The following is a 57671-nucleotide window of genomic DNA, read 5'->3' on the forward strand; positions in this document are numbered from 1 at the left end:
TCGACTTATCCACAGTGGTATAGTACGCTATACCACTATTTCACCTAGTCAAATTTCAATTAGCACAGGTGGTCAGTTTTCAGTTAGCAGCAACACAATAAGACACACAACGGACAATAGCCGGACGATAAGTGTGTCTTTTGTAATATTTCTGCTGTCTTTAGAATCAAAATTGGTTTTATTCATCAAAGACTCCTTCGGGTGGTGGAGGTGACGGATTGTTTTTGACCTACCGATTGCGCTCTACTTAAAGCATGCTGTTTCATTAACTGCTGACGATATTGTTCAAGCTCCTTGTCATCAAAAGTAATGCGCATTTGGTTTTGTGCTACGACTTGTGCTATCTGAAGGCGAAACTTTTCTGTCCCATTGATTGCCAGGTGGTTGCCGTACTTCTTCATGGCGACTTGTAAAATATCCACCAAGGCTTCGCGTGAGGTATCCGGCAGGACGATGAGTCGTTTGCCGTCATCGCGAATGGTGGTTGATCCTGCTTTATAGGTGACTGTGCCGATTTTGGTGATCGATTCAACAGAACTGTCTTTAATGAAGCCATCCTTGAAGTGGCTGTTAGCGATGGAATCATCATGGCTTTGCTCAGCCGACACTTGGTTACCCTTAAATTGACCGATTCTTCTGGATCGCAAAACAGCCAATGCTTCAGCATTACCAAGCTTGGCCTCAAATGCTAACCAATCCAGCCACCCCATTCTGGAATAATTGGCTTTAGAGTGCTGGTAGGCTTTCTGGTAATCGCTTTTGATGACTGCTATCGTTGTTTTGAACTGCTGATGAGCGGTTGCATAGAGCGCTTTTTTAGCCAATCTCCCAGCTGTGATGCTTTTAATGAGATTGCGCTTGAGTTTTGCTTCCCGTTTGGCGCGTTCAATTAATCGATCTCTGTTTTGTCGCAGCATGATCCATTGAGTAGTGCGCTGTCTGACGGAATCACTCTGTTCTTGTTGGTATCTCGTATAAAGCCTTGAAGTATCCAACCGGTTTTGCAATGGTTTTGGCTGATATTGTTTGGTGTAAGAATGTGAAGACTGTTCAGTATGTTTACTCTGTTTAAATGCACCTAGTCTTTGAGTTAAGTTGCCTTTGGATAAAGAGCGATCAACAGAACTCGCTTTGACGGCCACACCATTGTTGGCGACCAATACAAACCCGTTGCCACGTTCCTTGATTTCAAGGCCATGTGTTTTAAGCACCTCATGCAAATCCTGCCAGTTGTCCGTCTGCTTGATTTCAGTGAGTGCCTCACGCTTGATCCAGCTAAGCAAGCTCTCCACGCCTGTCCTGGTTTCAATTTCCTGCGTTACTCTGGAGGCTTTATCACTCACGGTTTCATGATTAACTTTTGTTAAACCATATTCCTGTTCGATTTGCTCGCAAAGCTTGGCTACTTTCTTATAGTCATAGTAGGGATTATGAATTGTGAGGTTCTTGGGGTGAATCTTATTGATCGCAATATGCATATGCAGGTTATTGGTATCATCGTGGACTACGCTGATGCGTTGATGACTGGCAAAACCCAAGACATCACAAAATCGCTCTTCAATGGCATTCAGATCAGCGTGCGGCAACCGTTCACCTTCAAGGAAGCTCAGTACCAAATGACAGGTTTTGTCTGATTTGGCACGCTTATTTATTTCCTGTGTGTTTTGTATTTCAATCAGCGCTGCTGTCTGATCGTCTGAATAACAGTTTGATACCTTGATCTGACTGACACGCTCACTCTTGTCTTGAGGGTCGGTCAGATACTGTATCAGCGCAGAGAAATTACTCTTGCGCACTGATTTGATGGGTATGATTTTAGCGATCATCGTATTTAAGCTGCTTAAGTCAAAAAGGACTATTCCGAAAGCTATTTTTTGAGCTTCATAATGACATCCAGCATCGTGATTTGCGTATCCCGGATACTGTCCAACGTCATATGCAGCTGTGACTTGCCAATTAATTTTGTGCGCTTGTCATTGGTGAGCCAAAGTTTGATCAAGCCACCCAACCTGCCAAGATCAGCATTGATTTTTAACAAAGCATCCACTTTCCGGTTATCTATAACACTGGGTACTTGATAACCCAGACCCAGATTGCGCAGGTACTCGGCAACGGGCAATCCGGCATCCGTTGCCTTGCTCTTTATTTCAGCTTCCTCGATTGGCAAAACAGGCACCCTGAGCTTCTTATCTCTTCTTTCTTTTTTGATTGTCTTGGGGTTCTTTTTGTCAATCATTTCAGTTTTCCTCGAAGAGCAAGATCAACGTTGAGCACAGAGTGCGAATAAGTTTGGGTGGAGATGGCCATCTCCACATATCTTGCCCGGTTCAGTGAGTTTCAAAAAATATACTAACACTATAATCGATGTTTGCAAATAGATTATTTTCGTTATATCATAATTTCAATCAGTATAAAAATACTTGAAAGAAGCTTTATTAAACTAAATAACAGTCACTTGGAAATAAAAAGAAAGAATAAGAAACTCAAAAAAATTGAAAACAGCAAAAAGAAACAGAAAGGAAAGTAAAAAATCAAAAAGCTGTTTGTACGCCAAGATAAATATTTTTGTGGAAATTGTGGGATGACTAAATCCTTATCAGATCGAATCGCACTGTATGCGGATAAAAACAAAAGTACCGGTAAGCAATTTTTACCGGCGTTCATCGCGTTGAAACCTGATATTGAACAAGCACTCAAGGATGGCTGGACGATTCGCCAGATCTGGAACATTTTGTACCAGGAAGAAAAAATCAAATGTTCTTATCAATGGTTTAGGACTTTGGTCAATCGACATATCTTTGAAGACAGAAAGCAGCATCCGCGAATTGATCAAGGAAAGTCAGCTGGGAATGGTCATGAAGGATTTCGTTTTAATTCTGCAACTGAAAAAGAGGAGTTGGTCTGATGGCTAAAATACATATGATTCTGCAAGGAAAGGGCGGGGTAGGGAAGTCGTTCATATCATCCACGCTAGCACAACATAAGTTTGCCAAAGGCGGCAATCCTTTATGCATTGATACAGATCCTGTTAACGCTACTTTTTATGGATTTAAAAAACTCAACGTTAAGCAGATTAATGTGATGAACAATGATGAGATTGATCCGAGAAAGTTTGATGATCTGATTGAACTCATCGCCAAAGCTGAAAATGACGTCATTATTGATAATGGCGCCAGCACCTTTGTGCCGATGTCACATTATCTCATCAGCAACCAGATACCCGCCTTGCTTTTGGATATGGGTCATGAATTGGTTGTGCATACCGTCATCACGGGTAGTCAGGCTTTGCTGGATACATTGAATGGTTTTGTGCATCTGATTAAGCAGTTTCCGAAAGAAGCGCTGTTCGTTGTCTGGTTAAATCCCTACTGGGGCGAGATCACCATGAATGGCAAGCAGTTTGAGGAAATGAAAGCGTATGTGGATAACAAAGGGCGAGTATCCGCCATCATCAGAATTCCGCACTATAAGCCCGAGACTTTTGGCAAAGATTTAAGTGAAATCCTGCAATCTAAATTTACCTTCGATGAAGCGCTGAAGAATAGTTCTTTGCCGGTGATGGTACGCCAAAGGTTAACGATTATCCGCAGACAGCTCTTCACCAACATTGAAAATGTGGCTGCGGTTCTAACATGAGTACCGACAAATTAGATGCGCTCATTGAACGAGTAGCATCAGAACATGGAATAGTTTTGTCGCAGGATGATCCGGTGTTGATGATGCATACGCTCAACGAAGTATTGCTGGAACAAAATGAAAAAGCCCATGCTGAGCTGTTAAGCAATTACCAGGCGATATTGGAAGAAAACTTTAATCGGTGGTGTGAATATTCGACCAAAAAATCCAATGCCATTATCAGTGCATCCATGAGTAATGCGCAATTAACACGAGACCAGTTCCTGGAAAGCTGTATTCAGCTGATCGATGAAAGGATTAAAAGCGGGGAGGGTCAGGAAACTTACGATCTAGCCAGAATTTCCAGGCAGGCGGCTATTATCAATTTACTGTCTGCCGTTCTGGTATTAGTTTCGGTGGTATTGGTCTTTGTAATTTTGAGTTAGAAACAAGATTTTTACATCAATTTAAAAAAATAATATGCCCTGAGAAAACTTTTACTGGCAGCAACACAGATGACCAGCGCAAACTACGTAACCATTAAAAAATTCTGTGAGGAAACAGGCTATACACCGGAGGCGATAAGCTCTAAAATTTATCGTGGTGATTGGTTATGTGGTAAAGAATTCACCAAAGCGCCGGATGGTAGAATTTTAATCAGCATCAGCGGGTATCACAAATGGGCAGAAACAAATATCCAGGCGTCACAGCGGGTAGCGCAACATCGATTGCCATCAGCTTCTACTATCGAGGACAAAAATGCCGCGAAAGGATCAGGCTGCAGCCCACTCCCTCTAACCTAAAACGAGCCGCTAATCACCGTGCCGCTATTTTGTTGGCCATAGAGAATGGTACTTTTGATTATTCTGTGACATTCCCGAATTCAAAGAATGCTCATAAATTTTCGCCCACACAATACACCGTTAGAACTTATCTCGCAGAATGGTTGGCAAATAAAGAACCAACGATCAAAGCAAGCACATTAAGAGATTATAGAAAAATCATACACAATCTAGTGATACCTCAGTTTGGTGAAATGACACTTCACATGCTGACTCGTGCAGATGTGCGTAATTGGGTGGCTAGTATGGATTGCTCGAATAAGAGGATTATTAACATCTTGAGTCCACTGCGAGCCGCCCTGCAAGACGCTCAACATGATGACCTGATACCGGTTAATCCGTTGTTTGGATGGACGTACAAGCGCAATGAACCGCCAAAAGAAAAGGCATACGTTGACCCGTTTAATGCAGAAGAGCAAGCGGCAATAATCAAAGCTGCTGCAGGATCAATAAAGAACCAGTGCATTGTGTTTTTTTGGACTGGGATGAGGACTTCAGAGCTAATTGCCTTAGAATGGGCGGATATTGACTGGAAACGGAAGAAAATAAAGATTAACAAGGCGCATACTTACGCTGCCAAGAACGACGAATCTACAAAAACAAAATCAAGCAATCGGGATATAGACATGCCTCCACATGTGGAGGCTGCATTGATCAATCAAAAGCTGCATACCCTATTACAAGGCGGGAAAGTCTTCTTAAATCCGCGCACCAGCAGACAATGGACTGGCGACCAACAAATCAGGAAAGGATTCTGGATTCCGTTATTGAAAAAAGCTGAAGTGCGTTACAGAAATCCGTATCAAACACGCCACACATTTGCATCAATGATGTTGTCGGCTGGCGAGAATATAGCTTGGGTATCTGCGCAAATGGGTCATTCTAATGTGTTAATTACAGCTAAAACATATGCTCGCTGGATTAACAATAATGAGCAACATGGGGCAAAGGCAGCCGAGATGTACGGGCAGCATTTGGGCGACATTGATAAATAGGCTATTGATTTTATGGTAAATAATGGCGGAGAAGGCGGGATTCGAACCCGCGGTACGGTTTAAGCCGTACACACGCTTTCCAGGCGTGCACCTTCAGCCACTCGGTCACTTCTCCAGGGTGCTAGCAAGCAGGGGGCAAAGAATAAACCAGTTCTTGGTTTCGGGCAAATTTGTTTTGTGTTGAGTAGATTTGAAGAAATTGAATTCAGTTCAAATATTTCCAATTGAAAAAAGTGGCGCCTTGTCCAATTGCTGTACCGTCAGGTTTGTGTATATTCCAAATGGTGGCTTGATCAACCAGAAAACGTTTTCCTGTACTGGAAATTCTTATGCCGTGATAATTGGAAATATAGCCTTGTATTTTAGCTTGTTCCAGCATGTGCGCACGTTCTTCGCGGCTGGGCGACTCGGCTGTGAGTCGCGAGGGCGTTCGTGTGAATTTCTGCCAATCCATGACCCATAAATTAAGGGCTGCCTGATTACCGTAATTTAATATGGGATCGCCTTCCGTGCCATGCGATGCCACAACAAACGTACTGTTGAACAGTCGCTCGGCTTGTGTCAGCGGCGTACCGCTACGGTCAATTAGTTCCAGCTTGATCCAGTGAGCATAGCTGTCGAGAAGGTATTGGCACCATTCTATAACGCCCGGATTGGTCCAGTGGATTTGCATTACTCATGAAGAGGTGGATAAAGAAGGTTATGAGTGTAACGCACGCGATTGTAAAATGACAGCTGTGCAGATCGAACGATTTCAGGCTTCGTTGGGAGTTACTTAATTTTCTCTTTTTAGCACCGTATTTTCTGCAAGTGGTAATGTATCAGGATAATCCTTGCTATAGTGCAATCCCCGGCTTTCATGACGCAGCAATGCGCACCGTACAATCAGATCAGCGCTATCGACTAGATTGCGTAATTCCAGTAAATCGCTGGTGACACGGAAGTTGGTGTAGTATTCATTGATTTCTTCGCGTAGTAGTTCAATTCTGTGTTGTGCGCGCTGCAATCGTTTTGTGGTGCGCACGATGCCAACATAATTCCACATAAAACGGCGTAATTCATCCCAGTTATGTGCAATCACGATTTCTTCATCGGCGTCTGTGACACGGCTTTCATCCCAATCCGGAAGTTTTTGCAATTCATTTGTGGGTTGACTGATAATGTCGTTTCCTGCAGTCTGAGCCAGCACTAAACATTCCAGGAGGGAATTGCTGGCTAAACGGTTGGCACCATGTAATCCGGTGTGTGCGGTTTCTCCGATAGCATATAGGTTGCTCAAATCGGTCTTGCCATGATTGTCGGTGATCACGCCGCCGCAGGTGTAGTGAGCGGCAGGAACCACGGGGATTGACTCTTTGGTAATATCGATACCTAATTTTAAACAGCGGGCATAAATTGTTGGAAAATGCTCTTTTAAAAAATTTTCAGGCTTGTGTGATATATCTAAATAAACACAATCCAATCCTCTTTTTTTCATTTCAAAGTCGATGGCACGAGCCACAATATCACGTGGAGCAAGTTCGCCGCGCTGATCGTGCCATGGCATGAAGCGTTCGCCATTGGGAAGTTTTAATAACCCACCTTCACCACGAACAGCTTCACTGATTAAAAAAGATTTTGCGTGAGGATGATAAAGGCAGGTTGGATGGAATTGAATAAATTCCATGTTGGCAATTCGACAACCCGCCCTCCAGCCCATTGCAATGCCATCACCGGTGGCTGTATCGGGATTGGTAGTGTAGAGATAAACTTTGCTGGCCCCTCCGGTTGCCAGCACGGTATTTTGTGCAGCAAAGCTCAGTACCTTATCTTTTTTCTTGTCAAGAATGTACGCACCAATGCATCGTTTATTTTGGTCTTTTGTGTAATCAGCTAATCTATCATCGGTTATCAGATCGATAGCGATATGATGCTCTAGAACAGTAATATTCGGATGTGACCGTATTTTTTGAATGAGTGCTTGTTGTACGGCTTTACCAGTAGCGTCACCACTGTGAATGATGCGTCGTGTGCTATGGCCCCCTTCTTGAGTCAAGTGATAGCCGGTTTCGCTTGTTTGGTCGCCGGTAAAGATTACTCCTTGAGCGATCAACCAATGAATCGCATCAGCCGCATTTTCGGTTACGAACCGTGTGATGTCCTCATCACATAAACCGCTCCCGGCAATTAAGGTATCTTGAACGTGTTGCGATGGAGAATCTTCATTCGATAGCGCCGCTGCTATACCGCCTTGTGCCCATGAACTGGCTCCAGATTCGGCAGTTTGTTTGGTTACAATACAGACTTTCTTGTGCTGCGCTAAACGCAGTGCTAGTGAGAATCCGGCTAATCCGCTACCGATAATGAGTGTATCGTAATTATTGTCAGTCATTAAGCTGGTCTTTATTTTTATGATTAGTAAATTGAATAATAACAGACTCAGAATACCTCAACCTGGATACATTCAGTTTAGTTTCATTGATTATGCTAAATCTAAATAGTGAACTAATCAGTAGGGTTAAGTGTCTTTTAATGCGATAGATATAGAATTACATAGTTCCCGAGATTCATTTGGATAGGTATACTTATTCATTTGTGTCATTATGGTGCCTATAATGGAACAAGAATAAGTTTAAATTCATTTAAAATGCTCAGGGATCAAGTTGTATGGGTGATCGGGAAATCGATCAGCAGCTGGTGGAACGAGTTCAAAGCGGGGATAAGCAAGCATTTGATCTGCTGGTGATTAAGTATCAGCGTAAGCTGGCTCGTTTATTGTCGCAATTTATACGCGACTCCGCTGAAGTTGAGGACGTTACGCAGGAAGCGTTTATTAAAGCATATCGGGCATTACCTTCGTTTCGAGGAGATAGTGCTTTCTATACGTGGTTATATCGCATTGGCATTAATACTGCGAAAAATTTTTTGGTATCTCAAGGGCGGAAATTGCCAACTTTGCAAGGTTTCGATAATGAAGATGCTGAAGACTTTGAAGATAGTGGTTTGCTAAAGGAAATGAATACACCTGAGAGTGAACTGATGAGTCAGGAAATTGCTCAAACGGTTAATCAGACATTGGATTCGTTGCCGGAAGAATTGCGTACAGCGATTGTTTTAAGAGAAATTGATGGGTTAAGTTATGAAGAAATTGCCAATATCATGAATTGCCCTATCGGAACTGTACGGTCGCGAATATTTCGTGCACGTGAAGCAATTTCAGAACAATTACGCCCTTTGTTAGGGACAAGTAAAGATAAGAGGTGGTAATGTGAAAAGTAAAGTATCTGCATTGATGGATGGTGAGCTTGATCAACAGGATGTTACCAATGTTATTGAAGCTATCAGAAAAGATGATGATTTACAGAACGAATGGAGATCTTATCATTTGATTGGCGATACACTCCGAAAGTCATCCCGCTTATCCATGAATATATCTTCCAGAGTCAGTCAAAAATTAATAACCGAACCCACAGTATTTTCTCCCAATGTAACAAGGGCAATTCAAAAACAGAAGTATAAGGTATTTACACTCGCGGCTGCTGCTTCTGTTGTTGCAATGATTTCTGCGGGTCTAATTATGAATAATTTGTATAGACCGCAGCAAATAACGATTGCTGAGCAATCGAATCAGGAAAATAACCTGATTGCCGCCCCCATTATGGTTTCATCTCCACCCTTAATCCATAATTATTCACATCCACCGGTTGAAATTAATGATTATTTGTTCGTGCATAGAGAGTTTTCTCCGGGAACTACGATGCGTGGACAAGCGAGCAATATTCATAACGTTGAATATCACGAAAGATATGGTAGATGATTAGTCGTCACAGTATTATCTCGTTGTTATGTTTTTTAGCATTTGATATTCAGGTTGTACTTGCACAGGAGTTACCCCGTTCGTCTGAAGGCGCGCTTGAGTGGCTGAAAAAAATGGCCGAAGCTCCTCGTCGGCACAACTACTCCGGGGTGTTCATTTATTATGCGGATAGTCATATAGAGGCATCACGCATTGTTCATAAAAATGATCAAGCTGGCGAACATGAAAGAATTGAAGTTTTAGATGGACCGCCGCGAATAGTTTTGCGTACTAACGATGAAATGAAATGTTATTTGCCAGAAAGCAAAAGAATATATACCGAGAAACGTTGGTTTCGTAAATTTTTCCCAGACATTCTTCCGCAGCCATTTGGTAACCTTGATGAGAATTATTACATCAAAGAAGTCAAACGGGAGCGCATAATCGATCATGAAAGCCAGATCATTTCTTTGATACCAAGAGATTCTTTACGTCATGGTCATCAATTCTGGATAGATACCCAAACAGGTCTGCTATTAAAAAGTGCTATCATGGACAGCGGTCAAATTATTGAACAATTTGCATTTGCACAGCTGGAAATTAACGGTGAAATTCAATCCGATTTATTGAAACCTAACTCATTCATGGCTCAAGATGGATGGAAGGTAACCAATTTATTGACCTCTGTCATCAGCGAAGGTGAATTAAAATGGCAGATTAATGACTTACCGTCAGGTTTTAGAAAATTAGTTGAAGTGAAGCGCAATTTGACTGAGAAACCAGTGTTTGTGGATCATATTGCCTTATCCGATGGACTTGCAACAGTATCTGTATTTATTGAGTCTATGGCAGAAGATACGCCAACGCCTACATCGGGTTTCTTTACAGATCGAGGTGCAATCAATATCTATGTGCGCGTGTTGGAAGGCAATAAAATCACTACAATAGGTGAGGCTCCGATGGAAACCATAAAATTAATTGGCGATTCTGTTATCAAGATTAATTAAGTCGTTTTATTTTATATATTTTACTATTACTTCTGAGAAGTATGACAGCAATAATTTTTATTTAACTTCATGATTTAAATTTGAATATTTATGAAAAATCATGATCATTAATCATGTATATCAGCATTTATTTTTATATAAGCGTACAGTAAGGATAAGAAGTATGTTTCAATTAATAATAATTCCATTCATTTTGTTTTTATCGGTAACCTTTGTCCAAGCCACCGAACTACCTGATTTTACCGGGCTAGTAGAGAAACATGGTGCTGCAGTAGTGAATATCAGTGCTGTACAAAACTTAAATGTGATGAATAATCAGGTGATTCCTGAAATTCCGGGGATTCCGGAGAATTCGCCGTTTTATGATTTTTTCAGAAGACATATTCAGCCTTTCCCCGGACCAAGAAAATCTGAACCTAAGTCGTTGGGATCAGGTTTTATTATTAGTTCGGATGGTTATATTCTGACAAATGCGCATGTGGTTGAAACCGCTGATGAGATAACCGTAAAGCTTAACGATAAACGTGAATTTGCAGCTGAAATTATCGGTACCGATCGTAAGACCGATATTGCACTGATTAAAATCAACGCTACTGATTTACCTGAAGTCACACAAGGGAATCCAGAAAATCTTAAGGTAGGTGAGTGGGTGGTAGCAATTGGTTCTCCATTTGGTTTTGAACATAGTGTTACAGCGGGAATCGTGAGTGCTAAAGGGCGTTCTTTGGCACAGGAAAATTATGTTCCATTCATACAAACTGATGTTGCAATTAACCCAGGAAATTCAGGCGGGCCATTGTTTAACATGAAGGGTGAAGTGGTTGGAATTAATTCTCAAATTTATAGCCGTACGGGCGGATTTATGGGGCTGTCTTTTGCGATACCGATCAATGTCGCCACTGAGATTGCTGATCAGCTAAAGATTGGCGGTAAAGTAAGTCGGGGAAGAATTGGTGTAATGATTCAGGAAGTAACTAAAGAATTGGCGGAATCTTTTGGGCTAGCGGATAGTAAAGGAGCCTTAGTCGTTTCTATTGAAAAGGATGGCCCTGCGGGGAAAGCCGGGGTTCAAGCTCGTGATATTATTCTGAAGTTCGATGAAAAGGACGTTTTAACATCTTCAGATTTGCCCCGTATAGTGGGCAATACCAAGCCAGGCTCAAAAGTAGCCATTCAAATTTGGCGGGATGGTGCTTTAAGAACAGTTAAGGTCGAAGTTGGAGAAACGCCTTCTGATGAAGAATCAGAAAACCGCAAACTTAAGCAAAGCAAAAAACCGAATACTTCTAATCGTCTAGGGTTGGCATTAAGTGAGGTTACCGATGAGCAAAAGAAACAGCTGGAGATTGCCAATGGTTTACTGGTTGAAGACATGCAGTCCGGTATTGCCAGTCGAGCAGGAATTCGTATCGGAGACATTATCCTGGGATTTAACAGTAAAGACGTAAAAAGTGTCGCGCAGTTTGATGAACTGCTCAATCAAGTTAAAAGTGGAAAAAATATAGCCTTGCTTGTAAAAAGAGGAGATATCGCAACTTTCATTACAATGAAACTCTCCGATGATGACAAAGAAAATTGAGTCTGGTCCTTTTTGCACTGATCAAACACGGGAACTGATGATCTATGGTCGAGAAGATTGTCACCTTTGTCAAGATATGATACTTGCTCTGCAGAATTTGCAGCAGCAATTATCATTCGATTTCAAGGTTATTGATATTGATTCCGATCCAGATCTGGTTGCGCGCTATGGAGAAAAAATTCCAGTATTGATTTCATCACTTACCAATCAAGAGATTTGTCATTATTTTCTTGATTTAGCAGCTTTAGATGATTATCTTGGTAGATTTCGTTAGAATGCTGCCTCTATAATTGCCAATATAATATTAAGTTTTCAGCTTGGCTAGTAGATGAGTTTTTAGAGCTCTGCTGGAAATATACTCTCTATTTTTTATATCCTGATGCAGCATATCCGTAATTTTTCCATCATTGCCCATATTGATCACGGTAAGTCAACGCTGGCGGATCGTATTATTCATCTGTGCGGTGGTTTATCCGATCGTGAAATGGAAGCGCAAGTATTAGATTCTATGGATTTGGAGCGTGAAAGAGGCATTACCATCAAAGCCCAAACAGCGGCATTGCGCTACAAAGCAAAAAATGGCGAAACTTATTTGTTGAATTTGATTGATACACCGGGACATGTTGATTTTTCTTATGAAGTTTCGCGTTCTTTAGCTGCCTGCGAAGGCGCGCTTTTGGTCGTTGATGCTTCCCAAGGCGTTGAGGCGCAAACGGTTGCCAATTGTTATACAGCGATTGAGCAAGATGTTGAAGTTGTTCCAATCTTAAACAAGATTGATCTTCCAGCTGCTGATCCGGAACGTGTCATCAGCAACATTGAAGAGGTAATTGGAATCGATGCGCAGGATGCGGTCAGAATCAGTGCAAAAACGGGGGAAGGTATAGAAGATGTTTTAGAAGCTTTGATCGCTAAAATACCCGCACCGAAAGGTGATCCGGGTGCACCCTTAAAAGCCTTGATTATTGATTCCTGGTTTGACAACTATGTTGGTGTCGTGATTTTGGTCAGAGTGATGGACGGTACGGTAAAACCTGGTGATAAGATACTGCTGATGGCCAGCAAAGCTGTGCAGTTATGCGAGCAGGTGGGGGTGTTTGTGCCAAAATCGGTCTATCGTGATTCGCTCGGCGCTGGCGAGGTGGGTTTTATCATCTCGGGCATCAAAGAATTGGATATAGCAAAGGTAGGAGATACCGTAACTTCTGCAATTCATCCAGCGGCAAATCCCCTCCAAGGTTTCAAAGAAATAAAACCACAAGTGTTTGCCGGTTTATATCCCGTAGAATCCAATCAATATGATGCGCTGCGTTCAGCATTGGAAAAGCTGAAATTGAATGATTCGTCACTGCATTTTGAGCCGGAAGTATCTCAAGCATTGGGTTTCGGCTTTCGTTGTGGTTTTCTTGGGTTGTTGCATATGGATATTGTGCAGGAACGGTTAGAGCGCGAATATGATATGGACTTGATTACGACAGCCCCCACTGTTATTTATCAAGTACTGATGCGTGATGGTACGGTGATTGAGATTGAAAACCCGTCAAAAATACCAGACCTGTCAAAAATTGCAGAGATTCGCGAACCCATAATTACTTCAACTATTATTGTGCCGGAAGAATATGTTGGCGCAGTGATCACCTTGTGCGTTAGTAAACGTGGAAATCAAGTGAATATGCAGTATATGGGTAAACAAGTCATGCTGACCTACGAAATGCCGCTTAATGAAGTTGTTATGGATTTTTTTGATCGGTTGAAATCCACCAGTCGCGGTTATGCTTCTTTGGATTATGAATTCAAAGAGTTCCGTGCTTCCGATTTAGTAAAGCTGGATATATTGATTAACGGCGACAAGGTCGATGCGTTGTCTTTGATCATTCATCGAAGTAGCAGTCAGTATAGGGGGCGTGAATTAGTGCAAAAAATGCGTCAGTTAATTCCTCGTCAGATGTTTGATATTGCCGTGCAAGCTGCAGTGGGCGCTCATATTATTGCGCGCGAAACAGTCAAGGCATTACGAAAGAATGTGTTGGCAAAATGCTACGGTGGCGATATCTCGCGTAAACGAAAGTTGCTGGAGAAACAAAAAGCAGGTAAAAAGAGAATGAAGCGGGTTGGCAATGTGGAAATTCCACAAGAGGCGTTTCTGGCAATTTTGCAAGTTGATAATAAATAATAATGATGAGCAGAAAAAAATTTTTTCCGCAGGGATTCAGGTTGAACTTTAACGCGCACATAATAATTCAAAATAGCACCTATCGTGCACAATCAAAGGAAATTGCATGAATTTTCCATTGATACTTTTAATTTTGCTTGTAATTACCGGCAGTATTTGGTTATTAGATACTATTTTCTGGAAAAAAAAGCGCGGACAGAATGAAAATGAACCATGGTGGATCGAATATCCCAAAAGTTTCTTTCCTATCATTTTGATTGTTTTTAGTTTGCGTTCTTTCGTCATTGAGCCATTTAAAATTCCATCAGGTTCAATGCTACCTACATTATTGATAGGCGATTTTATTCTTGTAAATAAATATATCTATGGTATAAGGCTACCAGTCATTAATAAGAAAATTTTGGAGATGGACGAACCCAAACGAGGGGATGTATTGGTTTTCCGTTATCCAGAAGATCCATCAATTGATTACATCAAACGAGTGGTTGGCATTCCGGGTGACGTTATTACTTACCATAATAAACAGTTAATTATTAATGGGGAAGTGATAAGAATGGAATACGAAGGCGACTATAAATATGTCGAATCCGGGTTGGGATATATTTATTCCGATCGTTATTCGGAATATCTAGCTGACGAAAGTCATTCCATTATTATTAGCCAGGATATTAAGGGTATTCAGTTTTCGAACGTTCGGCAATTTGAATTCCGTGATAACTGCAAGTATCGTCGTACCGGGTTTACTTGTGAAGTGCCGGCTGGAAATTATTTTACCTTGGGCGACAATCGTGATAGCAGTAGTGATAGTCGTTATTGGGGGTTCGTGCCTGAGGAAAATATTGTCGGTAAGGCATTCATGATTTGGTGGAATTTTGGAGATCTTAGTCGTATCGGGGTGTCGATTAAATAATAAGCTTTTTTCTATGAGGTGGGAACGTGAATTATCACAAGATGTCACGGAGACAAAAAGGTATTGGTTTAGTCAGTTTATTAATGTGGTCCGTGGTTCTGGTGTTAATTGTTATCACTAGTCTGAGAATTGTGCCGGCTTATATAGAATACTCAGCAATTAAAAAAAATCTATCGGCCATTGCTAAAGATACAGGTTTGCAAAATACGAACCTAAACCAAATAAGACTAGCATTTAGTAGACGCGCTCAGATTGATGATATTAAGTCTATTAGTGGTCAAGATATTAAGATAAATAGAGAAACTGGACGAGTTATTTTGAGCGCCAGCTATACAGCAAAAATTCCGCTATTTTCCAATGTGTCTTTAAGCATTGATTTTGAAGCAGTGAGCGACTAGTACCTGAAAGATTATGCAAGATGGGACAATATCAAATAATACCCGACAGTTACTGGATATATTCTGTGAACGTCTTGGATATTGCTTTACTCAATTCCAATTACTGCAAACGGCATTAACTCATCGAAGCCACAGCACTCCTCATAATGAACGTCTTGAATTTCTGGGCGACGCGATATTGAACTGCGTAATCTCGGGAATAATTTATAAGCATTTTCCAGAATTGCCAGAAGGTCACCTGTCCCGACTTCGCGCCAATTTTGTGAATCAAAAGGCATTGTCGAGCATTGCGCTTAACTTGCAAATGGATAAGCTGGTTAGATTAGGTGAAGGTGAGCTAAAAAGCGGTGGCTATCATCGCCCGTCGATTCTTGCGGATACTTTTGAAGCCTTGTTGGGCGCTATTTATCTGGATAGTGATTATGCGCAAGTGGAAACAGTGGTTATGGCGATCTATTTACCTCTGATACAAAATATTGATCTTAAATCACCCGCTAAGGATCCTAAAACTTTATTGCAGGAATTTTTACAAAGCCAGAAGCTATCATTGCCAGAATATCTAGTGGTTACAACCAGCGGTAAAGCGCATAAACAAAAATTCAAAGTAGAATGTGTAATATCCTCATTAAATATTCGAACTGCAGGTGAAGGTACCAATCGCCGGAGTGCCGAACAAGTAGCTGCAAAATTAGCCTATGAAAAAATTTGTCTGCACCACACGCACTAAATTAATAGTGTTTAATAAGCTAATTACTACCCATAACGCCTTAGAATGACCCTTCATGCCAATTTTCGTACTGGTTACGTAGCAATTATCGGTCGCCCCAATGTAGGTAAATCGACTTTATTAAATAAGTTGGTGAAACAGAAAATCAGCATTACATCAAAGAAAGCGCAGACAACTCGTTTCAGAATTAACGGTATTTTGACGGATAAACAGACGCAATTTGTTTTTGTTGATACGCCCGGTTTTCAAACACACTATACCAGTGGCTTAAATGCCGCGATGAATCGAGTGGTGACCCAGAGTATGCGCGAGGTGAATGTTATATTGTTTGTCATTGAGGCGATGTGCCTTGATCAACGCGATATTGCGGTGCTCAGAATTCTACCTGCGAATGTTCCGATTATTTTAGTGGTCAATAAAATTGATAAATTGGCAGATAAGAATCAGCTATTGCCATTTCTGAGTGAAGTCGCTCAAGTAGTTAAATTTTCTGACATCATACCGGTGAGCGCGATGTATAAAATCCAGCTAGCAGAGCTTCTCAATACTATTCGTAACTATTTGCCTGTTAGTGAACCTTTGTATGATAAGGATGAAATTACAGATCGCAGTGAGCGTTTTCTTGCCGGAGAATTTATTCGTGAAAAATTATTTCGCCTGGTTGGTGATGAAATTCCTTATTCGACCAGCGTTGTGATTGATCAATTTAAGTTGGAAAATCATCTGCACAAGATTTATGCCACTATCCTGGTTGATAAACCCAATCAGAAGGCAATTATTATTGGAAAGAAAGGTGAAAAGCTTAAGCAAATAGCAAGCCAGGCACGAAAAGACATGGAATTATTGTTTGGGGAGAAAGTGTATCTGGAAGTTTGGGTTAAAGTTAAAAGCGGTTGGGCTGATAGTGAAAGTGTGCTAAGAAACCTAGGGTATGAATAAATCATTAAGAATTATTGGCGTCTTGGGGATCTCAGAGAATGATTGAATTAGGTGTCAATATTGATCATGTGGCGACATTACGGCAAGCGCGCGGAACAAAATACCCGGACCCGATTGAAGCGGCATTGATCGCCGAATCTGCCGGAGCTGATGCGATTACTTTACATTTGCGCGAAGATCGGCGGCATATTCAGGATCGTGATGTGGAAATTTTGCGTAACCGGTTGACGACTAGAATGAATCTGGAAAGTGCAGTGACCGATGAAATGATTAATATCGCACTTAGAATAAAGCCCTGCGACATTTGTTTAGTGCCTGAGAGACGTGAAGAATTAACAACTGAAGGGGGGCTCGATGTGGTGAAGCATTTCGATCAGATCAAGCGTGCATGTCAAAAATTGGGAGACGCGGGGATACGTGTTTCATTGTTCATTAATGCTGATGCGCTGCAAATTGATGCTGCAGCTCGAGCAGGTGCACCTGTTATCGAAATCCATACCGGCAGCTATGCTGATGCACATTCATTTGAGGCGCAGAAAAAGCATTTTCTTGAGGTGCAGGAAGCCGTTGGTTTGGGTCGATACCTTGGTCTGAAAGTTAATGCCGGGCATGGTTTGCATTATGAAAATGTTCAGGCCATTGCAGCCATTCCTGAAATTTCGGAATTGAATATTGGACATGCAATTGTTGCCAGAGCTATTTTTGTTGGTTTTAAACCTGCCATACAAGAAATGAAACAGCTGATGCTCGAGTCGCGTAAATGATTTATGGTATTGGAACCGATATTGTCGAATCAGCCAGGATTGCACAATCGGTGAGTCGTTTCGGCGAGCGCTTTGCACGGCGTATATTGACCGATAGCGAATTGCAGGAGTATCAAACGAGCAGTAAGCCAATACTTTTTCTTGCTAGTCGCTTTGCTGCTAAAGAAGCGTTATCCAAGGCGATGGGTACAGGTTTACGGCACCCGGTAAATTTGACATATATCACGATTACTCACAATGGTTTGGGAAAACCATTTTTCCAATTTCACCCTGAACTCAATCAATTACTTTTCGACCAGGGAATCACGCAACATCATCTTTCTATTAGCGATGAAGTAAATATGGTCTGTGCTTTTGTCGTATTGGAGAAATAATCGTGCCGCTGGGACCAGTGATGCTCGATATTTCCGGAACACAATTATCTGGGGATGAAATCAAGAGGCTTTTACATCCCCTCACAGGAGGTGTTATTCTTTTTACCCGAAATTATGCAAACCATCGTCAATTGACTGAATTGACGCAGCAGATCCATGCGTTACGAAGTCCGCATTTGCTGATTGCAGTTGATCATGAAGGCGGGCGTGTTCAACGTTTTCGGGAAAACTTCACAAAACTGCCTGCAATGCGTGAGTTGGGAAAAATTTGGGACAAGCAATCGAGCCGAGCCCGGCACTTGGCTAAACAGATTGGTTTCGTGTTGGCGGCTGAGTTAAATGTTTGTGGCATCGATTTCAGTTTTACACCGGTGTTGGATCTTGATTATGGGAAAAATTTTGTGATCGGTGATCGTGCCTTCCATCATGATGCCGGCGTTGTTTCGGACCTGGCGTATAATTTGATGCTCGGGCTTAAGAAAGGCGGTATGCCGGCAATAGTAAAGCATTTTCCGGGGCACGGTTATATTCAGGCTGATTCGCATTTGGAAAAATCAATTGACTCACGTCGATACACTGAGATTGAGGCGGGCGATTTGGTTCCATTTCAACACATGATTGATTCGGGGGTGGCTGGGGTAATGCCAGCACATATCATCTACCCGGAAATCGATTCCAAACCTGCCGGATTTTCGAGAATCTGGTTACAAAACATTTTACGTAAAGAATTACGATTCGATGGTTGTATTTTCAGTGATGATTTAAGTATGCGTGGCGCCGGAGACTATTTGGAATCCATGCTTTCACGTGCGCAAGCCGCACTTGATGCGGGTTGCGACATGATATTAATCTGCAATAATCCTGCAGGGGTGGACGAAATCTTACATGGATTGCATTGGGAAATGTCAGCGACAAGCCTTTCCCGGCTGGCACGTTTGCATGCCAGAAATAATATCGGTTCGATAATGAAATTGCGTGAAAATGGAGATTATGTGCAGGCAGTGCGTGAAATCAGCATTATTGGATGTGAAAGTGGCGAGTTGCCGTTGCAGTAAATTCGTATTTATTTTTCAAAGTAAACTATGTGCAACCTATTTTGTTTTAAAATTACCTCTTAACAAAAATTTCACATAAGGTCTAATTATGTTAGAAACATTCGATGTGGCAATTATTGGTGCTGGCCCGGGCGGTTATGTTGCGGCAATTCGTTGTGCGCAGCTGGGATTAAATACGGTTTGTATTGATGAGTGGAAAAATTCAAAGGGTAAAGCCAGCCTTGGCGGGACCTGCCTGAACGTCGGCTGTATTCCTTCCAAGGCTTTACTGGAATCTTCTGAGAATTATTTCAAGATTCAGCACAAAATTTCCGCACATGGAATTTCTGCAGAAAATGTTTCGGTAAATATCCCGGCCATGATCGCGCGCAAAGACAAAATTGTCACCACGTTTACCGCCGGCATTGCTTCATTATTCAAAAAGAATAAGGTTAAGTCGATGCATGGCAGAGGAACGTTGTTGAATCGGGAGGGATCTGCTCATGCCTGGAAAATAAAAGTTGACAATGGCGATACTACTGAAACAATCGAGGCAAAGCATGTGATTGTAGCAACTGGTTCGATACCGCGGCAATTATCCTTTGCACCAATCGATAATGAGATGATTCTGGATAATGCCGGTGCTTTAGCCTTGACGGAAGTACCTAAGCGGCTGGGAGTCATTGGCGCAGGGGTGATCGGACTTGAAATGGGAAGCGTATGGCGCAGATTGGGTGCCGAAGTCACTATTCTTGAAGCAATGCCCGGATTTCTGATGGCGGCAGATGAACAAATCGCTAAAGAAGCAAAAAGTATTTTCGCCAAAGAACTTGGTTTGCAAATCAACACCGGTGTCAATATCAAATCGGTTAAGGTATCCGGTAATTTCGTAGTGGTGAGTTATGGTGATTCCAACAATCAGGAACAGGTCATGGAAGTTGACAAACTGATTGTAGCCATTGGCCGCATTCCCAATACTATTGGATTGGGTGTGGAAGAGAATGGTTTGTCAGTAGATGAGCGTGGATCTATTATCGTTGATCAGAATTGCCGGACGAATCTGACCAATGTATATGCAGTAGGCGATGTAGTTCGCGGGCCTATGCTGGCGCATAAGGCATTCGAAGAAGGCGTGGCTGTTGCGGAAATGATTAAACATCTTGAAACAAAGCAGACTAGTGTAGATGAGGCAGTAGATTTCAATACGATACCCTGGGTTATTTATACGGCGCCAGAAATTGCGTGGGTAGGAAAAAACGAACAGGAATTAAGAGCAGCTGGCATTGCTTATAAGGCTGGCCAGTTTCCATTCATTGCGAATGGACGGGCACGTGCCATAAATGAGACCAGTGGATTTATAAAAATTCTGGCTGACGAGAAAACTGATCGTGTGCTGGGTGTGCATATGATTGGTCCGCATGTTTCGGAACTTATTTCAGAAGCGGTCATGGCGATGAAATTTTCAGCCAGCAGTCAGGATATCGCCTGCATTGTTCATGCTCATCCATCTTTATCAGAAGTTTTTCACGAAGCCGCACTTGGCGTGGATAAGCGTACTTTGCATATTTAATGATTTATAGTCCGGTACTACTTATCCAAGCACATCAAGTTTCTATTTTAGAAGCAATTATTTTTATCAGGATTAACACTGCATGACCATTGAAGATGATGAATGCCACCCGCTTTATTGACTAAATAATCAGCTCTCAGTTGTTTGTTTTGCTCTATAGTTAAAGAAGCTTTCTCTGGTATAAATCTTTCTTCGCTCCAGAATCTGATTCTGCAAAATTCATCATTGGAATTACAGAGTCTATTAATGGCGGCACTATAGATCGTTTTGTCGGTATACTTACTATGATCGATCAGTACCAAATGCACAAATTTCCCTGAAGTCCCTAATTCCACAGTACGTACAACCCGCCACCCGATACCGCTTTCCAGCTGTGAAGCGGACTCAGCTGCTGGTTTATCTTCTTCATGTTCATGCTCTTCGTCTCCATGAGAAAAGACACTAAGCGGCAGGACCAGTAGTGTCAATAAAAAGAAGTCTAATACTAATTTGCGCATAAATTCTCCTCGGCAAAATGCCAATTCATTATTTTATAAATATATAGCTCTTCGGTTGCTTCTAACTTATTGCTTCCAGATTAATTCCTCTACTTAAACTGGATGCTGCTTGCAGCGGGCGAGTATACTCGAAAATTTGATTATGAACATTATCGAAAATTTAATTTTACTAATAAACATTCGGTATTTAACCGGATCCGAGAGATGGAATTTTAATAGTTTCATTTCAAAATTATTGATATTTAGTCTTGCTAGATAAGAAATGTTCTTCATTGACGTGTAGTGTTTCTGTGCGTTGTAGGGTTATATTACCCAGAACTCATGATCTTTTTGTATTTTTGGAGAATCTGGCTTTGAATTAAAAATTTTTAAATTTTTACACTGAATCAATTCATCCAATTTAATTAATTATTTGTAGCAGCTAGTTGTTTCGGTTAAAATCCGTTTTTTTCAGGCGCGTAGCTCAGTTGGTTAGAGCACCACCTTGACATGGTGGGGGTCGTTGGTTCGAATCCAATCGCGCCTACCAATTATCAGATAATAATCTTCTGTTATTTTCGATTGCATGGGTTAGGGATTAATGACATCTATCCGGTTTGCGTCACTCCAAGAAAAATGGGCGGAATGATACGGGTTTTATAATTCCTGGCTAATGTGAAAATGAGTATGTCTGCAACTTACATATCTGCCAGAACTCAATGACATTAATTCGCAAGATTGTAGCCAGAGATCGGAGTTAAACAGAAGCAGAATCAGTATGTGCTATTGAATTTATCGGGAGAAAATTATGCAAAATTTTATAGTTGTTAGTACCAAGAGTTTATTAAATGCATTGTTGATCGGTATTCTAATGCTGCAAACAACTTCTCATGTGATGGCAGAAAAAATTGGTAGCGTTTCTACTAAGTTTAAAGTGTTAGGCGCAAACGATAAAATCGTAATTGAGGCATTTGATGATCCGGATATTGCTGGAGCCACCTGTTATCTAAGTCGAGCCAAAACAGGGGGGGTCAGTGGTATGGTCGGAATTGCTGAAGATACTTCAGATGCTTCAATTGCATGTCGGCAGATTGGTCCGATTTCTTTGCCCGAGAAAGTAAAAAATGGTGATGAGGATGGCACTGAAGTTTTTAAAAAGAGTACATCGCTATTATTTAAATCGTTACAGGTAGTACGATTTTATGACGCCAAAAGAAATGTTCTTGTTTATTTGACTTATAGCGATAGAATTATTGAAGGATCGCCAAAAAATAGTATTTCAATAATTCCGATTACACCGTGGCATTAAGTAACCAGAGTGAAATAAATCAATTGCATTGATGGTATTTAAGAAAACCTAATATTATAATTACCAATCATTTCTTTCTAATTGTTCACCTTGGCAACATTATCTTCCATGCAATTATTTGCTTTTGGAATCAATCATAACACCGCGCCACTGGATGTGCGCGAGCAGGTTACTTTTCCTGAAAATACGATGGAACATGCGTTGCGCGATCTGGTTGGACGTAATCCAATAAAGGAAGCTGCCATCGTTTCCACCTGTAATCGCACTGAAGTATATTGTTGCACCGAAAGACCGGAAGATGCTGTCGTATGGCTGGCTGATTTTCATCATTTGCCGACTCGTGAACTGGATCCCTACATATACAAATTGCCACGCGAGCAGGCCGTAAAACATGCATTCCGGGTGGCCAGTGGTTTGGATTCGATGGTATTGGGCGAGCCGCAAATACTGGGACAGTTAAAAAGTGCGGTTAAATCTGCGGAGCATGCCGGAACACTGGGATTATTACTGCATAAGTTGTTTCAGCGCACGTTCTACGTTGCTAAGGAAGTCCGAACCTCAACTGAAATAGGTACTAGTTCTGTATCAATGGCTGCAGCCGCTGCGCGCTTGGCTGAACGGATTTTTGGCGATATTGCCGAGCAGCGGGTTTTGTTTATCGGCGCGGGTGAAATGATCGAGTTATGCGCTAATCATTTTGCGGCACGTAATCCCAAAAAGATCACGGTTGCCAATCGGACTACTGAACGCGCTGAAGCACTAGCCAATCGCTTTAATGCACAGGCTATTACTTTAAGCGAGTTGCCCGAGCAATTGGCACTGCACGATATTGTAGTAACTTGTACAGCAAGCCCCTTGCCCATACTGGGTAAAGGCATGGTAGAGCGCGCAATTAAAATACGCAAACATCGACCGATATTTATCGTTGATCTCGCTGTGCCGCGGGATGTTGAGTCTGAAGTTGCGGAACTCGATGACGTTTTTCTCTACTATGTCGATGATCTATCCGAGATCGTTAAGGAAGGGCTGGATTCACGTCTTAATGCGGTCACACAGGCTGAAACTATCATTGATTCGAATGTGGTTGATTTTATGCGCTGGTTTGCCACGCGTGAAATGGTTCCCACAATTCGCGCGTTACGTGACCAAGGCGAACGTTATCGTCGGCATGAGTTGGCTAGAGCTACTAAATTGCTTGAGAAAGGTGAAGATCCAAAGAAAGTCATAGAGGCTTTAAGTACCGGTTTAACAAATAAATTCTTGCACATGCCTTCCAATGTTTTAAATCAGACAGCAGCGGATGAGCGTGAGGAATTAGTCGAATTGATTAATCGGCTATACCAACTGCACCGTCCCCAATGAACAAAAATATCATGGACCGGCTCACTCGCCTGAGTGTGCGTTTGGACGAATTAAATCATTTGCTGAGCAGCGAATCCGCAACCGCAGACTTGGATCACTATCGTAAGCTTACGCGCGAGCATGCTGAAATTGTTCCGATTGTTGAGCTTTATCGGTCTTATCAGCAATTCGAGCGTGATGTGCAAACAGCGCGGGAGATGCATGCGGATTTGGATATGCGTACATTTGCCGAGACTGAGATTCAAACCGGGAAAGAAAAACTGATTCAAATTGAATCGGAAATACAAAAGCAATTACTTCCGAAAGATCCCAATGATGAGCGCAATATTTTTCTGGAAATCCGCGCAGGAACAGGAGGGGATGAGTCCGCTTTGTTTGCTGGAAACTTGTTTCGCATGTATTCGCGCTATGCAGAAAGACAACGTTGGCAAGTGGAAATTATCTCGCAAAGCCTGTCGGAAATTGGCGGATATAAAGAGATTATCGCTAAAATTATTGGCTGTGGCGCTTATTCGAAACTTAAGTTTGAATCAGGTGGTCACCGTGTTCAACGTGTACCCGTAACTGAAACTCAGGGTCGTGTGCATACTTCTACATGTACCGTGGCTATTATGCCTGAGGCCGATGAAGTGAGTGAAGTGATTTTGAATCCCGCTGAATTGCGTATCGATACCTTTCGTGCTTCCGGTGCCGGCGGTCAGCATATCAATAAAACCGATTCCGCCGTGCGCGTGACTCATCTACCCACCGGGATCGTTGTGGAGTGCCAGGATGGACGTTCGCAGCATAAAAACAAAGCACAGGCATTGAGCGTGTTGGCGGCGCGCATACACGACAAACAAATGCGCGCACAGCACGCGGAACAGGCAGCTGCACGGAAATCACTGGTGGGTACCGGTGAACGCTCGGAACGGATTCGTACTTACAATTTTCCCCAAGGACGGGTGACCGATCATCGTATCAATCTTACTCTCTATAAGATGGATCAGATTATGGATGGAGACATCGATGAGCTTTGCTCGGCACTCATGGCCGAGCATCAGGCTGAGTTGTTAGCTGCATCAGTGCAAGAATAATCATTGCCTGCTGATCGCTCTAAATCATTGCCATGTCACATGTGACGATTTCACAAGCATTAGCTGCGGCATACTCGGAAATTAATGGTATTGATGCAATTCTATTGCTACGGCATGTGTTATCCGTGAATCATGCATTTTTGCTGACTCACCCTGATCAAGCGCTGACTGTACAGCAATTCGAGAAATTCTCCAGCCTGGTTCAGCAGCGCATTGAAGGCTTGCCGGTGGCGTATTTAATTGGGGAGCGTGCATTCTTCGACTTGACTTTTAAAGTCACGGACGCCGTGTTAATTCCTCGTCCTGAAACTGAATTACTGGTTGAGTGGGCGCTCGAGCTGATACCGTCTCAGAAATCTTGTAAAGTGCTGGACTTGGGTACAGGCAGCGGCGTGATCGGAATTACCATTGCCAAGCATCGTCCTCAAGCTCAGGTCATTGCGGTTGATTTGTCCCCCGCTGCTATCGATGTCTGTCAAAGCAATGTAGAGATTCTGGAAGTGGCTAATCTAAATACCATCAGGGGAAATTGGTTTGATGAACTTTCAGGGGAGAAATATGATCTGATTGTATCAAACCCGCCTTATGTGGCTGAGGGTGATCCTCACTTGCAGCAAGGCGATCTGCGATTTGAACCGGAAATGGCTTTGTCCGCAGGGGAACATGGTATGGCCTGCATTACTCATATTATTAATGCAGCACCTGGCTATCTGAGAGAGGAGGGATGGCTGTTACTGGAACATGGTTATGATCAGGCTGAGGCTTGCAGACAATTGTTACGCGATATGGATTTCAGTAATATTTGTTCTTATCCGGATTTGGCTGGCATAATGCGGGTAAGTGGCGGTCAGCTGAGTTCGTCAATCTAAACCATAAAATTACATTATGGTTCTAATGTACTAATTAATTAGTTGTTTTCTTGTTTTTTCTGCATAAAACTTTTGGGAATAATCTTTTGGAGAAATTAATACTATGAACGTTGAAGATTTAATCGAACAGCAAATTACTACGCATCCGGTGGTGCTTTATATGAAAGGTACCTTAGATCAACCGCAATGCGGTTTCTCAGCCAACGCTGTGAATATTCTTAAAGCTTGTGGTGTTGATGACGTTTTCTCGGTTGACGTTCTGGCAGATCCGGAAGTCAGGCAAGGTATCAAGGATTTTTCCAATTGGCCCACCATTCCTCAACTATACGTGAATGGTGAGTTTATCGGCGGTTCGGATATCGTGACAGAGATGTACCAGTCCGGAGAGTTGCAAAAACTGTTCGAAAACTGATTCCAGTTAAAATAGTGAGCCACGATTCAGGGTGTTTGCATCCATAAACGACTGAATCGTGCAGCAGGCTTCGAGCTAATTGATTGCCGTTGCAATAACCCAATAACGGGCAAACTTACCCACTGCAATAAATAATAGCGCCCATAACCAATTGGCTCGTAACCATCCGGCAGCCACGCATAACACATCACCGATCAGAGGCGCCCAGGATAAAAGCAGAATAGGGGTGCCGTGCTGACGCACCCATTCCAGACTTCGCGTACTGCCTCCCAATTTTTTATGTAATGTTTTCTCATCCGGTAGTAACCGGCCAATAAGATACGAACTCATCCCGCCCAATGTATTTCCGATGGTTGCCAGAATAAGCGCTTGCCAGTGGAGATCAGGATATGCCAACAAGACACCCACAAGAACAACTTCCGACCCGCCTGGAAGAAGGGTGGCAGCCAGAAAACTGCTGGTGAATAACGCCAGCAGACTCGATTGTTCATCCATAACGCGACCCGGAATTAAAAAGTTTTATAGTTTAACTTGATATTTTGTATAACGATAAAGATACAGCAGGAAGTAACATGGTAAGGTACTCGTTTGTCGGGATTGCTTTGAATCGATGTATGAAATCGGCAATGTGATTAGATTAAACACAGGCAGTTACAAGCTTGTTTTGTAGTTACCCGGGAAACATCGGACTCTGCATTTCAGGATATTAAATTGCTTCCAGTGGATGTTGGAAGCAATTAATGAATTGATATCAAAGAGTAAAGACGATCATGTCTGCAGTGATTGAGTTCAGGTTTACGCCAACCAGCTCAATGTAGGCTGCACCGCCGAGGAATTCAGCAGTAAACCCACTATCGCCGTTATCCACAAAATTGGTGATATGCGGAAGTAATTCTGAAACTTGAGTGATTCCAAGTACTTCAGAATCAAAAAACAAGCGATCTTCACCGATTGTGAAATCAGCAATCTCAAAGTTTCCGACGCCATAAAAACCAAACGTATCGTTACCCGCTCCGCCATTCAGTCTGTCAAAATCCCCAGCTCCAGGGGCAACGAGACTAACAGGCACGCTGCCGCCTGCCAGCAAGATGTCGTTACCATTGCCGCCAAATAATCTTTCGGTACCTTCCTGCCCATCTATAATATCGTCGCCGTCGCCGCCGTTCAAAATCCCATTGCCGGCTCCGCCGGTGATGGTATCGTTTCCTGCGCTACCTTCGATTTCATCGTGACCGGGTCCACCTTCCAGAATATTATCCAGTTCATCACCGATAATGAGTAAATCGTTGTCGTCAAATCCGGCGGATCCAATACCGTCGAATCCAATGCCATCGATAAATTTAACTGCTCCTGATCCTAAATTTGGGCGAGTTTGTGTAATGACTGCCATAATATAATCTCCTGATTATGTATTGAATTGACGTAATTTTTTTGATGCCTCATTATTAAACTCTAATGAGAATGATTCCTATTATAATGAATAATGATTAAAATGCAATCAATTGGTGTTGATAGTTACACGAATAGGCATGATAAAGTGATGATAGAAAATATAGCAACCAGCATAGCGGGCGATTCATCATGATCCAGAAATTGAGCGAACGGCTGCTGCAGGGGAGGAATCTGATCGCGGCAGGTAAATTCAATGAAGCGGATGAGATACTTGGTAAGCTTAAAATCGAGAATCCATTATCTCAGGACGTTGCCCGCTTATGGTGTTCTTTGGCGATGCGTACCGGACGCACCGCTGAAGTACCGGCTTATGCGGCAGCCATTTATGACCATGTGCAGGGTGATTTTTATAAAGCGCATTGGGCGCATGTGCTGGGAACCGCAAGTTTTATTTTGCTGGATCTGTCAGCGTCGCAAGTACATTTTACAACCGCTTTAAATCATTTAATGGCGCTGGCTAAATCCGGGAAAATTCCGCCGCAAAAGGAAAAAACCAAACAGTCACAAACCGGGACGAATGTTTTTTCCTCGGGTGAAGCGGAAAAATTGTTGTGGACCACCTGCGCGAAATTAGCTCGATTGGATATTCCCGCATTTCCGTTTGCGGGTACTCTGCTGGGTTTAGTGCGTAACGGCGGTTTATTGGATTTTGATAAAGACATCGATATCGCGGTGCAAATGCAATCCTGGGATGCCTGTTGCATTGCATTGGAGCAAGCAGGGTGGGAGAAGGTGCCGATGCGCATCGAATATGCCAATTATCGTGATTATGTGCATCCGGAATTGGGAATCACGTTGGATGTGTGCGGTTTGCAAGATAGAGGGAAGCAAATTGTGGGTGGCTTTGCCTTGCCTGGTCATCCGGATGACTATCAACGCGTATCGGTCTTTCCTAAATTTGATTTGATCCGGAGAGATACTGATTATGGGACTGCTTGGTTTCCACGTCAGCCGGAAAAGATTCTGCGGGCATTTTATGGCGATTGGCGCACGCCCAATCCTAATTGGGATACTGTGGTGTCTGCGCTCAATCTGGAGAATTTTACTTTGCTGGTGCGTTGCTACGCGTATCACCGGTTGATACAACACTGGTTGCTGGGAAACCTGACCAAAGCATGGTGTTATGCGCACCAAATTGTATTGAAAGACCCCGATGATGTCCTCGCATTGCGTGGCCGTCAATGGATGGAACGCGCGATGGTGCGTTTAAACCGTGAAATTCCGGTGTGGCCGAAGAATCAATTACAGAGACGCATCTATACGCGCATGGTAGCTGATTTATTTCACGAGGGGCATATCAATTTTTTGCGGGCGGCACGTGCATTGGGTACGCATTTGACGGTCTGTGTGGTGTCTGACGAGCGCGTGATGGAAAACAAAGGAAAATTACCGGTTATGAAGCAGGCAGAACGGGCTGCGGTTGTGGCTGCCTGCAAATATGTCGATGCCGTTATGACGGAAACCCCGCCGGGGGTTACGCCGGAATATATGCTGCGGAACGGTTTCGATATTTATACTTTCGCTTGCGCTTCGGAACAGGAGCGCCAGGAGAAATATAAACTATGTCACATGTTGCCGGCCGGGATGATTCAGGAATTGTCCTATACCCCCGGTATTTCAACTTCTGACTTAGTCATGCGCATTCGGGAAGGTGCGGGGAGAAAACATACCGATGCAAAGAATTGACTGCATACCTCAGAATAGAAGCTGAAATATCGTTGTATTAGTTCCTTGTGCCGGAAAGGCAACATCATAGTATGGCATTTTCCAAAAATCAGGATGTTGGATGATGCGCAAACTTGATATTAAAGACGTTAATCGCCGCAGGTTTCTGCAATACGGTTTTATGGGATTGGGTGCATTTTTTGGCAATATTTTGTTACCATCACCTGCCAGAGCTGCGGCTTCTTCATTGTTATCCCTGGGAAACCTGGGGCCAGCAGATGCTAATGGGATATGCTTGCCTCCGGGTTTTACTTCTCGTGTTGTGGCATATTCAGGGCAAAAACTTTTTAATTATACCTGGCATGATGCTCCAGATGGCGGTGCTGTTTTTCGTATGGTGAATGGTGGTTGGATTTATGTTTCCAACAGTGAGATTGATCATGGCGGCGGCGGTGTCGGCGCTTTACGCTTCAATCCGCTGGGAGAGGTTATTGATGCATATTCCATATTAAATCAGACGGACCGTAATTGTTCCGGTGGCAAGACGCCGTGGTGGACATGGTTATCATGCGAAGAAGTCGATAGAGGAATGGTATGGGAATGCGATCCATCCGGGAAAAGGGCCGCGCAACCCAGAAGCGCTTTAGGTTTATTCCGGCACGAAGCGATTGCCGTGGATTTCGCACGAAAACAAATTTATCTGACCGAAGATGAGCCGAATGGTTGTCTTTATCGCTATACCGCTGATACCTTTGATGCGAAAGGAAATCCCAATCTTGATCATGGCATTTTGGAGGTTGCGGAAGTAATTGATAAAAGCACTGGAGCCGTGCATTGGCATGCTGTGCCCGACCCATTGGCGACCTCGTTATCTACGCGAAAACAAGTCGCTGCCAGTACCTCTTTTAATGGTGGGGAAGGTATCTGGTACCGATGGGGAATCGTCTATTTCTCAACCAAAGGAGATAATCGCGTTTGGGCCTATGATGTTCTAAAACAATCCTTGAGGATTATTTATGATGCTTCATTGTATCTAGATCCCATACTGACCGGAGTAGACAGTATCACGAGCAATGCTGCCGGAGAGTTATTGATTGCTGAAGATGGCGGGAATATGCAACTTGTTGCTTTGGCGGAAGGTAAAGTGAGACCTATATTGCAAATCGTAAATCAGGATGGTTCCGAGATAACCGGACCTGCTTTTAGTCCGGATGGATCACGCTTATATTTTAGTTCTATACGCGGCAAGACCGGATTGCTTAAGGATGGCATAACCTATGAAATCACAGGGCCATTCTAAAGCAATCCTCATTTCCTTAAATACTTCCGGTTTCTCTGGGAAAACGATAAATTACCGATATTGCATTGATTGTTAGCGTACCAGATTCGTGAAAGATCCAGCAGATGGAGGCGATGCCAGATCGGTTCTTTTGAATTTAAATAAAAATAGTACGGTATGCATATTAAAATGGGTATCAGCTATAAACGGTGGAGTTGTACCTACGAAGCGACCGGAGGGCATCTCAAAGATATCTAAATGAAACCGAGCATACCCTGTTTGTGAATCTGCTTCATAAAACGAAAGTTTGGGTAATGCAATGGGGATTAAGGTCGCAGCAATCGGAGGAATCCCAAAAAAAGTATTACTATATTCCGTTCCTAAAGAGTCGACTATAACATTTATGCGATAGGTGGCAGACTCGTCTTGTGCGATATAACCTTGTTGTCCTAGCCAACCCGCTACAACTCCTTTCACTAAATCCTTATCTCCGCTTATTCCGAACATATCCAGTTTAACCACAGAGCCTTGAGGGATAGGTAAAGAAAAATCTGGCGATTTGGCGACACTACGCATCACCGCTTCGCTTATTAATAGCTGTTCAGTGGCTGTTCTGGCTGAACTGGTTACTTTCTGAGTTGTTGAACATCCTGTTAAAAAGCCTGCTAAAACTAAGCCTAAGCACAGTGTATTAATTATTTTTGTCCGCATCAATTGTTTCCTCTTGTATTTATCCATGGATCCCCCGATCATAGCTCGTTCTACAGAAAACGCAATAAGCTTTGCGGGTAGTGGTATTTCAGTGAACGGTAAACATGGCAGACCGGGTAAAGAATGATCAGCGCCACCAGCGTGATTCCGTAAGTTTGTTCCAGGCTGCCGCGTTCAAACAGGAGTTTCAGTACGGTCAGCACGCAGAAATGGGCTAGATAAAAGAATAGTGCGGTTTGTCCGAAGACCAGCAAAGGTCCGTTGGGATTGATAGTTCTTTTCATAGACTCCAGACGCATTAGCAGTGCCAAAATAATTGTCATTAAACCCAGTTCCAGTAAGATATAAGCGAGACTTGGCGGATATTTGCTGACATGCAGCCACTGTATCAACGTATTCCCTTCCAGGTGCATGAACATGTTGCCATAACCATCCAGGCCGCGAATTATTACAAATAAAGTCAACATAAACCAGCCGATGGTCATCAGCAGGCGTGCAACTGTCCGTAAATCGAATGAGGTTGCGATGAACCATTGGCCGAACACCCAACCCAGGAGCATGATACCCAGCCAAGGTAATGCAGGGTACAGCACGGTATAAGCTTCCCCGAATACCGGCGCAAAAGTGATTGCCAGCCAGAAGGGAACCTCACTTCCTGGTTGCCACAGTATCATAAGCAATAATTCACTTCCGAGGATGATCAACAATGACAGTAAAAGGGCCATGAGGATTCCAAGCCGCTGTAGAGGAATCATCAACATCATGCTGATGCCGATGGCATAGAGTACCTGGAATATAGGTTTGCCAGAAACCAGAGAAAACAAGCATAAATCAATCAAGGTAATAAAAGCGCCCCGAAGCAGTAATTCGCGGTCAATGACCGCACTATTGATACCTTGCTGCCGCCGCTGAAAATTACTGATGGCAATGGATGCGCCAGTCAGGAAGATGAAAGTGGGAGCGCAGATGTGAGTGATCCAGCGGGTGAAAAATTGATCGGAAGCAAATTGTACGCCAGGCTCATACAGCAGAATGGAATCCGCAAAAATCCGATGAGTATTGAAATACCATGAAGCGTGATCCAGCGCCATCAGTATCATGACAATTCCACGCAACCAATCAATGGCAGCGATGCGTTGTGTGTTTTTATCGAATGAGATAGTCATCGATTCTTGCAAGTAAAATCAGCTGGACGAAAGGCTCAGTACTAATACATGTTATGGCCATCAAGCGCAACGTTTGAATATTGTTCCTGATACTTGTAATGCTGCAATTAATTATGGCTGGATTGTTTCTAACAAGCTCTAAATGAAATTAAAAATTTGGTTAGGCTGCGATCATATTCTTAAAAAATATTAATTCAACAAGGTAAAATCCATTTCCTACTCCCGTAATTTTAATTATTACTAACTTGCTCTAAAGGATCGAATGAAGGTCAAAATACACGATTTTGTTAAAATTGCAAAAAGCTTAAAATTAGAAGCATGGCTGTATTACTTTATTTATAGAGGATTCAGACAGATCAGTAAAAAATATGGAGTGCGCATTACAACCAACAATTATGGTTATTACCCGACAAAATTAGATGCTGATGATAAATATCAGCTTCAATTGTATGATGAATATATAAATCTTTTGGACGATGAAAATAGTGAACAAGTATTAGAAATCGGTTGCGGTGCTGGTGGTGGACTGATGCACATGCAATCACGATTACCTAAATCAAATTTCACAGGTCTAGATAGATGTAAAGAAGCAGTAAAAACCTGTAAATATTTTCTTGGGGAGCAACCAAATAACATCAAGCTATACAGTAGCCTCAAAGACGTTTATGCGGATAGTAAAAAATTTGATGCCGTCATGAGTGTTGAAACAGGTATATACAAAAATCCCCATATTTTTGATGATATTCATAATTTATTAAATGATAGAGGTATTCTTATCTATTACGATAATATCAACTTTGGTAAGTTAGACAGGATCGTTAAATCAATTGAATGCCGCGGTTTTAAAATAGATGCTATGAGAGACATTACTGAAAACGTATTTAAGGCATGTGAACACGACACACCAAGACGCCTGGAGATTGTAAAAAAATATCTTCCGAAAGTATTAAGACCTTTTAATAACGAAATATTGCGGTATATGTGCGTAAAAGACACTTCGCGTTATAACAATTATAGTATTGGTAAGAAAAAAGCTTTCATGTTGAAAGCAAGGAAACTGAGGCAGGAATGACTTTTTCTTCTAAACGTATTAGATATTCCCGAAAGAATGTCAGAACGCCTTTAAACCCGGGCTAGTAGAAAATCTTGAAAGAGGCTCCGAGGCTTTGCCAAAGGCAAAATGTAGGAGCTCTCAAGTTTGCGTAAACGTGTACTAGTTCACAAATTAAAGCAGAACTAGGTTATTTCTGTGTATGAGCTCTGGTTCATCGACATAGCCTAATATGGCCTCTATTTTACTACTGGCTTGCTGCAGGATTTTCTGTGTTTCTACCGCACTGTAATTTATCAAGCCGCGAGCTATCTCTCTGCCTTTCTCGTCGAGACAGGCTACTGTTTCTCCACGCTCAAATTCGCCATCCACGCTAGTGACTCCAATGGGCAGCAGGCTTTTTCTATCGACGCAGAGCGCTTTTACAGCTCCCTGATCCAATGTAACATAACCGCGTACCGGCAAGTAATCGGCCAGCCATTGCTTGCGTGCCGCCAAAACAGGCACTCTGGCCAGGAAGAGTGTGCCGATAGCTTCATCCTGACTCAGCCGCACCAGCACGTTATTTTCGTGACCGGATGCCACGATGGTATTTGCACCGCTGCGAGCAGCACGCTTGGCAGCTATTACCTTGGTTTGCATGCCACCGCGACTGATACTGCTACCCACGCCACCGGCCATTTTTTCCAATGCGGAATCGCCTGCATTGACTTCATTTAGTAGCTTTGCATCCGGATTTCTGCGCGGGTCGCTCGTGTATAATCCAGCCTGATCCGTCAGTATTACCAGTGCATCAGCTTCAATTAGATTGGTCACTAGTGCCGCTAGTGTGTCATTGTCGCCAAAACGGATTTCATCCGTCGCTACCGTATCATTCTCATTAATGATGGGAATGATATTGAGTTTTAACAAGGTGGTCAGAGTGGAACGGGCATTAAGATAGCGTTTCCGGTTGGATAAATCTTCATGAGTTAGAAGTACTTGAGCCGTTTGTAAATGGTATCGTGAAAAATTTGAGGCATAAGCTTGCGCCAGTCCCATTTGCCCTACAGCCGCAGCAGCTTGCAATTCGTACAGTGCGGTAGGGCGTATTTCCCAGTCGAGCCGTTGCATACCTTCAGCGATTGCACCTGAGGAAACCAGCACGATTTCTTTATTCATCTGTTTTAATGTGGCAATTTGTGCTGCCCAGTCGGCCAGGGCGGAATGGTCGAGTCCCTTGCCCTGATTGGTGACCAGGCTACTGCCTACTTTGATAACGATGCGGCGTGCTTGCTTTAACATTGATCCGGGATCTCATTTTCCAAAATAGAATTGCCATCCTGTGGCGGCAAATGCTGCTCCAGATATTCCATGATGGCATAGATTAGATGTTTGCATCCTTCACCTGTCAATGCGGAAATAATAAAGTAGTTTTCTTTCCATTCCAGTTTGTCGACAAATTGACGACATAGCTCGTCGCGTTCTTGTTCTGGCATCATGTCGGTTTTATTCAAAACCAGCCAGCGTGGTTTTTGATATAAAGATTCATCATACTTTTCTAGTTCCCCGGCAAGTGCCCGGGCTTCATGAATGAGATCGGTTTCTGCATCGAGTGGCGTCATGTCGATCACATGTAACAATAACCGGGTGCGAGTCAGATGCTTCAAAAAGCGATGCCCTAATCCAACGCCCTCGGCCGCGCCCTCGATCAATCCAGGAATGTCCGCCATGACAAAGCTGCGATTATGATCGACTCGGACCACGCCGAGATTCGGCTGTAAGGTTGTAAATGGATAATCTGCAACCTTCGGGCGAGCGGCAGAGACAGCGCGAATAAGCGTAGATTTTCCAGCGTTCGGCATGCCGAGTAACCCTACATCAGCAAGAACCTTGAGTTCCAGCTTCAGTTCCAATTCCTGTCCCGGCTCGCCCTGGGTGAACTGACGTGGTGCACGGTTGGTGCTGGATTTAAAGTGCAGATTTCCAATTCCGCCGGATCCACCCTTGGCCAAAAGAATTTTTTGCTGATCATGGATCAGATCTGCGATGGTTTCGCCGGTATTGATATCTTTGATTATCGTGCCTACCGGCATGCGCAGCACGATATCTTCGGCACTTTTGCCATAACGGTCTGAGCCTTGCCCATTCTCGCCCTTTTTGGCTCGATGAATGCGGGCGAAGCGATAATCGATTAAGGTATTAATATTGCGATCCGCCACAGCAAAGATACTACCGCCACGTCCGCCATCGCCGCCATCGGGTCCGCCTCTGGGGATATATTTCTCCCGCCGGAAACTAGCGACTCCGTCGCCGCCTTTACCTGCATAAACTTGAATAATCGCTTCGTCAAAAAACTTCATAAGTAACGAGGTATAAATTTCCTGTGTAGTATTATGTTCTGAAAACAAAAAAGCCCCATCACATCTGACAGGGCTTTTTGAATAAGTGAGTCTTTTCGTTCTTTTATGCGGGTATCACGCTTGCGAATTTACGCTTGAAGGCGCCCTTGATACTGAAACTTACTCTTCCCGTCACTTTGGCAAATAAAGTATGATCCTTGCCGATACCCACATTTTCTCCCGGATGGAATTGCGTACCGCGTTGTCTGATGATGATTGATCCCGCTGAAATTAATTCACCGCCATAGCGCTTGACTCCAAGCCGCTTTGAATGTGAATCGCGCCCATTTCTTGAGCTTCCGCCTGCTTTCTTATGTGCCATTTATCAACTCCTTAAGCTGAAATGCCCGTAATTTCTATTTCAGTGTAATTTTGACGGTGACCTTGATGCTTTTGATAGTGCTTGCGACGTCGCATCTTGAAGATACGAATCTTGTCGTGCCGTCCTTGACCGAGCACCGTCGCGCTTACTTTGGCGCCATTTACAAGAGGCGCTCCCACCGATACTTTATCACCATCAGCCACCATTAAGACTTGATCGATAATAAGCTCGCTGCCGTTTTCCGCTTTCAGCTGCTCTACTTTCAATTTTTCGCCCACTTGAATTCTATATTGCTTACCGCCGGTTTTTATGACCGCATACATATCTTAACTCCATACTTCCCTTTTTCAGAACGGCGAATTATACATAAATAACCCTTGATTGTGGTGGAAAATTTTTGACAATTTATCATTATGCTTGACACTTGGGTATCGTCATTCCTAACATAGCGTTTTCTACAAGGTAATATTGTGTCAATAGAATATATTAGAAGTTTCATTGCTCAAGATATGAGCATTGTTGATGATGTTATCCGGGAAAAATTACATTCCCATGTCCTGCTGATTCGTCAAGTCAGTGAATATATCATTAATAGCGGTGGCAAACGCTTGCGCCCCGCTTTGGTAATATTGTCCGCGGGTGCTTTTGGCTACTCAGGCAAATTTCATTATAACCTGGCAGCTGTTATCGAATTTATTCATACCGCAACACTGCTGCACGATGATGTGGTGGATGAATCGGAATTACGACGAAATAGGGAAACCGCCAATGCGTTGTTTGGTAACGCAGCTAGTGTCTTAGTAGGGGATTTTCTTTATTCTCGCGCTTTCCAGATGATGGTGGAAGTCGATAATATGCGTGTGATGCAGGTGCTTGCTGATGCGACCAATACGATTGCCGAAGGTGAGGTTTTACAACTGCTTAATTGCCGCGATCCACAAGTCTCCGAAGAAAATTATCTACAGGTCATTCGATTTAAAACAGCCAAACTGTTCGAAGCGGCAAGCCGGCTCGGGGCAATACTCGGGAACGCTACATCCGAAGAAGAAAATGCGATGGCAATTTATGGTATGCATTTAGGTACCGCGTTTCAGCTCGTAGATGACATGCTCGATTATTCCGGGAATAACCATGATATTGGTAAAAATCTGGGCGATGATTTGACTGAAGGAAAGCCTACACTGCCTCTGATATATGCCATGCGCATGGGTACACAGGAACAGGCAGATATCATTCGTAAGGCGATCGAAGATGGCGGGAAAGATGGTTTTCAACCCGTCCTGAATGTAATTCGCCAAACTGCAGCTTTGGAATATGCAAAGAAATGCGCTGAAGCTGAGGTGACAACTGCAGTAGCTGCAATCGCTACCTTGCCCGATTCAGAAAATAAAGAATGTCTTTTGCAATTGGCAAGCTTCGCAGTTACGCGCAATCATTAGGATAATTAAAGTTCGGGCCGGTTATTTCTATTATTTCTATTGAAGCCGAAATTTCCTGATCTGAGTCATTAGGAATACTCTTCCTGAGAAACACTTGTTATATCAGCTTTCAAGTTGCAGATTCGGTGGAAGAGGATAACTCTAACCGATGGACGATTAAGGATGCTTATTCATAAAGGATGAAAGGTGGCTGATAAAACTATACTTTATTACATCCATGATCCCATGTGCAGCTGGTGCTACGCATTCAGCCAAAGCTGGGCTGCATTGCAACGGGATTTGCCGCAGGATATTGAGATTGCTTATGTCGTGGGCGGACTTGCACCGGATTCCATAGAACCGATGCCGCTCGCAACGCAGAAAATGGTGCAGCAGGCCTGGCAACGCATCGAACAAACCATTCCCGGAGTTCATTTCAATTGGGATTTCTGGTCGCGCAACACGCCTATCCGCTCAACCTATCCGGCCTGCCGGGCAGTGCTGGCAGCCAAAAGGCAACGCGCGGATGCCGAGGCGGAAATGATTCGCGCTATTCAGACAGCCTATTATCAACAAGCGAAAAATCCCTCATTGCCGGAGACCTTGCACGCCTGCGCCCGGGAGATCGGACTGGACGCGCAAACCTTTATCGACGATTTAACAAGTGCGGCGATAGAAAGTGAGCTACAGCAGCACATTCAACTGGCAAGAAGCATGAATGTCTCTTCATATCCCTCCCTGCGGCTGGCCCACAACCATGCCGTGCCTCCCATCGCCATCGATTATCTGAATCATCGCGCTATGCTGGATGAGATAAGCGCTACCCAACTCGGAAAGTAGCCGGGTTTCTTCATTTCCTGAGATTAGTTCAGATTCATTGTCTTTCAATAACGAGTGGTTAGAATCGTTGCATACGTGATTGAGTCTTTTAGTATGTTTTCTCCTGCTTCCAGCCTAATCCAATCATAGTTCAAGAAATTAAAGTATTGATGTGCCCTTGTCGTAAAGCAAGGGGGAAATTCATTCAAATTATTCATTAAGATAATGATAATAAATATCTTATGTGATAACCCCCTGGTACTTCTTTTAAAAATATTTTTTACCGTGAAATGAATTAGTCATTAGAGTTATTTAATGAGATATCTATTTTATTTTCAGTATATGTGGCTCATAAAAACATTTTTATAGTGAGTAAAAATGAATATGGCTACGCGTTGGACTAATTGTCGTCAAATATAAAAGAGACTTCGTGCATGAGAAAAATTATTTTGTTTTTGCTTGCTTCATTAATTATTTACGCAACTTTCTTTACAGAAAAAGACAGATTGGATAGGGAAGTTGATAGGTTATGTGCGATCGATGGCGGTGTGAAAGTGTATGAAACGGTGACATTGCCAGAGTATAGGTTTGATAAACATGGGCAAATAAATTTTTATCGACCTACTCAAGGTGAGAATGCATTAGGGCAGGAATATATCTTTAAATGGGATAGACACAACTATAAAAAAAGAGATTCAGCACAAGGCCCACAAGAAGTTGCTATTAGGCAGAATCATTTCAAGATTATCAGAAAATTGGATATGAAATTATTGGGTGAGTTCATTTTATATAGCAGGGTTGGTGGCGATTTGCCAGGACCTTGGGCACCTTCATCATATCGATGCCCTGGATTGGAAACAAATGAAAATATTTTAATGCACAGAATCTTTGTTAAATCAGGTAGGGAGATTGAGGAATGAGTAATATTAATATGTATTCTTCACAAGCTGAGCTTGCTCAAGGAGCGTATGGAGTATTCCTAGGTAAAATAATAGCAATTAATGAATTAACTGAAAGTGATGCAGACATGTCCACTTCCCAAGCTGTTGCCTTTGTTGAAAAATGGCAAATCGCAGATCAATACACCGATCCAATTACCGGAGTTTCAGCTACTGTCTTTGAAGCAAAAGAAGGTGGTGCTAAATATCTTGCGATACGTGGAACCGAATTTACGGCTAATGATTTACTTACTGATGGAATATTGGCTTCAGCAATACCTCCATTTCTCAATCCTCAATTTATCGTACTCAAATTGCAAATCGATACTTGGTTGAATGATCCCAATGTATTGCAGAATCATAGTTTTACCGTCAGTGGTCACAGCCTGGGAGGTTATTTAGCTGCAGCAGTCAAACAAACCTACTCGCAAGTCACTGATGCTTATCTCTACAATGCACCGGGAGTTAGTGGTTTGCAGGGTAATTTAGCGGATGCAGTGAGTAGCGTTCTTGGCATCAGTAACATAGCATCAGATAATGTTTGGAATATACGCGGTTCCGAGGGTTTTCCTATTATCGCAGGTCTGGGTTATCAGCTAGGCTCACCTGTCAGTATCCAAACAGAAACATCGTTAAATAATCATAGCATTAGTCTGCTGGCCGATGCGTTGGCCGTTCATTCAGTTTACTCCCAACTGACACCCAGTCTGAATCAAGAACAACTGAGCAAACTCATCGATGCCTTTGGTTCCACCAAGGATGTGGCTGGAGCATCCAACAGTAAAACGCTTGAATCCGCGCTTGATGCTTTGCGCACTATTTTACTAAACCCTGCGGATGGCAAAATTGCGCTTGGGGATAATCAGAAGACTGAAACGGGTAATCGTGACAAATTTTATACCAACCTTTATGAATTACAGAACAGTGCTCAATTTAAAGATTCTGTGGGTAAAGTCCAGTTAGCATTGCTATCCGATCTATCTAGCAGAGATATTATCAGCAGGATCGAGAGCGATAGTCAGCAGGGTTTGGCAGCACGTTTTGCGCTTGCGGCGCTCAATCCTTTTATTTTTGAAGGGGAAAGTATTGATTATGGTGTCTTCAATTTGAATGGTGCGCTTGATCGCTTCGATCCGGAGAGTAGCGCGGGTACGCTGACATCATCATATCTGGTAGATCGCATGGCGATGCTGATACGCAAGAATTGGTTCAATATCGAAGACAAAAACCCGTTGGATTCAACAGTTACATTCAGTTCAAGCAATCATAGCTTTCAAAATATCAACGATTATTATGAAGATGTGGCTACGGGTTACAAGATTTCGCAAGGTGAGTTATCAGGCAGTACACCGCGTTATTTTTTTGGTGGCGACGATGTGGATAATCCTGCGGCATCGGCTGTTGAAGATCACCTTTATGGCGGCGGCGGTGATGACATACTGAAAGGACTTGAGGGCAACGATTATCTGGAAGGTGGGGCAGGCTTAGATACTTATATTGTCAATCCTGGTGATGGAGTTGATACCGTGCTGGATACGGATGGGGCTGGAGTAATTCAATTCGGCTCTGTGGTTGCTCAGGGCAGAAGCGGTGTGTCTGATAATAAGGACTGGATAAGAATCGGTGATACTTGGATGGATCAGAAGAATAATCTGGTTTATCTTCGTGTTGCTCAGGATAACGGCACGTATGACTTGTTTGTCAGTTTCGTCGGCAGCACCGACAGTGCCAGGGTTCGGATCAAGAATTGGAGCGATGGCAAATTGGGAGTCGCGCTTGGCGATAATGGGCTTGCCGAGGCACCGGTATTGGATCGTGTCATTCTCGGTGATCTGAAGCCTGAGAATCCAATTGATTTTGACGAGCTCGGTAATATTGTTGTCAGTGCAGAAGAAGAGGCAGATCGCGAAGATGTGTTGTATGGAAGTGTTGAGAATGACCATATTCGGAGTCTTGGTGGTGATGACGAAGTCGATGGCAAGGATGGTAAAGACCGTATTGAAGGGGGAGGCGGTGAGGATATTCTTGCTGGAGGCAAAGATGACGACATCATGCTGGGAGGCACCGATAGTGACATCATAAGGGGACAATTAAACAACGATAGGCTTTATGCAGAAACTGAGTATACCTTGGATAGTGCCTATGCACTGAGCAAAATCCAGACTGGAAGCGGGGAAAGAGGCGATCTGCTTGATGGTGGTGCTGGCAATGATGTGCTCATTGGTGATGCAGGTGATGACATTCTCATGGGTGGTACAGGTAAGGATATTTTGATAAGTTTGGGTGGAAACGACACGATTGAGAGCGATGGAAATGTCGAATCAGTTGATCGTAATTGGAAAGTTAATCGTACAACAGATAATACAAATAATGTTACCACCTATAATCGAGGCTATAACTTTGGCGTGTCACCTGCAGAGGTTGCGAGGGTAACTGGTGATGACGATGTAATTTCCAGCAGTACTGGAAAAGATTGGATTTTTGCGGGAGGTGGTAACGATTCCATTGATGCAGGTGCCGATAGTGATGTGGTTTTTGGTGACGCAGGTAACGACACTATCCTTGGACAAGAGGGAGATGATGTTGTTTTAGGCGATAATCATCATTCTGGATTAAATGCATCTTTGCATGGTAACGATTATCTAAGTGGCGGTGACGGTAATGATCTGTTGATTGGTGGAGGAGGTTCCGATTATCTGCTGGGCGGTGCAGATAGCGATGTACTTATTGGTGATGACAGTGGAATTTTTTTGCTATACCAGGGTGACGATTTTCTCGACGGCGGCGCAGGCGAAGATCAGCTCTTTGGTGGAGGTGGTAACGATACACTCATTGGCGGTACAGGAAATGATGCGTTATATGGCGGAGCGGGTGACGATATCTACATTGATGTTGAAGAAGGCGATCTCATCAGTGACCTGGAAGGGAATAATATTATCAGATTGGCCGATGTCGGAAATACCGGCGCTCCAGTAAGTTTTATGTCGAAATTAAGCAGTGAGCCACAAGATTCCCTGGCTAATTCCAGCGCTGTAGCATCGAATGCGCCATCAAGTGTGAAATGGTTAGATGGTTCCAATATCTTACGCATTACTTTGGGAAATGGTGGAGTACTCGATCTACAAAATGCTCTTTACGGAATGAGTACACAAATTCAATTTGACTATGGTGGCAATTCAATTGATCTGGAAAACTGGACGAGTGAGCACCTACGCGAAGCAGTGATTCTGAATTTGTCATCAATCGAGATCAGTTCTGAGGAATCCATCGCAGAGGCCTATGGAGGCGCGGGTGCAGATTTGATTCAGGGCAGTATTAACAACGATACCCTTAAGGGGCATGGTGGCGACGATCACCTCCTTGGTGATACAGGTAATGATCGAATTATCGGCGGAGCAGGTAATGACGCGCTATTCGGACAAGAGGATAGTGATACTTTGCAAGGTGGCGCCGGTGCTGATCGCAATACGGGTGGCAGCGGTGCCGATATTTATGTATTCAATCGTGGGGACGGTGCCGATATTATCACTTCAGCAAATAGTGAGGATGCGGTTGGTGATGAAGTTCAACTAGGTTCGGGTATCGCTGCCAGCGATCTTCGTTTCTTTGAATTGGCTGATGGCAGTTTGCTCATGCGTATTGAAGGTAGTCAAGACAGTATTCTTTTTCAAAGCTGGTTTACTCAAGGACCCAATGTAACAGCATTACGTTTGAACGATAATTCGCTGATAGATGCTAACGAAATGAGCATATTCGCAGCGAATGTTCTCGGTGGAACGATGGGCGATGATGTCTTGATTGGAACGGTCGCCGATGATCATATTGAAGGTTACGCAGGTAACGATATTCTGGATGGTAACGCCGGTAATGATTTGTTGATGGGTGGTGATGGTGATGATACCTATCTTTATGGTTGGACTTCATTGGGCAACGATAGGATGATGGAATCGTCAGTGGGTACGAGTATTGTCGTATTGACAGAGGGCACGTTACTTACTGATTTGCGTCACGAACATGCTGGGAACGATTTGATTTTATCGTTGCGAGGTGGCGGTACGGCATTAACAATCGAAGATTATTACGTATCGCAGCATTCCTGGACAGTTCATGTGGAAAATAATGTAACGATTGGAATGACTGATTGGCTGGCTTGGCCTGTGCCCGCCCTCGATATTGCGCAATTACAAATAGATTTTCTGGATGCAGCACGTGCACAATGGGCAAACAATTTGCTCAGTAATACCAACGACCGGCATCACGGGTTGTATACGCGAGTGAATGAAACCACCTATCGTGCTAGTTTGGTATCTGCATATGAAACAGATATCGTTGTGCAACGCTTTACATTACTCGAGAATTTTTCTGATGCATCGAATATCCAACGCCAATCTGATGATAGAGATTCTTCCTCTTCCACAATCGATGTGATCAATACTTCATCTCCTTCTTCTCCTCCAACTAATCAATTCGTAGTGCATCAATTTATTTCTATTTTTGAATGGAATGAAATTTACAAACAAGGAACGGCTCTGAAGGGAGTGACAATCACCAATGACATGCTGCCTGTATATGAAAATGGTGTGATTGTCGGTTTCATAATTGGTAATCAGATTCCATCGTCGCCCGATGTGATTCAACAGTATTGGCAAACTACAAGTACCATCAATACTCAAATTGAGCGCATTCAAGGCGGCGACAGCAGCAATATTATTGTGGGTTACGGAAGCAGACGTTACTCGGATGAGATATCGATGATCGATGGTGGCGGCGGGAATGATATTCTCTATGCACCTGGCATGCCTTGGCTCAATAATGAGGTGGCGTATTTTACCGATACCGAGTCCCGTATTGGTGGATTTTCCTATGGGAATACGGGGAATGATACGCTTTATGGCGGTTACTATAGAGATACATTGGTTGGTGGTGATGGGATCGATTTCCTGGATGGCAGGTTCAGTCAAGATACATATGTCATGTTTATCGGTGAATCAGGAGTGGATAGGATTTGGGACACAGGAACGCAACTGGCGCAATGGGGGGATTATTTTAGCGATACTTCTTACACTTTCCTGGTTCAGGAAGTGAAGTCTATAGCACAGGATCTGCTTCGTTTGATAGGGATTAATCAGGAAGATATTACTTTTACCTGGGGACAGCGTGTTGTCGAGGGGGTGCGGGACCGGGTTGTATTTGACGATGCGCTATATACCCAAACCATGCATGCTACGCTGACCGTAATATGGGCAGAGGGTGGCGTCGAAATTGTGCTGCCGAATTCGACTGATCTGCCGGGTATGGGGTTGGAGCGTATTCAGTTTGATAATGGGACGATATTGACAATGGCGGAGCTGATCGCGCTTGCTGACCCTGTACCCACTCTGAATCCGCAAGAAATGAACAACAGCATTACTGGAGAAACCGGGGATGATGTAATTTACGGTGAAGGTGGGAACGATACGATTGATGGTGGTGCCGGCAATGATCTTCTAAATGGCGGGGCAGGCGACGACATCGTGATCGGCGGTACCGGTGATGATATTTACCTATTTGGTCTGGGCTCAGGTCAGGATACGGTCAATAGTTATGACACGACTATCGGAAAGGTCGATGTAGTGCAATTTGATTATGGTGTAACTCCTGATGAAGTGCGTGTTAGCCGTTCCGGAGATAATCTGGTGCTAACTATTATTGGTACCGGAGATACATTCATTATTCAGAACTATCTGGAAAATAATGGCGCGACGCCCTTTTCTGTCAAAGAGATCAGGTTTAGAGGGGATGGTACTGTTTGGGATTTTGCAACAGTGAGGGCTAAATTGGGAAATAATCAAGCTCCCCATTTGCAGGTTGCGCTCTCAGATCAAATGGCAGTCGCGGGCGAGAACTTCAGCTATATGATGAATCCCAATACATTTGTCGATCCGGATGGCGATAGGCTTGTTTACAGCGCGGCCCTGGCCGATGGAAGTTCACTGCCAGCCTGGCTCAGTTTTGATGCGACAACAGGCACGATCAGCGGTACACCTGATGCATCCGGAAAATTAAGCGTGATGATTACTGCCAAAGATACCGATGATCTGACAGCTGCGGATATCTTCGATATCGATATTAGTAGTCCGGATATAGATATCACTGGGACATCAGGTGCAGACAAACTGACTGGTGGGAGTGGAAATGATATGCTCAACGGATTGGCAGGTAATGATGTGTTACACGGTAACGCTGGGAATGATTGGCTGGATGGCGGGAGCGGGATCGATTTCATGGCTGGAGGTACAGGCGATGATACTTACCTGGTGAATGGTTTTTGGGATAGGGTCGTTGAAAATGCTAATGGCGGCAGCGATGCGGTTATTGCATCCATTTCGTATACACTCGGTGATAACCTGGAGAAATTAACGTTGTCAGGCGCTTCTGCGATTATTGGTATCGGCAATTCGGCTGCCAATCAAATAACCGGGAGTGCGGCTTCTAATATCATATGGGGCCGGGCAGGGGATGATATTTTGTCGGGAAATGGCGGTGCGGATACTTTGATTGGTGATATCGGGGATGATGCTCTGGATGGCGGGATGGGTAAAGACTTATTAATTGGTGGAGCAGGTAATGATGTCTACTTCTTCGGGCGTGGATATGGAAAGGATGTCGTTGTCGAGAATGATTCCACTGCGGGTGTATTGGATACCGTTAAATTTCTGTCAGATATTAATCCGGAACAGATTTGGTTCCAGCGTGGGGGCAATAATCTTGAAGTAAGTATCATTGGTACCCATGATAAACTGATAATCAAGGATTGGTATCTGAGTTCGGGCGCTCACGTTGAGCAGTTTAAAACCACTGGAGGTTTGACGTTGCTGGATAGTCAAGTTGACAGCCTAGTCACTGCAATGGCAGGTTTTGAACCACCCGATATGGGTCAAACAATACTTCCATCCGGTTACGACGCTACTCTCGGCCCTTTGATTTCCACTTTTTGGCTGTAGCTATTTTCTTGCTATTTTTTGCTGTCTTGGTTTAATCTCTTCGGATTCAATTCCTCGCCTCTTGGGGCGTAAGCTGGTTGAAAGCCAGTAGTCTGAAGAACGTACTTAATACCCCGCCGCTCTTGCGGCGGGGCGTTTTACTTTTCATAGACCTAATATCTTATTGAATCCCTTTGGGCGATTATTTCGATCGATGATCATTCAATGTATAGAATCTTAATCTTCACCGCTGGCTATCCGGGTTCATTTTTCTGACATGAATACGAACGTATCAGGATAATAAGAAATTTATTGCTCGCGTGACTACATTCCAGGTTAATTTCGCTATAATCTTCAGGCTATAAAGTGAAGAAGTATGAGTGTTTATATGAATACTTAGTACGAATAGGTGATTGTGCAGATTTGATGTATTAAGTCTTAACTTAACAAATTTGTGTCAATGATTTTTATCAGACTATTGTATGTACTTATTTTAAATGGAGAGATTATATGAGTATGGAAAGTGAGATCAGAATGAGATTTGGAGGTTTCTGGAACTCCCTCATTTTATTGTTTGTAATTATCATTTGTCTTCGTTTCTCAAGTTTAGAGTTCGCTGATGAGACTTTAATTAAAAGAATTTTTTGTGCGCTGCATTTGTTTTTAGGGTGTATAGCTGCGGGTGTTTTGCTGGGCATACTGAAAATATTTTTAGCATTCTCTAATCAAACCTATACCCGTGCGCCCGCATCGGCAAATTTTGTACGAGGCCTTAAATATGGGATAGTTGCGGGCGGTTTATTGATATTTATTGTCGGCATATTGCAACTACCTGGTTTCCTGGGTGTTTTTCAACCTATGATTGATGGGTTGCTGGCAAAGTTCACGGCTGTTTTCGTATAAGCAGCTGCTTGTAATATTGTACAAGTATTTTATATGTAATGATAATGTTGTGTCATCAATGATTCTGTCGATTGGAACGTTAAAATAGCGTCATATTTCTGGTCGAAATAGTCAATGAACGACCTCGCCTTACGGGGCGAGGTATCAGAGCAGTGAGGCGGAGGAAGTTAGAAAAGCGCAACCTGCCTATTTTCGTGTAATTTTTGATACTCTTTTCCCTGCCTTTTAACATAGCTTTTTATTGCCTACAAAGCCGGACATTTTTATTTGTTGCTACCAGCGGCAGGTGGAAAATCTGTTGACCGGTATAATACATAGAATGAAAACCCAGGATTTTGATTTTTATTTACCTCCCGGATTAATTGCACAATTTCCCGCTGAGCAACGTACTGGCAGCCGCTTGCTCTATTTGGATGGTATCAATAATCACTGGCAGGATGCCTTATTTGCGAATCTTCCTGATTTCTTGCGCGCTGGGGATGTTTTGGTTTTTAACGATACGCAAGTAATTAAAGCACGCCTATTGGGTAAAAAAGCCAGTGGCGGCAAAGTGGAAGTACTGGTGGAACGCGTGCTGGATGATCGTCATGTTGTGGCCACCGTCCGCGCCAGTCATGCACCAAAACTGGATTCACAACTCGTTCTGGCTGATGCAATTTCATTAACCGTTATTGCGCGGGAACAAGAATTTTATACCTTGCGCTTTGAACATGAAAAAACCGTTGCGGAATTACTGGAGAGTTATGGTCAATTACCCTTGCCTCCTTATATTGCCCGTCCTGCTACGATGATCGATGAAGCGCGTTATCAAACAGTGTATGCCAGAACCCCTGGGGCGGTTGCCGCGCCAACGGCCGGTTTACATTTTGATATTGATATGCTGGAACAATTGCGAGCTATCGGTGTAACTATTGCGTATGTCACTTTACATGTGGGCGCGGGAACATTTCAGCCGATCCGTGTGGAAAATATTGCCGATCACACAATGCATCGTGAGACTTATCACATCCCTCAATCCACCGCTGATGCAATTAAGCAAGCTAAAATATCGGGGGGGCGTATCCTCGCGGTTGGAACGACATCTCTGAGAGCACTGGAGGCCTGCGCATCGCTTCATCAGGGTGGATTAGTTGCGGGCTATGGTGATACACGGATTTTCATTACTCCTGGATATCGCTTTCAGGTGATTGATCGATTATTAACCAATTTTCACCTGCCTTGTTCGACTTTACTTATGTTGGTTTCCGCTTTTGCCGGTATGGAAAATATTCGGCAAGCTTATCAGCATGCGATTAAAGGGCAATATCGCTTTTTTAGTTATGGAGACGCTATGCTAATTGAGAGAGAGTTATGAAATTTCAATTGCATTCTACGGATAAAGCAGCCCGTAGAGGTACATTGACTTTGGCGCATGGTACAGTCGAAACACCCGTTTTTATGCCAGTGGGAACTTATGGTGCGGTCAAAAGTATGTCCCCTGCGGCGTTGCGGGCAGTTCATGCACAGATCGTTCTGGGAAATACGTTTCATCTATGGTTGCGGCCTGGATTGGAGGTAATCGAAGTACATCACGGGCTACATGATTTCATTGATTGGCACAATCCGATATTAACAGACTCAGGTGGATTCCAAGTATATAGCCTGGGGAAGTTGCGAAAAATTACTGAGCAGGGCGTTCATTTTAAATCGCCGGTCAATGGCGATAACTGCTTTTTGTCTCCGGAAGAATCAATGCGAATCCAGCGTATCTTAAATTCCGATATCGTGATGATCTTTGATGAATGCACGCCTTATCCGGCAGATGAAGCTACCGCTAAGCTATCGATGGAGTTGAGTCTGCGATGGGCAGAGCGTTCCAAACAAGCGCACGGCGAAAATCCAAATGCGTTGTTTGGCATCGTGCAAGGGGGCATGTACGAACATCTACGTACACATTCATTTGCAGGTTTGAATCAGATCGGTTTTGATGGTTATGCTATCGGTGGATTATCTGTCGGCGAGCCTAAAGTGGATATGCAACGTATTCTAAAGCACACTGCACCGCTGCTGCCAACTGATAAACCGCGTTATTTGATGGGTGTTGGCACGCCTGCTGATATTGTTCATGCGGTGGCTCAGGGTGTCGATATGTTCGATTGCGTGCTGCCAACTCGCAATGCCCGCAATGGCTGGTTGTATACGCGCAATGGGATCATCAAACTGCGTAACAGTCGTTATCGCTTAGATACATCGCCTCCCGATGAACACTGCGGATGCTATACGTGCCAAAATTTTAGTCGCGCCTATCTGCACCATTTACAACGTATCAATGAGATGCTCGGCGCGCACTTGAATACCGTGCATAATTTATTTTATTATCATAATCTTATGTCAGAGATTCGCGGTGCGATTGAAAATCGGCGATTTGAAGAATATGCACAAGAATTTCAGGCATAAGCGGTCATCATGCTAATATGTGCCCTTTTAACAAAGGGAGAACATGATGCTGATTAATGATGCATTTGCACAGGCGGCTTCTTCAACGGCGCAAAGTGATGCAGGTTGGGTCACTCTATTACCGATGATCGGTATATTGGTTTTATTTTATTTTCTGCTCATTCGTCCGCAAGCTAAGCGCGCCAAAGAACATAAGCAAATGGTGGAAGAATTGCAAAGAGGCGATGAGGTTATTACCAATGGCGGTATCTTGGGGCAAATACTCAATGTGAGCGAAGCTTACGTCATTATCGAAATAGCTCCGGCTATGGAGGTCACCGTACTTAAATCCTCGGTGCAGACTTTATTGCCTAAAGGAACGCTAAAGAGCATTGATCCCAAGAGTAAGGCATCCAAATCAAAAACGGCAAAATCAGCGGCACCAGAAAGTAATAAAGCAGAAGCTGTTGACGAAACTGCAGAAGTCATTACCACTGAAGCTGATAAAAATATCGAAAAGAAATAATTACGTTTGACAAGGAGGGAATTAGCTATTTAATCCTCTGCCTTTGTTTGTCTTTTACCCTTACTTAATTAACTGATACCCATGAACCGCTACGCACTTTGGCAGTACCTGATTATTGCGGTTTCACTGCTACTCGGCTTGCTCTACACTTTGCCGAATTTTTATGGCGAATCTCCAGCAATACAGATTTCTCCTGTACGAATTTCTACAAGCTTTGATACCGCATTGCTGCAACGAGTTGAAGATACATTAAAACAAGCCAATCTTGAGATGAGTGGAGTTTTTCTTGAGGAAGGTAGTATTAAGGTTCGCTTCGCCGACACCGATTTGCAGATGAAAGCGAAAGATCTGCTCGAATCCGCATTGGGCAACGAATATATCATTGCTTTGAACCTGCTTCCTAACTCACCGCAATGGCTGACAAGTCTTGGTGCCTTGCCAATGTATCTGGGATTGGATCTGCGAGGTGGAGTGCATTTCATGCTTGCGGTTGATATGGAAGGGGCGCTTGAGAAGTCACTCGATCGTTATAGTATCGATATACGTGGTACATTGCGCGAGAAGAAAATTTCATACACCGGACTTGAGAAGCAAGCCAAAAAGCTGGTCATAAAATTTCGTGATGTTGAGTCACGGTCAAAGGCAGAAGCGGAATTAAAATCAAGTTTTGAGGATTTCGCATTAAGTACAGAAGATGTCGATAATCGATATCACCTCATTGCTGCGATCAAGCCGGAAGTTCAGATACGCATGCAGGATTCTGCCGTAATGCAGAACATCACTACACTGCGTAATCGTGTCAATGAATTAGGCGTTGCCGAGCCTATCATTCAGAAAGCGGGCGCAGATCGCGTGATTGTTCAATTACCGGGTGTGCAGGATACTGCCAAAGCAAAAGATATTTTGGGGCGGACGGCTACGCTGGAAGTCCGTATGGTTGACGATGAGCATGATCTTGATGCGGCCTTGCGTGGCAGGATTCCAGCTGGAACAGAGCTATACCAGGAGCGTGGAGGGGGTCCAATTCTTGTTAAAAAGCAGGTTCTTCTCACTGGAGAGCGAATTACCGATGCGCAGCCAGGTTTTGATAAGGATAACCAGCCGGCAGTACACATCAATCTGGATAATCATGGATCGCGCATTTTTAAACAATTAACGCGTGAGAATGTCGGTAGAAGAATGGCCATTTTGCTGATTGAAAAAAATACAGCAGAAGTAGTAACCGCACCGGTTATTCGTGAGGAGATCGGCGGTGGTCGGGTTCAGATCAGTGGACGCATGACCAGCCTGGAGGCGCGGGATGTTGCGCTATTATTACGTGCAGGTGCATTAGCGGCACCCATGGATATTATCGAGGAACGTACTGTTGGCCCAAGCTTGGGTGCGGATAATATTGCTCGAGGATTTAATTCAACCTTGTATGGATTTCTCGCCGTTGCCATTTTCATCATGGTTTATTACACAGCGTTTGGCGTTATTTCTGCTATTGCACTGGGATTTAACTTGTTGTTACTGGTAGGTTTATTATCGATCATGCAAGCAACATTAACATTGCCTGGAATGGCCGCACTGGCTTTAACAGTGGGCATGGCAATCGACGCCAATGTGCTGATTAATGAACGCATCAGAGACGAATTACGAGCGGGTGCTTCTCCGCAGTTGGCTATTTACGCAGGATATGAACGTGCATTTGGTACCATTCTGGACTCTAACATTACTACTTTGATTGCGGGTATTGCCTTATTTGCGTTTGGTTCTGGACCGGTTAAGGGTTTTGCTGTAGTGCTGTGCCTGGGTATTTTGACTTCCGTTTATACAGCAGTTTTTGTCTCAAGGGCTATGGTTAATTTAATGTACGGAAATCTTCGCAAACTCGACAAAGTTCCTATTGGGGTGGTCTGGATACCGGAGCATGGTTATTCAGTTAATGGAGAAGCCGATTTTTCTTCCGAGAATGCGGTTACTGAAACCATAGATAGCGCAAAACCCAAGCGCGGTAAACAGATCGAGGAGAGTGATGTAAAACCGCATATTGTCAGTCAAACATCAGTCATGGCCGAAGACGAAAGCTTGGCAGAAAACCCAACTAAAACCGGAACAGTCTCCAAAACTGTTAATAAGGCTAAAAATAAACGTAAATCAGCTGACACCAAAAAGAACAGGCAGCAATAACCTATCACTAAGGATACAACTATGGAATTATTCAGATTTCAACATAACATTCCCTTCATGAGGTGGAGGAGGGTGGGCGCTGTCATATCAATCGTAACGTTTATTCTTGCGGTCTTTTTTATCTCGACGAGAGGCCTCAACTTGGGTGTGGATTTTACAGGCGGAACAGTGCTTGAAATTGGCTATAACCAAACAGCTGACTTGGAAAAAATACGCAGCGTATTGACAGATCTCCAGATGTCGGATGCAAGTGTGCAAAGTTTTGGCACCTCACGAGAAGTTTTAATACGATTGCCCATCAAACCAGAGTTTTCCAGTGCTCAATTATCTGAAATTGTTTTAAATGCGTTGCGTGAGGTCGATTCTTCAGTTGAGATGAGGCGAGTGGAATTTGTTGGTCCGCAAGTGGGTCAGGAGTTATTGGAGAATGGCGCTCTCGCCTTGTTATTCGTTTCGTTAGGCATCGTGGCATACCTGGCCGTGCGATTTGAGTGGAAATTTGGTGTAGCCGGTATTATTGCAAATTTACATGATGTCATTATCATCCTCGGTTTTTTTGCCTTTTTTCAATGGGAATTTTCATTGACAGTACTGGCTGCAGTTTTAGCCATATTGGGCTACTCAGTGAACGAGTCAGTAGTTATTTTTGATCGTATTCGAGAAAATTTCCGTAAGCTTCGCAAAGCTTCAGTGACACAAGTAATTGATGGTGCGATCACGCAAACCATGTCGCGTACAATCATCACGCATGGCAGTACCCAAATGGTTGTAATTGCAATGCTCATATTTGGCGGCGAAGTGCTGCATTATTTTTCGTTAGCTCTGACAATCGGCATACTATTTGGCATTTACTCTTCAATTATGGTAGGCAGTTCTATCATCGTACTTCTGGGGGTCAAGCGCGAGGATCTACTCAAGCCGGAGAAAAGGCCATTGGAAAATGACGGGGCGGTTGTATAGAAGAATTTCTTCTTCGGTTACACCTGATAAGTTTGTGATCCTATGATAGAATATGAAGATATATCATCGTATCTGTGCCGCCAGGCTTCTGCTCAATTGCATCTTAGTTGTCGCTGATGAGAAAAATTGATTGTAGATGTAAAAGGTGACATCACAAATCGCGGCTCCTGCTAATGAGGGCTACGGTTCGCATTTTCTTGATTTTTTGTTGCATAATCTCGTTATTCTCCGCAGAATTACAAGAACTCCCACGTTATCCCCTACGACCTGCTGCAAATGCTTGAGTCTGGCAGGTCGGCTTTGTTAACAATCAAGAGAGAAAATAAAACATGCCCACAACGAATAATGCAGTACCGAATACAAAAAATATTTGGCCCAAGCTGATTACATTTTCATTCATATTTTTGGTTATCGTCATTGCAGTAAGCCTGCTTCCACGAGGTTTCTCACAGGATCTTTCAGTCATAGGTCAAGGGACTAACGCGATTGTGTTGGTACATGACGGCAATATACTTCAAAGCACCGATACCATGGCTGCCATGAATGCGGTAAGAGATGATTTCGAGGAATATATTGCATTTATCGTAGCTGATATCAATACACCAGAAGGCAAACGGTTTGCAGATAGCCATGGATTCGGTCCGGCAGCATTGGCCTTTTTTGCAGCAAATGGAGATCGATTGCAGGTATTATATTCCGAGCAAACGAGTGAATCCTTGCGGCGGTATTTAAATACAATTTTCAATTACAACTATTAGTAAACCGAGACCACCGGACATCGAGTGCGGAATTATGAATCCGATAGAGCCAACGTGAGAATTGACTTGCAAATTCAGACAGTCTGCTAAGTGGTAATCCTGCTCAATTTAAATCGTGTCATTGATGGTAAACAAAGAATAAATGTATGAGAGGAACGAAAGGGAATCACGTTGCGGGCTCAAGATCAAATCGGTACTAGCAGCAATTGAGGATAACAAGACATAAGCTGAATTAGCAGAACAATTTGATGTACATCTGAGTCAGATTCCAGAATGAGAGTAATTCAGTTTATTTCATTTTTCTAATTTGCTCTTGTTTAATGATATAGCGCTGTATCATAGCCTCCATATTTGCTGCTAGATTAATAAATTGACACCCAGCGCGCATACAATTTTGCCCATTACGTAAGGTGATTTCGTAGGTGTTTTTTACTTGGATAGTAACGTTAATAGTGCCAATCTCTGGAAGTGTGATTTGGCAATTGTCATAAACTATTCCTGGGTCAAAGTTGATAATTGGATGTTGATCAATGACCGCAGTACCGCCACAACTTATATCAAGGAGTGCAACTTCAGCTTTAGAGGTTGTTGTATTTTTACCGGGTATTGGAATAGCACATTTAAGTGGCTTTACAATAGGGGTAGTTATGCGGAAATGATTTCTTCTTTGTATGCGTAGGAGAGTTTCTGGGATGTTAACTAAAAATGCATCTTTATTATTGAAGTAAATTTTCTTGATCTGATTACAGACGAACTCTATTTTTACTCTATTTTGCGTAGTGACAAAAACTAATTCTTTGGAATTGAGAGCTTTTTGGCAATGTTTTTCATTAATGCCATAATCAATTACCATTTCTTTCTTGTCGGAGTTTATGGCTAGAATCGATGTTAGTATAAAATCGCTTTCATAATCGGGATAAAGTGTGATTAGCGAATCTGCTTGCATGATTCCGCGAAGTATAAAAAGAATATCAATTTCCGAGCGGATGCGGAATTTCTCATTTTTTTCATCAGAGAATAGTATAGTCGGTTCTAATACTTCGTATGTTTCAGTTTCCTGATTAGGTGCAAGCATTGTCAATTCCCTCCAAAGTTTGTTGTGCGATCTCGCTGCCAAGACTGTTAGCGGTCACAAGGGTTGTTTCTGCTTTTTCCAGGCGATAAAGCCACGCAAGTAATTCAGCGACTGCGACATAAAGCTGTGGCGGAATGCGGTCATCGAGATTTACTTGCATCAATAATGCAACTAGTTCACTTGATTCATGAACATAGATCTTAGCTTCTTTAGCACGCCGTATAATTTCTTGAGCAATGAGACCACGGCCTTTAGCAATTACTTTAGGTGCGATTTGTCCTTCTCGATACGCAAGTGCTACAGCAGTGGAGTAAGAATCATTCGTTGTCATTGTATTGAACCTCTACTTTCTGGATAGTTAATCCTGCAGATTGCATATCTGTCGTAAGCAGAGATTGATTGCTTTTTAATAAATCAGTCGCGTCAACTTGCGATGTTTCTATTTTAATATTAATACCTTGAGCATTAATTAAGATAGTGGCGGTAATATCTCCTAATTGTGGCAATGATAAATGAAGTTGTGTATGCCACTGTACTGCATGATCGGATTCACCACTCTTGCTTTTATCTTTAGATTGTTCACAAATATCCCACTCCATCAACTGTCCATGCCAAACTTCACCTTGCCAGAAGAGATGTCCGGTTTCCAGTGTATTTAGCTGTTGTTGTACTAATGACATAGTCTGAGCATGCGCTGGTACTTCTGGATTTGGTGAAGATGAAATCGCTGTTTTAGTCATAGATAACTCAGACATTGCTAACAATAACTTACCTTGTGGTTCTTGTTGTAAATTCTCCAGTGTATTTTCTCCATTAATCCATTGAGCCTGATGCGATTCATAGAATAAACCACTTTGGATAATTGTTTTTTGCAATAAACTGGGTAATTCAGTGCTATTTATTGGGATTCCATTCAGAATTGGAGAAGAGCTTGTTAGGGGTTGAGTAATATTTGTTGAGGCATGTTTTAAAGTATCATGCATTAGAACATCGATAAATCGCCCAGTGGTGCTTATTGAAGTGATATTTTCCTTTGATTTAGTAATTGCTTCATCGAAAATAAGGAATTTTAGGTTTGGTTGAGGAGAAATAAAAACTAGTTCTAGTTTATTGCCGGGTTGAAATTTTACTGGTAAGTTTATTTGAAGTAGTTTGTTGTTAATCAATACCCTGGAGTTTCCATTAGGTAAACGCGCTTCGATGAATGCCTGATATTTTTGTCCTTGTTTAAATTTGCTAGAAGAGTCTTGGGAATCAAGGATTGCTGTTACGGGTGTTATCGGTGATACAGATTTTATCTGTGTCAGAGGCGTGATTAAATCAGTTTTGATTATGATTGGGTTCACGACAGTTTATATTTGTTGTTTGTATTTATCCGATAAGAGCAACATATTCTGATACTTAATTTAAATGCTTTATATATTATTAATAGGCTGGTATGTTTGTTGGAGATTGCGTGTGCGTTTATTAATGCTGAGCATTTCCTGTAGTCTTGCCATCCAAGGTTCAATAATCGCCCGAATTTGAGCATCGTTATCCAATATTTGATGAATAATTTTTATTTTCTTTTGTTGCAGCTCCTTATCTAGTGAGGGCTCTGTATTATTTCTTTTGAGAGTATCGGTTAGTTTCCTGCATTCTTGTTCTAATGATACCAGTTGATCCCATTCACTATTTTGTGCAGCAGTCAGCATTTTCTCGGTTGTTGCTAAAATGGCATTGTAGATTATTATCGTATGCGCATTGTCCATTCTTTTACATATCCTTTTTTTTGTTACAGAATCTTTGTTTAGATAGTGATCGCTTTTATTGCGGGTTTGGTTCCATTGGATTCCCCGATTTCTTTCCAAGCGTTATATAGCTCAGATAAAAGCTTATTTACTTCATCTAATATTTCAATGTTATTTTGAATATTAGCTACCAATAATCGATGCGTCATATAATTATAAAGTGCTTGAAGCTTGACCGCTAAATCGCCACCCGCTTTCATATCGAGGCAAGCACTTAGACCTTCGTCAATTATGGTTATGGCTTTCGAAATCATTTGCCCTTTTTCAGCTATTTCGTTACGCTGCATATGTATTCTGGTTTTTGCTAGAGCTTCTTGTGTGCCTTCAAATAACATTAAAATAAGCTTGTGTGCATCAGCTGATTCAACACCTGTTTCAACACCAACGCGTTGATAGGTGGATATTGCATTTGTTGTGAAAAACATTTTGTATTCCTAGCTCATAAATATTAGTGATTTTTAGTTATTAGTATTGGCGCCGGGCAAACTAGATAGTTGCTGTGCCAAGAACTCACTTGTTTGTTTCATACTGGCAATTGTTGTATCTAAAGCTGTAAATTGGGCGCGAAATCGCTTTTCTACAATCTCCAGGCGACTGCTCAGTGCTTCGCGTTGTTTATCTATATCCTTGATGGATGTGTTAATGCCATCCATGCGACCGTCGATTAAGCCATTGTTTTTAAGCATTCCATCAATTAATTGA

General features: G+C 43.0%; 57 protein-coding genes and 2 tRNA genes (1 of these 59 running past the window's edge). 39 read left to right on the forward strand and 20 right to left on the reverse strand.

Translation table 11 applies throughout. The annotated features are described in order from the left end of the window. Positions 1 to 185 precede the first annotated feature (185 nt). Together traI and traJ are read right to left on the reverse strand one after the other, a co-directional pair. Positions 186 to 1826 carry a TraI/MobA(P) family conjugative relaxase gene (gene traI, locus C4S39_RS09210; RefSeq protein WP_103966732.1) on the reverse strand — a complete coding sequence of 547 codons (1641 nt, stop codon included), beginning with the start codon at positions 1824 to 1826 and terminating at the stop codon, positions 186 to 188. Positions 1827 to 1867: 41 nt separating this feature from the next. Next, a complete protein-coding gene (gene traJ, locus C4S39_RS09215) occupies positions 1868 to 2236 on the reverse strand; it encodes a conjugal transfer transcriptional regulator TraJ (protein ID WP_103966733.1) in 369 nt (122 codons plus the stop codon). Between the two features lie 345 nt (positions 2237 to 2581). Between traJ and C4S39_RS09220 the strand changes: the two genes are divergently transcribed. The 5 genes from C4S39_RS09220 (at position 2582) to C4S39_RS09240 (ending at position 5452) form a co-directional block, all read left to right on the forward strand. Beyond that, complete coding sequence (locus C4S39_RS09220; RefSeq protein WP_103966734.1) at positions 2582 to 2905, forward strand: TraK family protein; 324 nt, start codon at positions 2582 to 2584, stop codon at positions 2903 to 2905. Further along, a complete protein-coding gene (locus tag C4S39_RS09225) occupies positions 2905 to 3636 on the forward strand; it encodes a nucleotide-binding protein (protein ID WP_103966735.1) in 732 nt (243 codons plus the stop codon). Before C4S39_RS09220 ends, C4S39_RS09225 begins: the two co-directional genes overlap by 1 nt. Beyond that, the gene (locus C4S39_RS09230) at positions 3633 to 4061 is read left to right on the forward strand and encodes a conjugal transfer protein TraM (RefSeq protein WP_103966736.1); all 429 of its coding nucleotides are present in this window, start codon (positions 3633 to 3635) and stop codon (positions 4059 to 4061) included. Before C4S39_RS09225 ends, C4S39_RS09230 begins: the two co-directional genes overlap by 4 nt. A 69-nt stretch (positions 4062 to 4130) precedes the next feature. After that, positions 4131 to 4418 carry an excisionase gene (locus C4S39_RS15815; RefSeq protein WP_258039378.1) on the forward strand — a complete coding sequence of 96 codons (288 nt, stop codon included), beginning with the start codon at positions 4131 to 4133 and terminating at the stop codon, positions 4416 to 4418. Further along, complete coding sequence (locus tag C4S39_RS09240; RefSeq protein WP_374953026.1) at positions 4349 to 5452, forward strand: Arm DNA-binding domain-containing protein; 1104 nt, start codon at positions 4349 to 4351, stop codon at positions 5450 to 5452. Before C4S39_RS15815 ends, C4S39_RS09240 begins: the two co-directional genes overlap by 70 nt. A gap of 23 nt (positions 5453 to 5475) precedes the next feature. Here the strand turns inward: C4S39_RS09240 and C4S39_RS09245 are convergent. The 3 genes from C4S39_RS09245 to nadB all read right to left on the reverse strand — a co-directional run bounded on the left by C4S39_RS09245 (position 5476) and on the right by nadB (position 7823). Then, a tRNA-Ser gene (locus tag C4S39_RS09245) sits at positions 5476 to 5567 on the reverse strand. Positions 5568 to 5657: 90 nt separating this feature from the next. Then, the gene (locus C4S39_RS09250) at positions 5658 to 6125 is read right to left on the reverse strand and encodes an MEKHLA domain-containing protein (RefSeq protein ID WP_103966738.1); all 468 of its coding nucleotides are present in this window, start codon (positions 6123 to 6125) and stop codon (positions 5658 to 5660) included. Between the two features lie 102 nt (positions 6126 to 6227). After that, positions 6228 to 7823, reverse strand: a complete 1596-nt coding sequence (nadB, locus tag C4S39_RS09255; RefSeq protein WP_103966739.1) for an L-aspartate oxidase — start codon at positions 7821 to 7823, stop codon at positions 6228 to 6230. Between the two features lie 275 nt (positions 7824 to 8098). Here nadB and rpoE point away from each other — a divergent pair, with 275 nt between their 5' ends. From rpoE to lpdA, 14 genes are all read left to right on the forward strand, one after another. Further along, entirely contained in the window at positions 8099 to 8698 is a 600-nt protein-coding gene (gene rpoE, locus C4S39_RS09260) for an RNA polymerase sigma factor RpoE (protein ID WP_103966740.1), read from the forward strand. Between the two features lies 1 nt (position 8699). Continuing rightward, on the forward strand, positions 8700 to 9248 hold the full coding sequence (locus C4S39_RS09265) for a sigma-E factor negative regulatory protein (protein WP_103966741.1): 549 nt from the start codon (positions 8700 to 8702) through the stop codon (positions 9246 to 9248). Further along, positions 9245 to 10234: a MucB/RseB C-terminal domain-containing protein gene (locus C4S39_RS09270; protein WP_103966742.1), complete on the forward strand. Its 990-nt coding sequence runs from the start codon at positions 9245 to 9247 to the stop codon at positions 10232 to 10234. The genes C4S39_RS09265 and C4S39_RS09270 overlap by 4 nt, the downstream gene beginning before the upstream one ends. A 163-nt stretch (positions 10235 to 10397) precedes the next feature. Next, positions 10398 to 11813 (forward strand): DegQ family serine endoprotease, encoded by a 1416-nt coding sequence (locus tag C4S39_RS09275; protein ID WP_103966743.1) that lies wholly within the window; start codon positions 10398 to 10400, stop codon positions 11811 to 11813. Continuing rightward, entirely contained in the window at positions 11794 to 12087 is a 294-nt protein-coding gene (locus tag C4S39_RS09280) for a glutaredoxin family protein (RefSeq protein ID WP_308457310.1), read from the forward strand. The genes C4S39_RS09275 and C4S39_RS09280 overlap by 20 nt, the downstream gene beginning before the upstream one ends. A gap of 102 nt (positions 12088 to 12189) precedes the next feature. Further along, positions 12190 to 13986 carry a translation elongation factor 4 gene (gene lepA / locus C4S39_RS09285; protein WP_181023798.1) on the forward strand — a complete coding sequence of 599 codons (1797 nt, stop codon included), beginning with the start codon at positions 12190 to 12192 and terminating at the stop codon, positions 13984 to 13986. 106 nt (positions 13987 to 14092) lie between these two features. Continuing rightward, entirely contained in the window at positions 14093 to 14896 is an 804-nt protein-coding gene (gene lepB / locus C4S39_RS09290; RefSeq protein WP_103966745.1) for a signal peptidase I, read from the forward strand. 26 nt (positions 14897 to 14922) lie between these two features. Beyond that, positions 14923 to 15294: a DUF4845 domain-containing protein gene (locus C4S39_RS09295; RefSeq protein WP_103966746.1), complete on the forward strand. Its 372-nt coding sequence runs from the start codon at positions 14923 to 14925 to the stop codon at positions 15292 to 15294. A gap of 13 nt (positions 15295 to 15307) precedes the next feature. After that, on the forward strand, positions 15308 to 16021 hold the full coding sequence (rnc, locus tag C4S39_RS09300; RefSeq protein WP_103966747.1) for a ribonuclease III: 714 nt from the start codon (positions 15308 to 15310) through the stop codon (positions 16019 to 16021). Between the two features lie 45 nt (positions 16022 to 16066). Next, complete coding sequence (gene era / locus C4S39_RS09305; RefSeq protein WP_103966748.1) at positions 16067 to 16960, forward strand: GTPase Era; 894 nt, start codon at positions 16067 to 16069, stop codon at positions 16958 to 16960. Between the two features lie 38 nt (positions 16961 to 16998). Next, positions 16999 to 17724: a pyridoxine 5'-phosphate synthase gene (gene pdxJ / locus C4S39_RS09310; protein ID WP_103966749.1), complete on the forward strand. Its 726-nt coding sequence runs from the start codon at positions 16999 to 17001 to the stop codon at positions 17722 to 17724. After that, positions 17721 to 18098: a holo-ACP synthase gene (acpS, locus tag C4S39_RS09315; RefSeq protein WP_103966750.1), complete on the forward strand. Its 378-nt coding sequence runs from the start codon at positions 17721 to 17723 to the stop codon at positions 18096 to 18098. Before pdxJ ends, acpS begins: the two co-directional genes overlap by 4 nt. 2 nt (positions 18099 to 18100) lie before the next feature. Next, positions 18101 to 19153, forward strand: a complete 1053-nt coding sequence (nagZ, locus tag C4S39_RS09320; RefSeq protein ID WP_103966751.1) for a beta-N-acetylhexosaminidase — start codon at positions 18101 to 18103, stop codon at positions 19151 to 19153. Positions 19154 to 19241: 88 nt separating this feature from the next. Then, positions 19242 to 20702 carry a dihydrolipoyl dehydrogenase gene (gene lpdA / locus C4S39_RS09325; RefSeq protein ID WP_103966752.1) on the forward strand — a complete coding sequence of 487 codons (1461 nt, stop codon included), beginning with the start codon at positions 19242 to 19244 and terminating at the stop codon, positions 20700 to 20702. A gap of 47 nt (positions 20703 to 20749) precedes the next feature. Here the strand turns inward: lpdA and C4S39_RS09330 are convergent, their stop codons facing one another. Further along, positions 20750 to 21199 (reverse strand): hypothetical protein, encoded by a 450-nt coding sequence (locus C4S39_RS09330; protein WP_103966753.1) that lies wholly within the window; start codon positions 21197 to 21199, stop codon positions 20750 to 20752. Between the two features lie 452 nt (positions 21200 to 21651). Between C4S39_RS09330 and C4S39_RS09335 the strand changes: the two genes are divergently transcribed. From C4S39_RS09335 to grxD, 6 genes are all read left to right on the forward strand, one after another. Beyond that, positions 21652 to 21728, forward strand: a tRNA-Val gene (locus C4S39_RS09335). 258 nt (positions 21729 to 21986) lie between these two features. Next, on the forward strand, positions 21987 to 22487 hold the full coding sequence (locus C4S39_RS09340) for a CreA family protein (protein ID WP_103966754.1): 501 nt from the start codon (positions 21987 to 21989) through the stop codon (positions 22485 to 22487). A 108-nt stretch (positions 22488 to 22595) separates the two neighbouring features. Next, positions 22596 to 23849, forward strand: coding sequence for a glutamyl-tRNA reductase (gene hemA, locus C4S39_RS09345; protein WP_103966755.1), 1254 nt, complete (start codon positions 22596 to 22598; stop codon positions 23847 to 23849). Then, a complete protein-coding gene (gene prfA, locus C4S39_RS09350) occupies positions 23846 to 24925 on the forward strand; it encodes a peptide chain release factor 1 (protein ID WP_103966756.1) in 1080 nt (359 codons plus the stop codon). Before hemA ends, prfA begins: the two co-directional genes overlap by 4 nt. 32 nt (positions 24926 to 24957) lie before the next feature. Then, complete coding sequence (gene prmC / locus C4S39_RS09355) at positions 24958 to 25794, forward strand: peptide chain release factor N(5)-glutamine methyltransferase (protein WP_103966757.1); 837 nt, start codon at positions 24958 to 24960, stop codon at positions 25792 to 25794. A 103-nt stretch (positions 25795 to 25897) separates the two neighbouring features. Beyond that, positions 25898 to 26206, forward strand: coding sequence for a Grx4 family monothiol glutaredoxin (grxD, locus tag C4S39_RS09360; protein ID WP_103966758.1), 309 nt, complete (start codon positions 25898 to 25900; stop codon positions 26204 to 26206). A gap of 75 nt (positions 26207 to 26281) precedes the next feature. Here grxD and C4S39_RS09365 read toward each other — a convergent pair whose 3' ends face one another. Then, entirely contained in the window at positions 26282 to 26701 is a 420-nt protein-coding gene (locus C4S39_RS09365) for a YqaA family protein (RefSeq protein ID WP_103966759.1), read from the reverse strand. Between the two features lie 256 nt (positions 26702 to 26957). Continuing rightward, positions 26958 to 27596, reverse strand: coding sequence for a calcium-binding protein (locus tag C4S39_RS09370; protein ID WP_103966760.1), 639 nt, complete (start codon positions 27594 to 27596; stop codon positions 26958 to 26960). 191 nt (positions 27597 to 27787) lie between these two features. Between C4S39_RS09370 and C4S39_RS09375 the strand changes: the two genes are divergently transcribed. Next, a complete protein-coding gene (locus C4S39_RS09375) occupies positions 27788 to 29344 on the forward strand; it encodes an adenylyltransferase/cytidyltransferase family protein (RefSeq protein ID WP_103966761.1) in 1557 nt (518 codons plus the stop codon). A gap of 100 nt (positions 29345 to 29444) precedes the next feature. Further along, the gene (locus tag C4S39_RS09380) at positions 29445 to 30623 is read left to right on the forward strand and encodes a PhoX family protein (protein ID WP_258039379.1); all 1179 of its coding nucleotides are present in this window, start codon (positions 29445 to 29447) and stop codon (positions 30621 to 30623) included. Positions 30624 to 30695: 72 nt separating this feature from the next. Here the strand turns inward: C4S39_RS09380 and C4S39_RS09385 are convergent, their stop codons facing one another. Then, a complete protein-coding gene (locus C4S39_RS09385; RefSeq protein WP_258039380.1) occupies positions 30696 to 31340 on the reverse strand; it encodes a hypothetical protein in 645 nt (214 codons plus the stop codon). Positions 31341 to 31363: 23 nt separating this feature from the next. Beyond that, positions 31364 to 32479 carry a DUF1624 domain-containing protein gene (locus tag C4S39_RS09390; RefSeq protein WP_103966763.1) on the reverse strand — a complete coding sequence of 372 codons (1116 nt, stop codon included), beginning with the start codon at positions 32477 to 32479 and terminating at the stop codon, positions 31364 to 31366. 262 nt (positions 32480 to 32741) lie between these two features. Between C4S39_RS09390 and C4S39_RS09395 the strand changes: the two genes are divergently transcribed. Further along, positions 32742 to 33551, forward strand: coding sequence for an SAM-dependent methyltransferase (locus C4S39_RS09395; protein WP_103966764.1), 810 nt, complete (start codon positions 32742 to 32744; stop codon positions 33549 to 33551). 153 nt (positions 33552 to 33704) lie between these two features. On the opposite strand, the gene proB is transcribed toward C4S39_RS09395, so the two are convergent. From proB to rplU, 4 genes are all read right to left on the reverse strand, one after another. Continuing rightward, on the reverse strand, positions 33705 to 34814 hold the full coding sequence (gene proB / locus C4S39_RS09400) for a glutamate 5-kinase (protein WP_103966765.1): 1110 nt from the start codon (positions 34812 to 34814) through the stop codon (positions 33705 to 33707). Beyond that, positions 34808 to 35872 (reverse strand): Obg family GTPase CgtA, encoded by a 1065-nt coding sequence (gene cgtA, locus C4S39_RS09405; RefSeq protein ID WP_103966766.1) that lies wholly within the window; start codon positions 35870 to 35872, stop codon positions 34808 to 34810. The genes proB and cgtA overlap by 7 nt, the downstream gene beginning before the upstream one ends. Before the next feature lie 103 nt (positions 35873 to 35975). Beyond that, on the reverse strand, positions 35976 to 36233 hold the full coding sequence (gene rpmA / locus C4S39_RS09410) for a 50S ribosomal protein L27 (protein ID WP_103966767.1): 258 nt from the start codon (positions 36231 to 36233) through the stop codon (positions 35976 to 35978). Between the two features lie 11 nt (positions 36234 to 36244). Then, complete coding sequence (gene rplU, locus C4S39_RS09415; protein ID WP_103966768.1) at positions 36245 to 36556, reverse strand: 50S ribosomal protein L21; 312 nt, start codon at positions 36554 to 36556, stop codon at positions 36245 to 36247. 147 nt (positions 36557 to 36703) lie between these two features. Here rplU and ispB point away from each other — a divergent pair, with 147 nt between their 5' ends. From ispB to C4S39_RS09470, 11 genes are all read left to right on the forward strand, one after another. Further along, a complete protein-coding gene (gene ispB / locus C4S39_RS09420) occupies positions 36704 to 37672 on the forward strand; it encodes an octaprenyl diphosphate synthase (protein ID WP_103966769.1) in 969 nt (322 codons plus the stop codon). Positions 37673 to 37858: 186 nt separating this feature from the next. Next, positions 37859 to 38491 (forward strand): DsbA family protein, encoded by a 633-nt coding sequence (locus tag C4S39_RS09425; RefSeq protein WP_258039381.1) that lies wholly within the window; start codon positions 37859 to 37861, stop codon positions 38489 to 38491. Positions 38492 to 38904: 413 nt separating this feature from the next. Next, complete coding sequence (locus tag C4S39_RS09430) at positions 38905 to 39390, forward strand: hypothetical protein (protein ID WP_103966770.1); 486 nt, start codon at positions 38905 to 38907, stop codon at positions 39388 to 39390. Beyond that, positions 39387 to 46391, forward strand: coding sequence for a calcium-binding protein (locus tag C4S39_RS15820; protein ID WP_103966771.1), 7005 nt, complete (start codon positions 39387 to 39389; stop codon positions 46389 to 46391). Before C4S39_RS09430 ends, C4S39_RS15820 begins: the two co-directional genes overlap by 4 nt. A 489-nt stretch (positions 46392 to 46880) precedes the next feature. Continuing rightward, positions 46881 to 47273: a hypothetical protein gene (locus tag C4S39_RS09440; RefSeq protein ID WP_103966772.1), complete on the forward strand. Its 393-nt coding sequence runs from the start codon at positions 46881 to 46883 to the stop codon at positions 47271 to 47273. 319 nt (positions 47274 to 47592) lie between these two features. Beyond that, complete coding sequence (queA, locus tag C4S39_RS09445) at positions 47593 to 48627, forward strand: tRNA preQ1(34) S-adenosylmethionine ribosyltransferase-isomerase QueA (RefSeq protein WP_103966773.1); 1035 nt, start codon at positions 47593 to 47595, stop codon at positions 48625 to 48627. After that, positions 48624 to 49709, forward strand: a complete 1086-nt coding sequence (tgt, locus tag C4S39_RS09450) for a tRNA guanosine(34) transglycosylase Tgt (protein WP_103966774.1) — start codon at positions 48624 to 48626, stop codon at positions 49707 to 49709. The genes queA and tgt overlap by 4 nt, the downstream gene beginning before the upstream one ends. 43 nt (positions 49710 to 49752) lie before the next feature. Then, complete coding sequence (gene yajC / locus C4S39_RS09455) at positions 49753 to 50214, forward strand: preprotein translocase subunit YajC (RefSeq protein WP_258039382.1); 462 nt, start codon at positions 49753 to 49755, stop codon at positions 50212 to 50214. An 81-nt stretch (positions 50215 to 50295) separates the two neighbouring features. Then, the gene (gene secD / locus C4S39_RS09460) at positions 50296 to 52386 is read left to right on the forward strand and encodes a protein translocase subunit SecD (RefSeq protein WP_103966776.1); all 2091 of its coding nucleotides are present in this window, start codon (positions 50296 to 50298) and stop codon (positions 52384 to 52386) included. A gap of 21 nt (positions 52387 to 52407) precedes the next feature. After that, on the forward strand, positions 52408 to 53346 hold the full coding sequence (gene secF / locus C4S39_RS09465) for a protein translocase subunit SecF (RefSeq protein WP_103966777.1): 939 nt from the start codon (positions 52408 to 52410) through the stop codon (positions 53344 to 53346). Between the two features lie 329 nt (positions 53347 to 53675). After that, on the forward strand, positions 53676 to 54104 hold the full coding sequence (locus tag C4S39_RS09470) for a hypothetical protein (protein WP_103966778.1): 429 nt from the start codon (positions 53676 to 53678) through the stop codon (positions 54102 to 54104). Positions 54105 to 54393: 289 nt separating this feature from the next. Here the strand turns inward: C4S39_RS09470 and C4S39_RS09475 are convergent, their stop codons facing one another. From C4S39_RS09475 to fliD, 6 genes are all read right to left on the reverse strand, one after another. Next, positions 54394 to 55179: a flagellar brake protein gene (locus C4S39_RS09475; RefSeq protein ID WP_103966779.1), complete on the reverse strand. Its 786-nt coding sequence runs from the start codon at positions 55177 to 55179 to the stop codon at positions 54394 to 54396. After that, a complete protein-coding gene (locus tag C4S39_RS09480; protein ID WP_103966780.1) occupies positions 55166 to 55510 on the reverse strand; it encodes an EscU/YscU/HrcU family type III secretion system export apparatus switch protein in 345 nt (114 codons plus the stop codon). The genes C4S39_RS09475 and C4S39_RS09480 overlap by 14 nt, the downstream gene beginning before the upstream one ends. Continuing rightward, the gene (gene fliK, locus C4S39_RS09485) at positions 55497 to 56525 is read right to left on the reverse strand and encodes a flagellar hook-length control protein FliK (RefSeq protein WP_103966781.1); all 1029 of its coding nucleotides are present in this window, start codon (positions 56523 to 56525) and stop codon (positions 55497 to 55499) included. The genes C4S39_RS09480 and fliK overlap by 14 nt, the downstream gene beginning before the upstream one ends. Positions 56526 to 56594: 69 nt before the next feature. After that, complete coding sequence (locus C4S39_RS09490; RefSeq protein WP_103966782.1) at positions 56595 to 56930, reverse strand: flagellar protein FliT; 336 nt, start codon at positions 56928 to 56930, stop codon at positions 56595 to 56597. A gap of 38 nt (positions 56931 to 56968) precedes the next feature. Continuing rightward, on the reverse strand, positions 56969 to 57394 hold the full coding sequence (gene fliS, locus C4S39_RS09495; protein WP_103966783.1) for a flagellar export chaperone FliS: 426 nt from the start codon (positions 57392 to 57394) through the stop codon (positions 56969 to 56971). A gap of 33 nt (positions 57395 to 57427) precedes the next feature. Continuing rightward, positions 57428 to 57671, reverse strand: partial view of a flagellar filament capping protein FliD gene (gene fliD / locus C4S39_RS09500; RefSeq protein WP_103966784.1) — the 3' end only. 1187 nt of this gene lie beyond the right edge of the window; 244 of the gene's 1431 nt are visible here — the last part of the coding sequence; its start codon lies off the right edge, out of view — the gene reads right to left on this strand; the stop codon is at positions 57428 to 57430.

It is taken from the genome of Nitrosomonas ureae, from assembly GCF_900108305.1.
GTDB classification, from domain to species: Bacteria; Pseudomonadota; Gammaproteobacteria; order Burkholderiales; family Nitrosomonadaceae; genus Nitrosomonas; species Nitrosomonas ureae_B.

What these genes read in the sequence shown, in the direction of transcription:
- traI (WP_103966732.1), bottom strand. Translation starts at nt 1,826, where the DNA reads ATGATCGCTAAAATCATACCCATCAAATCAGTGCGCAAGAGTAATTTC.
- traJ (WP_103966733.1), bottom strand. Translation starts at nt 2,236, where the DNA reads ATGATTGACAAAAAGAACCCCAAGACAATCAAAAAAGAAAGAAGAGAT.
- C4S39_RS09220 (WP_103966734.1), top strand. Translation starts at nt 2,582, where the DNA reads ATGACTAAATCCTTATCAGATCGAATCGCACTGTATGCGGATAAAAAC.
- C4S39_RS09225 (WP_103966735.1), top strand. Translation starts at nt 2,905, where the DNA reads ATGGCTAAAATACATATGATTCTGCAAGGAAAGGGCGGGGTAGGGAAG.
- C4S39_RS09230 (WP_103966736.1), top strand. Translation starts at nt 3,633, where the DNA reads ATGAGTACCGACAAATTAGATGCGCTCATTGAACGAGTAGCATCAGAA.
- C4S39_RS15815 (WP_258039378.1), top strand. Translation starts at nt 4,131, where the DNA reads ATGACCAGCGCAAACTACGTAACCATTAAAAAATTCTGTGAGGAAACA.
- C4S39_RS09250 (WP_103966738.1), bottom strand. Translation starts at nt 6,125, where the DNA reads ATGCAAATCCACTGGACCAATCCGGGCGTTATAGAATGGTGCCAATAC.
- nadB (WP_103966739.1), bottom strand. Translation starts at nt 7,823, where the DNA reads ATGACTGACAATAATTACGATACACTCATTATCGGTAGCGGATTAGCC.
- rpoE (WP_103966740.1), top strand. Translation starts at nt 8,099, where the DNA reads ATGGGTGATCGGGAAATCGATCAGCAGCTGGTGGAACGAGTTCAAAGC.
- C4S39_RS09270 (WP_103966742.1), top strand. Translation starts at nt 9,245, where the DNA reads ATGATTAGTCGTCACAGTATTATCTCGTTGTTATGTTTTTTAGCATTT.
- C4S39_RS09275 (WP_103966743.1), top strand. Translation starts at nt 10,398, where the DNA reads ATGTTTCAATTAATAATAATTCCATTCATTTTGTTTTTATCGGTAACC.
- C4S39_RS09280 (WP_308457310.1), top strand. Translation starts at nt 11,794, where the DNA reads ATGATGACAAAGAAAATTGAGTCTGGTCCTTTTTGCACTGATCAAACA.
- lepB (WP_103966745.1), top strand. Translation starts at nt 14,093, where the DNA reads ATGAATTTTCCATTGATACTTTTAATTTTGCTTGTAATTACCGGCAGT.
- rnc (WP_103966747.1), top strand. Translation starts at nt 15,308, where the DNA reads ATGCAAGATGGGACAATATCAAATAATACCCGACAGTTACTGGATATA.
- era (WP_103966748.1), top strand. Translation starts at nt 16,067, where the DNA reads ATGACCCTTCATGCCAATTTTCGTACTGGTTACGTAGCAATTATCGGT.
- pdxJ (WP_103966749.1), top strand. Translation starts at nt 16,999, where the DNA reads ATGATTGAATTAGGTGTCAATATTGATCATGTGGCGACATTACGGCAA.
- acpS (WP_103966750.1), top strand. Translation starts at nt 17,721, where the DNA reads ATGATTTATGGTATTGGAACCGATATTGTCGAATCAGCCAGGATTGCA.
- lpdA (WP_103966752.1), top strand. Translation starts at nt 19,242, where the DNA reads ATGTTAGAAACATTCGATGTGGCAATTATTGGTGCTGGCCCGGGCGGT.
- C4S39_RS09330 (WP_103966753.1), bottom strand. Translation starts at nt 21,199, where the DNA reads ATGCGCAAATTAGTATTAGACTTCTTTTTATTGACACTACTGGTCCTG.
- C4S39_RS09340 (WP_103966754.1), top strand. Translation starts at nt 21,987, where the DNA reads ATGCAAAATTTTATAGTTGTTAGTACCAAGAGTTTATTAAATGCATTG.
- hemA (WP_103966755.1), top strand. Translation starts at nt 22,596, where the DNA reads ATGCAATTATTTGCTTTTGGAATCAATCATAACACCGCGCCACTGGAT.
- prfA (WP_103966756.1), top strand. Translation starts at nt 23,846, where the DNA reads ATGAACAAAAATATCATGGACCGGCTCACTCGCCTGAGTGTGCGTTTG.
- prmC (WP_103966757.1), top strand. Translation starts at nt 24,958, where the DNA reads ATGTCACATGTGACGATTTCACAAGCATTAGCTGCGGCATACTCGGAA.
- grxD (WP_103966758.1), top strand. Translation starts at nt 25,898, where the DNA reads ATGAACGTTGAAGATTTAATCGAACAGCAAATTACTACGCATCCGGTG.
- C4S39_RS09365 (WP_103966759.1), bottom strand. Translation starts at nt 26,701, where the DNA reads ATGGATGAACAATCGAGTCTGCTGGCGTTATTCACCAGCAGTTTTCTG.
- C4S39_RS09370 (WP_103966760.1), bottom strand. Translation starts at nt 27,596, where the DNA reads ATGGCAGTCATTACACAAACTCGCCCAAATTTAGGATCAGGAGCAGTT.
- C4S39_RS09375 (WP_103966761.1), top strand. Translation starts at nt 27,788, where the DNA reads ATGATCCAGAAATTGAGCGAACGGCTGCTGCAGGGGAGGAATCTGATC.
- C4S39_RS09380 (WP_258039379.1), top strand. Translation starts at nt 29,445, where the DNA reads ATGATGCGCAAACTTGATATTAAAGACGTTAATCGCCGCAGGTTTCTG.
- C4S39_RS09385 (WP_258039380.1), bottom strand. Translation starts at nt 31,340, where the DNA reads ATGGATAAATACAAGAGGAAACAATTGATGCGGACAAAAATAATTAAT.
- C4S39_RS09390 (WP_103966763.1), bottom strand. Translation starts at nt 32,479, where the DNA reads ATGACTATCTCATTCGATAAAAACACACAACGCATCGCTGCCATTGAT.
- C4S39_RS09395 (WP_103966764.1), top strand. Translation starts at nt 32,742, where the DNA reads ATGAAGGTCAAAATACACGATTTTGTTAAAATTGCAAAAAGCTTAAAA.
- proB (WP_103966765.1), bottom strand. Translation starts at nt 34,814, where the DNA reads ATGTTAAAGCAAGCACGCCGCATCGTTATCAAAGTAGGCAGTAGCCTG.
- cgtA (WP_103966766.1), bottom strand. Translation starts at nt 35,872, where the DNA reads ATGAAGTTTTTTGACGAAGCGATTATTCAAGTTTATGCAGGTAAAGGC.
- rpmA (WP_103966767.1), bottom strand. Translation starts at nt 36,233, where the DNA reads ATGGCACATAAGAAAGCAGGCGGAAGCTCAAGAAATGGGCGCGATTCA.
- rplU (WP_103966768.1), bottom strand. Translation starts at nt 36,556, where the DNA reads ATGTATGCGGTCATAAAAACCGGCGGTAAGCAATATAGAATTCAAGTG.
- C4S39_RS09430 (WP_103966770.1), top strand. Translation starts at nt 38,905, where the DNA reads ATGAGAAAAATTATTTTGTTTTTGCTTGCTTCATTAATTATTTACGCA.
- C4S39_RS15820 (WP_103966771.1), top strand. Translation starts at nt 39,387, where the DNA reads ATGAGTAATATTAATATGTATTCTTCACAAGCTGAGCTTGCTCAAGGA.
- C4S39_RS09440 (WP_103966772.1), top strand. Translation starts at nt 46,881, where the DNA reads ATGAGTATGGAAAGTGAGATCAGAATGAGATTTGGAGGTTTCTGGAAC.
- queA (WP_103966773.1), top strand. Translation starts at nt 47,593, where the DNA reads ATGAAAACCCAGGATTTTGATTTTTATTTACCTCCCGGATTAATTGCA.
- tgt (WP_103966774.1), top strand. Translation starts at nt 48,624, where the DNA reads ATGAAATTTCAATTGCATTCTACGGATAAAGCAGCCCGTAGAGGTACA.
- yajC (WP_258039382.1), top strand. Translation starts at nt 49,753, where the DNA reads ATGATGCTGATTAATGATGCATTTGCACAGGCGGCTTCTTCAACGGCG.
- secD (WP_103966776.1), top strand. Translation starts at nt 50,296, where the DNA reads ATGAACCGCTACGCACTTTGGCAGTACCTGATTATTGCGGTTTCACTG.
- secF (WP_103966777.1), top strand. Translation starts at nt 52,408, where the DNA reads ATGGAATTATTCAGATTTCAACATAACATTCCCTTCATGAGGTGGAGG.
- C4S39_RS09470 (WP_103966778.1), top strand. Translation starts at nt 53,676, where the DNA reads ATGCCCACAACGAATAATGCAGTACCGAATACAAAAAATATTTGGCCC.
- C4S39_RS09475 (WP_103966779.1), bottom strand. Translation starts at nt 55,179, where the DNA reads ATGCTTGCACCTAATCAGGAAACTGAAACATACGAAGTATTAGAACCG.
- C4S39_RS09480 (WP_103966780.1), bottom strand. Translation starts at nt 55,510, where the DNA reads ATGACAACGAATGATTCTTACTCCACTGCTGTAGCACTTGCGTATCGA.
- C4S39_RS09490 (WP_103966782.1), bottom strand. Translation starts at nt 56,930, where the DNA reads ATGGACAATGCGCATACGATAATAATCTACAATGCCATTTTAGCAACA.
- fliS (WP_103966783.1), bottom strand. Translation starts at nt 57,394, where the DNA reads ATGTTTTTCACAACAAATGCAATATCCACCTATCAACGCGTTGGTGTT.